Genomic DNA, 57,671 nt, shown 5'->3' with positions numbered 1-57,671 from the left:
GATGGTAAATACTCCGTTTTCGAAAGAAATTAAATAGCTTTTCTCCTGGTTAACATTCTTCTCCATAAGTGATACCTTTAACTCTTCCAATTGCTCACTAGTGAGACTATCGTTCAACATCACCTTTTTGCAGTTTCCATCTTTATTTTCCAATACAAACATACCGTGTCCTTCACGTTCCTCTTCCTTGTATTTAATAGAATTTTCGGTATATTTTTCTATTGTTTTGGTGTAATAATAACCGCACACCTTACAAAAAATGTACTTCTCATCAGTTTTGTAATAATCATCTACAAAAGCAGAACGTTCACAACCGGGGCATTTAATAGCATACCTAATCGATGCCAAAAATGGCTCATCTCCCTTATTTTTTGGTTTTCAGACATCTTTTTAAAATAAATGAGTGTAAAATCTAGAGGGAAAAAGAGGTTTATTGTGGTTTCAACTGAAGAGAAATAAAGAAGCAAATAAAGATTCAAGGAGTAGTTAAATTAAGAGGAATTTGAGGAGAGAACTACTTTTAGTCTAAAAGAATTTTTTAATTTGTCAATCTATTTTCTTTGCACTTCAGCAATATCTCCCTTCTCATTTCTATTTGCCCTTAGGCCCCCCACAATTAGGAGAGGCCATTGGCTAAAAACCTCATCACTTATGATACGGTTCTCCCCGATTAATCCGAAATGCTCTATATATCTGCTCCACCAGAATCAGCCGCATCAACTGATGAGGGAACGTCATTTTCGAAAAGGACAGGGTATCATTTGCCCGCTTCATTACCTCATCACTTAACCCGAGTGATCCGCCGATGACGAAGGCGACTTTGCTTTTTCCGTAGGTGGCGAGTTTATCGAGGTTGTCCGCCAGTTCTTCGGATGATTTCATCTTGCCCTGGATGGCAAGGGCGATGACATGGTGGTCGGGTGAGATCTTGGAGAGGATACGCTCTCCTTCTTTGTCCTTGACCTGTTCCATTTCTGAATCGCTCAACACTTCCGGTGCTTTTTCGTCAGGCAGCTCGATGATGTCCAGTTTGGCATAGGCGCCGAGCCGCTTTACATATTCGCTGATTCCTTGCTTCAAGTACTTTTCTTTCAGCTTTCCAACCGTTACAATCGTGATATTCACAGTTCGTCCTCACTTTACAAACAATTTACAAACACATTATCCACAGAACTTATCCACATATCCACATCATCCGTCCACATACTGTATGGGAATATTAGTTCGCCACAATATATATTGCGTTATTCCCACAATATTCACAGGTTGTGGATAACTGTTCTTCTTTAGGCAATTCCTTCAGGTCCGGTGCGACTTCATGCTCGTCTACAATGATGTCCATCGCAAGCTCTACGTGCTCTAAACAGCAATAAATCAAAGCTCATACCTCCTTGTGTTCAGCGGTTTTTATTTATCCACAGGTAATCATATCACGTATAGAAAAAGCAGGAAAGGTGCTTTCCCCCTCCTGCTTTTTACTTATCCACAACTACATTCTTGATTCATCCGTCAGTTTCATCGTCACGTCTTCTTTTTTGCCGTTCCGATAGATGGTGACGCTCATTTGATCGCCGACTTTTTTCTTGTTGTAAAGATGTTTGCGAAGATCGATCATATCTTCAACCTTTTCACCATCAAGCGCTACGATGACATCAAGTTCTTCGAGACCTGCCTGTGCTGCAGGGGAGTTCGGGATGACCTGTCTGATCATGACCCCGTAATTGACGTCCTTCGGAAGCTTCAATGTTTCCTGCTGATGGTAGGACGAAATGCGGTTGACGTCTTCTAGCGCTACTCCCATTGCCGGCCGCTTCACTTCTCCATATTGTTCTAGGTCATTGATGATCGGCTGTGCTGAATTGATCGGAATGGCTAGACCGATGCCTTCCACCGCTTCCTGTGCGATTTTCATCGAGTTGATCCCGATCAGCTGACCGGAAATATTGATGAGGGCACCGCCGCTGTTACCAGGGTTGATGGCTGCATCCGTCTGCAGGACTTCTGCATTCCAGTCTTCGACGCCGTCCTGATTGATATCAACTGGAATCGTACGCTCGACACCGGAAACCACACCTTGAGTGACCGAGCCTGAGAATTGAAGGCCGAGCGGATTTCCGATTGCGATGACCGGTTCCCCAGCTTTCAGTTCATCGGAATTTCCGAATTCAGCGACTGCGTCCTTGCCGATTTTACTGCCGTCGATTTCAATGACGGCAAGGTCCGTCCAAATATCGGTCCCTCGCAGTTTTGCAGGTACCTTGGATCCGTCAGACAGGGTGACTTCAAGCTGATCGGCACCTTCCACTACGTGGTTGTTGGTGACGATATACGCTTTGTTCCCGGCTTTTTTGTAAATGACACCCGAGCCTGTCCCGGCCGCCTGCCCCTGCGAATCACCCTGCTGGCCCCAGAAACTCTGGGATTGGATATTCGAGATGCCGACGACCGCGTCGCTTGCTTTTTCAACTGCTTTCGTCACATCCGTCGTCACGTCCACCGATACATTCTTGGTCGTCCCATTATGATATTCCTCATCCGTCGCCTTCAGATCCTGATCCGGCTGGATCGAATAAGGAAGTACGTCTAAGTTATGTAATTGCGGAATCGCAACCAGTATCAGGATGGCACCGAGAATCGCACCAAGAAGCCCTGCAAGGAACATGCCTCCGCGGTTTCCCTTCTGCTTCTTCCTGCCTTCCCTGTTGATATCCTGATCATCATAGTATCCCATCTGCCATCATCCTTTCATCAGATAATACCTTTTGTTATTTTATCTATTCATGCCTGATTATAGTCAGGTTAAATTAAAAAATGATGAAAAACCAGTAAGAAAACGTTGTCGAATTGGTGAACATCGAAAAGCGGAGGCGGCTCGCTCAGCCCCGACAAGCATAAGCTAAATGGGCCGGGAAGGCGTTCTTTGCCTTCTTGGACCATTTAGCTTATGACCTCGAGGGGCTAGCCGCCGGAGCTGGACAATTCTCATACTCACCATTACTTATAATTTTTCTTTTAAGAAACAATACAAAAAGGCAAAGACCACCATCCTGCAGCCTTTGCCTTTTATATTCCTCTAAATCCTCCCATTCAAACACAGAAATGGGTTAGATGGCTACTAATGGTGTAGGGACTTTTGGGTCCGTATCAAATAGATCGATTTGTTCGCCGACGCCGATTCCTTTGGTTTCGAGCGTCTGCGTCACACTCATGCGTGCCAGGTCTTTCATGTTGTTGTCGAGGCTCAGGTGGGCGAGATAGATGCCCTTTGTCCTGTCGCCGATCACTTCGCTCATGGCGATGGCTGCATCCTCATTTGAAACGTGGCCGACATCGCTCAGGATGCGGCGCTTGATGTTCCATGGATACCGGCACATCCGCAGCATGCCGACGTCGTGGTTGCTCTCGAACACATAGGCATCGGCATTCGAGATGATGCCTTTCATCCGGTCGCTGACATAGCCTGTATCGGTGACGAGGACAAGTTTTTTCTCACCCTGATGGAATACATAGAACATCGGCTCAGCGGCATCGTGTGATACTCCGAATGACTCGATGCTCATCCCGCCGAAATGCTTGGCCGTTTCCATATCAAATGTGAATTTTTGTTCTGTATCGATTTTCCCCACGAGCCCGTCCATCGCGTTCCACGTCTTTTCATTCGCATAGACCGGGAGCTTGTACTTTCTTGCGAGAACACCAAGCCCCTTGATATGGTCGCTGTGCTCATGTGTGACAAGGATGCCGGACAGGTCCTCGATTTTACGGTCGATCTGACCGAACAATCCTTCCATCGCCTTGCCGCTGAGACCCGCATCGACCAGGAAGGAATGCTCGTCCGTTTCAACGAATATCGCATTTCCTGTACTGCCGCTCGCGAGTACACTAAAATGCATGGTCATACCTCTCACTCCAGTAATTCTTTCTCTTTTTTTGTAAACTCGATGACGTTACCATCAATAGCAGTGAAATATAGGTGTTGCTCTTTCTCTTTCTTTTCAATGACAAAGTGCCACGTCGGGGTCAGTACCTGGGAGTCCGGGAACGGCACCTCGGTGGAATATCCTTCTTCGAAAATGGTAACCTTGCTATCCGGTTCGATTTTCCCGCTGTCGGCTAAAATCTGAAGTGACTCAAGGGGGGTGATGATTCTCGATGCTTTTCCGAATGCCTTAATATCTTCCATCATCGTCTGCTTATATGAAACAATTTCTAATTCATTATTAAGTTCCAGTACAATTTCTGCACTGCCATTGTGGAAGATTGGCCTTCCTTTATACAATTGATTATAACTGATTGTCAGATTTTCTTTATCAAGATTCCTAAATGCGTACTTATCTCCATCAATCGTATATTCATTCAGAAAGCTTTTTAACTTTTCCTTCACGTCTTCTTCTGTCAGTTTATCACCCAGATTATATGGCTCGTCTAGCGTTGAATATAGGGTATTTTCATTCAATATGCTGACTTCCTGGTTCTTCAGGCTGCCTTTATCAGCATCTGTGAATTTCTTCGATATTGCACTGATATCCGTTTCGTTGACGGCTTCTTTAGTCGCTGTCAAATCAGCAGGATAGGTGATGTTCACAGACTCGAGCGACTGACGTGTACTTGAGTCGGAAAGGACTTCCGGTTCAGAGATTTTTTTTATAAAGATGGTTAATAGAAAAATATTCAGGATCAGGAAGACGCCGATGAAGATCGTTTTCGTTTTGCTCCAGTCCATTATAGCCCCTCCAATTCTTCAAGAGGCAGGCGCAGCCAGTTGCCGCTGTATTTATAATACCACGAAGGTGTCAAATCGTATAAAAGCCTGTCCGGGAAATTCATATCCCTCGTCAACTTATACCCGATAGCGATATCTTCAACAAATTCTAAATTGATCATCTTATTTTCTTCAAGCGCCTGCTGGACAGTGTAGCCTGAAGGGATACGCACTTTATTGGGTTTAGAGAACATTGAATAATCATTCTCTAGCTTGAAGTACGGCCGCTGATACTTATGGATCGTATCCGTCCCCCAAATCTGGGTGATTTCAGTGGTTCCTGCCGTATCGCTGAAAACAGGGAAATTTTCAAGAAACATCCGGTATTCGATTTTACTTTCTTCCGGACTGACCGAGAACAATTTGAAGTTATCGGTCCATCCCCCATGTCCATTCACAAACGCAATACTGTTTTGAACGAGGAGCTCCTCAGACATATTCCGATCCGGGTCGACGCCCGGGTTAACGAACGACAGTGAATTCACATTCGTGTTCACTTTCATTAAACTGGAGGAATCTTTATAGATTTCTTCCAAATCAGTTGAATTCTTTCGCACATTGACCGGTTTTTTAAATAACGCCTCCAGGAAATCCGCAGCTTCTAAGAGCTCGGTCGAAAATTTTATACTGTAATAATCTCCGTCTTTGACCGGCAGAAGAAGAGTCTTTCTTGAATTTGCCTTAAACGCAAAGTAGTTTCGGAAATTTTCATTGTAAAGTGCCCTCTGTACGAACATTGTCTGAAAGGAGTCCATTTTTTCTTCATCGACCTTGCACTCAACGACATATTTCCTGTCTTCTTCACCGTACAGGACAAAATAGACAATCCCCTTGTCACCCTTTTTTCCATCAAGGTCGAAAATGAGACGGTTAAAGGTGGTTCTCGGCAGATTCTCTTCGTCGAACTTGATCACTTTATTATAGCTGGAAAGGGGGAGGCTGTCCGGAAACACCAGCTCGATCCTGCCTGGACTGTGGACCAGATTCTCGATTTCACTTTGAGAGTATTGACTGCTGATGTCCTTTGCATCGGTCAGCCGCCAGCTGCTCATTTGCTCCAGCACTTTATCAATCTCTTTTTCATTGGGTGAGCCTGTAATCTGTTCTTCATCATGATAGAACACTTTGTAAGGCTGAATCAATTCAAGTTCTTTCCGTTCGTCCCCTATGGATACATCGAAAGCCTCGGTACTTTCGATCACATCATACTCAGGTTGATAGGTCCATAGATTCCACGTCAGGAATATACTCAGAGCCACTAGCACCGTCAATAGAATCGATTTTATTTTTTCATACTTCATGACCAATCATCCTCTTGTGCGGAATCATATGGGAGTGTAAAGGTGATCGTAGTGCCTTTGCCTTCAACACTTGTTGCCCATATATCACCGCCGTGTGCAGTAATCATTTCTTTCGCGATTGCAAGCCCGAGACCTGTGCCGCCCATCTGTCTGGAACGGGCCTTATCGACACGGTAGAATCGTTCAAAGACCTTATCCAGATTCTCTTTTGGAATACCAAGACCCTGATCCGAAACGCTGATCTCAATGAACCCGTTGTTTTCTTTTACATTGAATGTGATCGTGCCGCCCTCAGGCGAGTACTTCAGTGCATTCGAAATGATATTATCCAACACTTGCGTAATCTTATCCGTGTCAATTTCTACAAACAACGCATCATCAGGAAGATAACGTTCAAAGGTGACATTTAAATTCTTCGTCATCTCAAAACGGTCGATGATACCATGGAATAACAGGATGAAATCAATCCAATCCTTGTTGAAGCGGTAGTCCTTGCTGTCCATCTTCGAAAGCTGCAGGAGATCATTGACCAGGCGGATCATCCGCTCTGTCTCAGTCTGCGTCACATTTAAAAATTGCGGCGCAATCTCTTCATCCTGCCACGCACCTTCAGCCAGCGCCTCAAGGTAGCTTCGCATCGTCGTCAACGGGGTGCGAAGCTCATGCGATACATTTGCAACGAATTCACGTCTCTCGAGATCGATCTTTTCCTGCTCCGTGATATCATGCAGCACCGTGATCAGTCCGTTGACAAAGCCGGTTTCCTTTTGAATGATTGAGAAATTTGCCCTTAAGATATACGGCTTTTCTTTCGTGCTGTAATCGAGGATGATCGAATCCTGCTCATTCGACAGGTCCTCGAATGTATATTCTTCATCCAGCCCCAGGAGAGCAACGATCGGCTGAGACAGCACTGTTTCACGTGAAACATTCAGCATCTCGACCGCCGGATCGTTAATGAGGATGACACGGCCTTTCCGATCCGTTGCAATGACCCCGTCCGTCATATAGGAAAGGACAGAGGAAAGCTTCCTTCTTTCACCCTCGGTCGTTGCCTGCGCTTCCTGTAGCCGTTTAGTGAGGTTATTAAACGTCATGGCCAGCTGACCGATTTCGTCATAGCCGTAAACCTTAACTTTTCTAGAAAAATTCCCTTTGGCCATTGCAAGCGCATGTTTCCTCATGTCGGAAATCGGCCTTGTGATCGTCTGCGCAAGCAAAACACCCAATATCGCAGTGATGACCAGCGCGATCACCGTACCATTCGTGAAAATCTTATTAATTTCATTCATCTGGTTGTACACATTTTCAATTTTCGCGACCAGATAGATGGCGCCGATCACTTCATCTGACGATATGATGGGGGATGTCAGAACCCAGACACGGTCCCCTGTTTTTTCATCAACATAAATATTATCATATGTGCCTCCGCCGGCTAGGACCCGTTTGACCGAAATTTCATTTTCCGGCCGTCCCACCAGCGCCTGGTTGTTTTCATCAGAGGTGCCAATGATCCTCCTCCGGTCATCCACCACTCGTATTTCATAAATATCCGAGTTGGGCTCGGCACTGTCTTCCAAAAGATTCTTAATTTCACTTTCCTTTGATGGGTCATCCTCGGAACGTTCCTTGACCATTTCTTCACGGACCGAATATTCGAGCAGATCCACCCGGCTCTTGATGCTGGATTGAAAGTTATCCACCAGCTTATTCTCCAGTTCCCTGACAAAATAAACCCCGATGATCTGCATCGCCAGGAGAATCAGGAGCACATAAATCATGACAAACTTAAGATGGATCGAACGCGTTAAACCAACTTTCTTCATTCAACTTACTCCTGTTCAGGATTTCGCAAGTAATAACCGACTCCTCTACGTGTTACGATCCAAGTAGGGTGGCTGGGATTATCCTCAATTTTTTCGCGCAGACGTCTCACGGTCACGTCCACGGTACGGACATCCCCGTAATAATCATAGCCCCACACCGTCTGCAGCAGATGCTCACGGGTCATGACCTGTCCGATATGCTTCGCCAGATAATGAAGAAGCTCGAACTCACGATGCGTCAATTCAATCGTTTCACCGCGTTTGGACACAACATACGCATCCGGATGGATCGTCAGCGAACCGACTGTGATTTCATTGTTCTCATCCTCATCTCCGGCAGCCGCAGCCCCCGCCTGATGACGGCGCAGATTCGCCTTCACACGTGCAATCAGCTCGCGCGTACTGAACGGCTTCGTTACATAATCATCCGCACCCAGCTCAAGTCCGAGGACCTTATCGATCTCAGAGTCCTTTGCCGTCAGCATGATGATCGGCATTTCATACTTCTTCCGGATCTCACGGCACACTTCCATCCCGTCACGGTTCGGAAGCATGATATCAAGAAGGACCAGGTCAGGCTTCACTTCCTCCGCCATCTTCACCGCCTCATCGCCGTCATACGCACAATGGACCTCATAGCCTTCCTTCTTCAAGTTGAACTGCAAAATATCCGCAATCGGCTTTTCATCGTCAACAACTAAAATCTTTTTATCCATATCAATTGATCTCCTTTGACAATTAAATTCGGTCTAATCGTAATTTTGCTTAGTATAGGATTCTTCCTTTAAATTTATCACTTTCTGCGGGTTAATTCATCTTTTACTCAATGATTGGCGGATTTCATGTCTATTTTCCCACCGGTTTTCTATCCCGCGGTTGATTTCCGTGCAAGACTTCGCATTCCGCGGTCAGCACTCCAATCAACGGCTGGAAGCGTCCCTAACATGTATCTACCTCTTTTTAACATAGTAAACAGCTTTTTACGAATGAAATCTCCCTATATAAAAGAAGAAACCCAAAATACAAGAAAGGGGACTGACGGTATTGTTGTTGTCAGTCCCGGGTTGTGCTGTATTTATTTATGAAGTACGTCTAATGGATTGATCAGGGATCCGTTTTTGTGGACCTCAATATGAAGGTGTACACCGGTAGATTGACCTGTTGTTCCCATGATTCCCAGTTTATCGCCTTTGCCGACCTTTTGGCCAGCTGAAACGGAGATGGAATCAAGATGTGCGTAAGTCGTTTTGTAGCCGTTTTGATGGTCGATCACGACTTTGTTACCGTAGCCGCCGTCGTCCCAACCTGCAGAAACGACAACCCCGTTATCAACGGATTTGATCGTCTTGTCGCTTGGGCGTGCGATGTCGATTCCTTTATGCATCTTGCCCCAGCGCTGACCCTGCTTGGAGGAGATATATCCGCCGTTTGTCGGCCATGCAAAGCTGCCGGAACCTCTTGAAGGAGTTTCTTTCGTTCCTTTAATGACGATGTATTTTTGAGGCTCTTTTACATCCTTTTCTTCAGTGACATTCTTCTCGGTTTGAGAACCGTTCACTTCTGTAGCAGTAAAGGTAACGGACTTCTCGCCTTCCACACCTTCCTGCTTCACTTTCGTATCGCCCTTATTCATTGAAGAATCTTCAATCACTTCTTTATCATAGGCGATTTTTTCAATCTTATTGACTTCCTTTTTAACCACTGTATGAACGAACGGCTTGCTGACCGTCACATTCAATTCTGATCCGATCTTCAACGCCCCGTCCTCATCCAGTTCAGGGTTCAATTTCAGAAGCTCGCCCGTCGTCAAATCAAGCTTCTCAGCGATTGCCCCAAGGACATCGCCTTCTTCTACCTTATACTTCTTCTCTTCGACACTTCCTTTAAGAAGCAGGTTTACAGCTTCATCAGCAGAAAGGATTTCTTTTGGATCCACCTGTGATTTTTCAGCTGCCACATCTTCTTTAAAAGAAACATCCAATAAACGTGTTTCATTTTCCTTCAAAGCGGGTAAAGAAGAATCAGCGTCATTTTTACGTGCTTCCAAATCTTTCAGTTCGTCTTCGGAAACATATTTCAGCTTGATCTTTTTCAGTGCTTCGTCCGCTGTCTCTTTATCTTTTACATACGCCACAGGCTTGTCATCGACAACCAATGCATAAGCATTCGCTTCGACAGCCATCGACTTGGATACATTATTCAAAACTTCCTGGTTATTCGTTTTCGCAGAGAAAACATTCTCAGGTATGTATGTGATGTCATTATTCCAGGTTACCTGGTAATCCTTGAACTTCTCTTCAGCATCTTGAAGCTTTTCTTCCAGCATGCCCTTCACATCATCCTGATCCGTAACAGCCCCTACATAATGACTGTTTACGTATACATGATAGATCGTCTTGAGCTCTTTATCTGTATCATCCGCAGAAGCAGATGCAAACGTCAGTGTTGAAAGTGCAAGCGTCGTGACCGCAACCTTCTTCATGAATTGAGAAGATCGGCTTCTATATTCTTCTAATTTCGGTAATAAGCGTTCTCCAAACTTCATTGTCTTGCCTCCTGTAAACTAAAAAGCAAAAATCACTGTGTTGGTCGTTCATTATGCCTAATTTTAGTAAATATTCTTGTAAATTCGTACTTTACTAACTTACCATAATTCGACGAAATACGGGGAAAAGTATTAGTATTGTAACAAAACTGTATAATTAATAGAATTTTCAATGAGTCGTTTTAATGATATTACCGATGAAATCACTGATATAACTAGGAATAAGGTTGCATAGGAGAAATATTGCGTCCGAGGGAAAATGTGGTTATTTGTCACTTTTTGTTACATACATGTTACAAATACATAATAAAAAAGTACTACGAGAGACAAAGTCATCGCAGTACTTTTTGTAGATGGCTCAGGACGGAATCGAACCGCCGACACATGGATTTTCAGTCCATTGCTCTACCAACTGAGCTACTGAGCCGTGTTAAATTATTCGTTCCTAATCTGATAAACCGGTTGTCCATCGTCCAGCTCTCAGGAGGATTATTCAAGTTGCTGCTCGAGCTGTACGCTGATGATTACTCGGATGAAGCTTATTCACCGTGCTCTACCAACTGAGCTACTGAGCCGTGTTTAGTTATGTAATGAAGATCATCCGGTTCGGGCTGATTGATCAGCTTTTGGGAATGACGATTCATTATGTGAAAATAAAATGGCGGTCCGGACGGGACTCGAACCCGCGACCTCCTGCGTGACAGGCAGGCATTCTAACCAACTGAACTACCGGACCAGAGTTTTTCGCTTTAGCGAAATAACTTTCATTAATTGCTTTAGCAAAATATATTTCCTTAAATTGCTCTAACAAACTACCATTCTACTAAAAGAAAGATATGACCCGTACGGGATTCGAACCCGTGTTACCGCCGTGAAAGGGCGGTGTCTTAACCGCTTGACCAACGGGCCATGCAGGATGATAGGTGTTTTGCTTCCGCAAAAATCTTTGGTGAGCCATGAAGGACTCGAACCTTCGACCCTCTGATTAAAAGTCAGATGCTCTACCAACTGAGCTAATGGCTCACAGTATATATCAACACGAAAGTTTCGCGACGTCTTTCGTGACAACGAAATTAATATTATCACGTATGCGGGACGGGGGCAATAGTTTTTTGTAGAATTTTGTTGAAAATTATTTTCTGGGGAATAAATGCGTCAAAAAGCCACCAGCATGGTGATGAAGCTGATGGCTTTTTATTATTTATTCGAAAGGGTATGGATTCTTCCTTTATTCTGACCTTTCGTGGAAACAGCAACAGAATTGAGGATCCTCGTAGCCAGCGAAGAACATTCGATTTGTAGGAATTCTTTTAGCTGATTACTGGTGATGGAGTCACCAAATAGTAATTGATAGTCTTTTAATGCTGCAAGATGAGCGTCCTTGGATTTAACCATACACTGGCTGCAAATCCAGTAACCATGGATTCTCTCGAGAGAAAGATGACCGCAGGCTTCACAAAATACCCCGGCTAAAATATCACTTCTGGAAAGCTGATACTGCTCCAAAACAGAGTGATCCAGAGGTATATCTGATTTCATGATTTTTTTGGTGACCTTCTTTATTTCTTTTTGTGTCAGGATATCGTCTTTATATTGGTGGTGGAGTTCGGTGATTTTTGATTGCAGGGTGTGACTCTTAATTACACTGTTTTTAGTGTATTTATCGTCGGATTTGATGACGGTCTGGGGATTACTGAAAACGACAAAGCCTTGAATGGGGAGCTGAGGGAGATTATTGCGCTTCAGCCATTTATTCAGCTGGCTTTTCTGCCGCTGCAGCTGATTGATGGGATCTGGAAAGGCTTTTTCATGGCCATTTTTCATTTGTATGATTTGGTCAAAGTCAGTGTCAAATTCAATGATTCCGGCCATATATTTAATTTCTAAAATACATAATAGCCTCTTCGTTAATATTAGGGCATCCATCTGGAAATAATGTTCACCGTCAAACAATCGAAGATCATGGAGAATATAGTACTCATCATCTGTGAGGAAACTCAGATAATACTCAATCGCATTCTCACCTTTGTATCCTGCCAGATACCTTGCTAAATCTTCTTTGATGAATGTTTGTTTGATGTGATGGGGACGTACTCTCGGGGAAAGAGCTTGTAACTTCAGGAGAAAAAGGGGAAATTGCTTTGCTTTTACGATCATTTCATCACTCCAATCTACTTTTCTTAAGTTGTTATTCGCCACAAAGTCTTAAAATCCTTCTTTTGGGAGGAAGTTAGGCCGGAGACGGGGGGTATAATGGGGACTGGGATAATTATATTATCAAAAACAGCCAACGTATTATCAAAAATCCGGATATATTATCAAAAACGACCCTTTTATTATCAAAAATAGAAATATATTATCAAAACCTTAAATTTGTCTGTTTTAATACCCGCATCCGTATGTACAAGCCGCTAATTTAAGTCATCTCTAACGCTTTGCCACACTCCCCGGCCGCAACTCTCGGGCCAGCACACACATCCACAGTGCTATCACGATCCCTGTTACAGCCCCTAACCCAAACACACCCCAGATCCAAACCAACCAAAAAACCACACCCCAGCCCCGCACCAACAACGCACGGAACCAGGCTGCAGCCTCCATACAAGTCCCAAGCCAAACCAAAATCCAACTAACTAACCAGCCTAATAAGTCAAACTAGCCGCCACAACCAATCCAACCACAATCGAAATCGAGAATAAACTGAATCCGATCGCAATGTTGCCTTCTTCCACTTTTTTCGCCAGATTCGTCTTTGGTGTCAAAACATATTCGATGACCCAATACGCAATGACCTGGGTGGCGATCCCGATCAGTCCCCAAACGAAGGCATCGAACAGGTTGACGCTGTTAGCCCAGACGGTGTAGATGACGATGGCCAGCCCGATGGCTTTGCCCCACAGTTTTAAAGCGACGGCGAGGTTGCCTTCGCGGATGAGGGTGGCTTCTGAGAATTTCGTTGTGAATGCGAATACGATGACCCCGAGGATCATGAGGCCGAGACCTGTGCCGACGTGGGCAAGAAAACTGATGAGTGCTTCACTCGTTATGATTTGCATGGATTACTCTCCTTTTTATCTTCCCCGATACCGATCGGGAGGAAGTATGATTCATTATCGGTGATGGCGTTGCCGGCACGGAATCCGACGGCGCCTGCTGTACCGTTTATGACGAAACTGCCGACCATCAGACTCGCTTCCACAACACCGGAATCAGTCCGGATGTCATGCCGCGGCAGTTCAATATATTCCTGATAGACAGGCAGGGTTTCCTTATATGTTTCTTTCGGATCCTGCAGAACCACCCTGCCGGATGCTTCAATGATTTTGACGGTATCTCCCTCGCGCCCGAAGGCAGGCTTCTGCACATAGGTCGCACCGCTCGACTCGAACACATCCGGATCAAGATATGTCGGTAAAAAAAATGCTGAAATCCACTCATGTTCTTCTTCCGTGAAAAAATCGCTCCCCGACTCATGAAGCCCCCAGATCAGGGCCTGCACGCCTTTGGACTGCATCAAGAAAGCAGAAGGAGGGTTCAAAACGGCAAGCTTCCCGTCCAACACCAGCTTGATTAAATCCAGTCCCGACTTTTCACCGGTATCGGGATCCACATCTTCGACCAAATGCTCGATCGGATAGGTCGGGCGATACAGCACATCGATCCGTTCACCGCTTGGTGTATAGAGACCGGCTTCCCGGCCGGTCCTCACCTGCAATTGATCAAGGCTGACAAATTCGGAAGGCACGTCTGCCAATGACTGCAGGTAACGCGTCGTCAAATAATCTTCTTCATGATCGCTGTGCGAGGAAAAGACGATCTTCGGCGAGCCGTCCCGTCCGAGTGACCGCCAGGATGCGAGCAGTGCCCGCCGCAGCTCAAGGCCGAGCCTCTCCTCAAGACCGGCATTCGGATCGTCCAGCGAAAAATGATCGCACACTCTTCCGTTCACATGATAAAGCTCCTTGATGAAGGTCGGTGTGTCACTATTAAACTCCAATAGTTTCAAGCGTCCGTCTTCACCCGCGACAAAATCGAACCTGCCGACGATGCACTCCTGGGGAATCGATTTAGTCCGTATGTAAGGAAGTGATTCCTCGGGAAATCCCAGTTCCAGCAATGATTCATCACCGAGCTCGCGCAGGAGGCCGGCTGTTTTCACAAATACGTGATAAGCTTTCTCCGAAGCATCACGGACCGCCTCGATCATGGCCATGGGTTCTTTTTTTATATCAAAAAGGGCATATTCCATTCCGAAGAGGTCGTGCCAGAAATCAGGGATCCCTTCATAAAAATCCGCTCTTTGTTCACGACGATGTGTACTATCCACCGAATCCGCCTTTCGAGCCGCTTCCAATTCCTGATTTATAGGATTTCGAATACGATTTGTAGCTTGAATAATTGCGGAGGCTCGATTTGTTTTTAAACATCCTGCCGGCGAACCAGAAATAGCCGAAGTGAGAGGAGCGGCTGTCATCACAGTAGTAGGTGCCGCTGTCGTCGTCCCAATCCCAGTCGTCACAGTCGGTGTCGGTCGGCTCCGGCGGGAGGTCCTGGTTGTTCCCGCAGCCGGTGACGGAAATGGCCATCACGGAGGCGGCCACTCCTGCCATCAATTTTTTCGTTTTGTTCATTGCGTTTCCTCCTTCAGCGTATCGCCGGTTGCTTTTACATATAAAATGTATACGGACCGGTCTTCGTCGATTTCGGCGGAATCCCGCTCATATTCCCTGCCGTCTATATAGGTATATACTGAACCGATGACGCTCAGAATATCAAGATGATCATCGTACGTTTCCTGTTTTACGATCGGGTGGTTCTTCCTCGGGTTCAGTTCACGGATTTCAAGCAGCAGTCCCTGAGGCGGGAAGAGCGGATCGGTGGCAGGCTCTTCTTCATATTTGTCTACATAAATAAGAAAAAGATTCCCTTCTTTTGCAGACGACGTCTGTCTGTAGGTGACGCCTTCTTTTACAAAAAACTCACATTCCCTGCGTGCAAGGATCTGTCCGAGTTCTATGTCCGGGTAATGAAAGATCGGTTCATAGCCGCCCATGCCTTTCAGCAGGCGGTATTCAAGTAAGGGGCGTGACATCCCTCGCATTCCTCCTTTGGTCGAATGGTTCGCTCTTTATGTATACGGTTCACAAAAAGAATGGTTTCACTCAAAACTTGGTTATTGGTATGATTATACTATGATTTCTTCAAGAGGAGCGATTGCATGGCCATTTTTATGAGGCTTTGGAAACAAGTTTCAAAGATGGACTTCGGTTTCATCTTATTGTTATCCGTTATCATTATTTTATTGGGGACATTCGGGATATATTTTCTGGAACCCGAAGGCTTTCCTTCATTGTTTGACGGTTTCTGGTGGACGATGACCACCCTGACTACGGTCGGATACGGGGATTATTATCCCGTCACGGTCGGCGGACGCCTGCTCGGGATCTTCCTCTTTATCTTCGGGATCGGGATCATCGGGGTCCTGATCAGCAAGACGGTGGATGCCATCACGACGTTTCAAAAATACAAACGGGAAGGGAAGCTTGAGTATACCATGAACGATCATTTTATTTACATCAACTGGTCAAAGAAGACGGAAAGAGCGATCCAGGAAGTGCTGGCACACACGCCTGAAGCGGAGATCGTATTGATCGATACGCTGGGTGAATCACCTGTCGACCACGCTCAGATCCACTATATTCAAGGGGATCCGTCGGATGAGGATATATTACTCCGTGCGAATATTCTCGATTCAAAACGGGTCGCGATCTTTTCCGATTCGCGGATAGAGGACCCGTCACTGATTGACGGGAAGACCTCCTGATTGCATCTGCCGTCGAAGGCTTGTCAAAAACGCATGAAAAGGAGATCCATACGATCGTCGAGATTTCGGAAGACCGACATATCCCTAAATTCAAACACATCGCGGTCGAGGACTTCATTCTGTCCACCGATTCCGTCTCTTTCTTGATGGCAAAAGCGACGATCCATCCCGGGACGACCAGTCTGTTCCGTCAGCTCTTGAGCAAGCGTTACGGGAATAACATCCACGAGCTGAAGGCGAAACCTGAATGGAAGACAATCAAGCAGGCGTCTGAGGAGCTTCTGCAAAAAGGGGCAATACTGCTGGCCGTCAATGACAGCATGGACTTCACGGATGCGATCAACCGCGAACTGCTCGAATCGGATACGCTGTACGTCGTCTGCCACGACAGGGTGTATGAACAGCTTACTGCTGGTGAATGAATATAAGAAAAGAAGCTGATCCGAGGGGTCAGCTTCTTTTTTGTGTGTCTTATTTTGAAATTATCTCGGGCTCCACACACTGCGCACCACATTCGTCTGTGAACGGTCAGGTCCTACAGAGAAGATGGAAAGCGGGATGCCGGTAAGCTGGGATACGCGCTCAAGGTAGTGGCGTGCATTTTCAGGAAGCTCGGAAAGCGTCTTGCAGCCTGTGATGTCTTCCGTCCAACCTGGAAGCTCTTCGTATACCGGCTCGCATTCAGCCAGGATGTTGAGGTTCGCAGGGAACTCTTCCATGATTTCGCCTTTGTATTTATAAGCGACACAGATTTTCAATGTTTCAATGCCTGTCAATACGTCGATTGAGTTCAGGGACAGGTCAGTCAGTCCGCTGACACGGCGGGCATGGCGGACAACAACGCTGTCGAACCAGCCTACACGGCGGGCGCGTCCAGTCGTCGTACCGTACTCACGGCCGACTTCACGGATTTGATCGCCGATCTCGTTGTTCAGTTCAGTAGGGAATGGACCGTCTCCGACACGGGTCGTGTATGCTTTTGAAACACCGACAACGTGATTGATCTTTGTAGGTCCGACACCTGAACCGATCGTCACTCCCCCTGCTACCGGGTTGGATGACGTTACGAACGGGTATGTACCCTGGTCGATATCGAGCATGACACCCTGTGCTCCTTCAAAAAGAACGCGGCGGCCGTTGTCAATCGCATCGTTCAATACAACGGATGTATCCACGACGTACTTTTTGATCTGCTGGCCGTACTCATAGTACTCATCAAGGATATCCTCGATTTTAAATCCTTCTGTTTCATAGAAACGCTCAAGAAGGCGGTTCTTTTCTTCAAGGTTGCGTGCGAGCTTCTCTTCGAATGATGCACGGTCAAGAAGGTCGGCGATACGGATCCCGATACGTGCAGCTTTATCCATGTAGGCAGGTCCGATCCCTTTTTTCGTTGTACCGATCTTGTTGGCGCCTTTGCGCTCTTCTTCCACTTCGTCAAGCTTCAGGTGGTAAGGCAGGATGACGTGCGCGCGATTGCTGATTCGCAAGTTCTCAGTCGTGACGTCACGGTCATGTAAGTATTTAAGTTCCTTCACCAATGCCTTCGGATCGACGACCATGCCGTTCCCGATGACAGAAATTTTTTCATTATAAAAGATACCTGATGGAATCAAGTGCAGCTTATATGTTTCACCGTCAAATTTAATTGTATGCCCCGCGTTATTACCGCCCTGGTAACGTGCGATTACTTCTGCATGTTCAGAAAGGAAGTCAGTGATCTTTCCTTTTCCTTCGTCTCCCCATTGTGTTCCCACTACTACTACTGAAGACATAATAAGCACCTCCGACGGGAATTAGTATTCCCTCTTTTTTCAAACAAACTCATTTTATCAACTGAATAGAGGAAAGTCAATCAAAACACGAACATTATTATAGGTATTTATCTTTATGTTCGTAAAATCAACGTTGCGGAATCACCGGCACAAGGTCATGCCGACCCACCCTGAAAGCCCGTCCCGCACCGCTTTAAAGCACTGCAGATAAAATGATAAAAAAGTATTAGCCCGAAATTTTTATTTTTGGTATGTTTAAATAAGCATTTTGAATTTTACATACAATTGGATATTGAGGTGAGTGAGATGATTAAGCGTTTTTTCAGTTATTACCGTCCCCACAGGCGGCTGTTTTACATAGATTTCTTTTGTGCCGTGCTGGTCGGACTGCTTGAACTCGGGTTCCCGATTGCGGTGTCCTGGTTCATCGACACCCTCCTTCCTGATGGGAACTGGAGCACGATCATCGCCGTGAGCGCGGGTCTCCTGGTCCTGTACCTGCTCAGTTCGAGCATGCAGTTCGTCGTGAACTATTGGGGGCATAAGCTTGGAATCAACATCGAGACCGATATGAGGCGTGAGCTTTTCCACCATGTGCAGCGGCAGTCGTTCCGCTTCTTTGACAACACAAAGACCGGGCACATCATGAGCCGGGTGACCAACGACCTGATGGATATCGGCGAGCTTGCCCACCATGGGCCGGAGGATTTATTCATCGCCGTCATGACGTTCATCGGGGCCTTCTGGATCATGCTGACGATCAATGCGAAGCTCGCACTTGTCGCGATCATCATCGTCCCGTTCCTTGTCTGGCTGATTTCGGTTTCGAATATCAAAATGAATAGGGCATGGACAAAAATGTACGGCAACATCGCCGACGTGAACAGCAGGGTGGAGGACAGCGTGTCCGGGTCCCGTGTCGTGCAGTCCTTCACCAACGAACAATTCGAGATGGACCGTTTCAATGAAAACAACCAGTTCTTCCGTAAATCGAAGCTTAAAGCGTACAACGTCATGAGTGTGAACCTTTCTGGGATCTATATCACCACGCGTTTGATGACGCTTGTAATCCTTGTATACGGGGCATGGCTGAGTTTCTCAGGTGCCCTTACCTACGGCGAGCTGGTCGCCTTCATCCTTTACATCAACGTTCTTTTCAAGCCGATCGATAAAATTTCAGCCCTGCTTGAGCTGTATCCGAAAGGGATGGCCGGCTTCAAGCGGTTCACGGATCTGATGGATATGGAGCCGGATATCGAAGACCGGCCGCACGCGGTGGAAGTGTCAACGTTAAGAGGACGTATCGAGTTCGACCGCGTCCGTTTTGGCTACGAGCCGGACCGGCCGATCCTGAACGACCTGTCATTCGGGATCGAACCGGGGCAGACCGTCGCTTTCGTCGGTCCTTCAGGTGCGGGGAAAACGACGATCTGCTCGCTTATCCCGCGTTTCTACGATATCGAGTCAGGGGCCATCACCATTGACGGGATCGATGTCAGGGATATGACGAAAAAATCGCTCCGCTCCCAAATCGGGATCGTCCAGCAGGATGTATTCCTGTTTACAGGGACACTGCGTGAGAACATCGCGTACGGCAAACTGGATGCGACGCAGGAAGAGATCGAAGAAGCATCAAGGCGCGCCCATTTGACCGATCTGATTGCATCCCTTCCTGACGGGTACGATACCCAGATCGGTGAGCGAGGCTTGAAATTATCCGGCGGTCAGAAGCAGCGGCTGTCGATTGCAAGGATGTTCCTGAAGAACCCTCAGATCCTCATTCTCGATGAAGCGACTTCGGCACTTGATACCGAGACAGAAGCGATCATCCAGGAGGCGCTGAACGAATTGGCGAAAGACCGCACCACTCTGGTCATCGCCCACCGTCTGGCCACGATCCGTAAAGCCGACCGCATCCTCGTTGTCACTGAAAACGGCATTGCCGAGGACGGGACGCATGAAGAGCTTCTTTCGATTGAGGATGGGATTTTCATGAAGCTGCATGCTCATCAGCATGCGACGATATTGTAGTGTTTTTGGGCCTAGGTGCGGGGTTATGCTGCACCTGTTTTTTTTGATTGGCGGGTATGCTTGGGCCCATGGCGGCTAGATATTGATTGTCGTTAATGATATGGGGTTTTTATTGGATGTGCGTTTTGACAAATGGCCCGTGGGCTTGATCTCAGGGGTATCGGCCGTGGTTAAAACCGGTTTTGATAATATATCAGCTAAAATACCCCCGCCCCCTTCCCCCCCAAAAAAACGGTTGAAGCCTTCAACACAGTCACTAACAATGAACCTAGCCCAAAACCTTAAAATGACTCAAAAGATTTTTTCAAAAAAAGAATTTAACAAGCTAAAAAAACCAAGCATATGACTCCATGCTTGGTTTTTTGCTTCTAACTCTATTAATAAAACAGCGGAGGCCGGTCTAAGCCCCCGGCGGAACCCCGGAATCATCAAACCGCCGTTCCAGATTGACGAATTTGTTGTATTCTTTCACGAACGCGAGCGAGACGTTCCCGACCGGGCCGTTACGCTGCTTGGCGATGATGATTTCGATGATGTTTTTATTTTCGGCATCATGATCGTAGTAATCTTCACGGTAGAGGAAGGCTACGATATCGGCATCCTGCTCGATACTCCCTGATTCACGGATATCGGACATCATCGGACGCTTGTCCTGACGCTGCTCGACTCCACGGGAAAGCTGTGACAGGGCGATGACCGGCACCTCAAGCTCACGGGCGAGCCCTTTCAATGAACGGGAAATTTCGGAAACCTCCTGCTGACGGTTCTCGCCTCCGCGGCCATTCCCCTGGATCAGCTGCAGGTAGTCGATCAGGATCATGCCGAGTCCGTGTTCCTGTGCCAGACGGCGGCATTTGGAACGGATCTCCCCGACTTTGATCCCCGGCGTATCGTCGATATAGATACCGGCATTCGAGAGGCTTCCCATTGCCATCGTCAGCTTTCTCCAGTCCTCATCGGTCAGGTCACCGGTACGGAGGTTCTGGGCATTGATGTTGCCTTCGGCGCAGAGCATACGCATGACGAGCTGCTCCGCTCCCATCTCCAGCGAGAAGATTGCAACGTTTTCCTTCGCCTTTACCGCGACGTTCTGCGCGATGTTCAGGGCGAAGGCGGTTTTACCCATCGATGGACGGGCGCCGACGATGATCAGGTCGTTTCGCTGGAACCCGGCTGTCATATGATCGAGGTCCGCGAAGCCGGTCGGGATCCCGGTGACGTCCCCTTTACGATTTGTGAGTGTTTCGATATTATCATACGTCCGGACAAGCACGTCCTTGATGTTGTGGAAGGCACCGGCATTCTTGCGCTGGGCGACTTCCATGATGCTTTTTTCCGCTTCCCCGAGGAGGGCATCGACTTCATCCTCGCGGGCATAGCCGTCGGATGCAATGTCGGTCGCCGTGCGGATGAGTCTTCTCAGCAAGGACTTTTCTTCTACGATTTTCGCGTAGTACTCGATATTGGCAGCAGTCGGTACCGACCCTGCAAGCTCACTCAAATAAGCGACGCCGCCGACATCCTCAAGTTCTTTGGCGGCTGCCAGTTCTTCTGTCACGGTGATGAGGTCGACCGCTTTACCGCCATCCCCGAGCTTCAGCATGACATTGAATATTTTCTGATGAGAGTGACGATAGAAATCTTCTGGGATCAGTCCTTCAGAAGCCGTCGTCAATGCACTCGGTTCCAGGAAGATGGCACCGAGCACAGCCTGTTCCGCTTCAATGTTCTGAGGGGGGATCCGTTCTTGCAGCATCTCATTCATTTATACATTACCTCCATTTCGAAAAAACAGGTGGAAGAGCTTTTTATAATAAAAACGTTCATTACTTTATTCCTACCGAAAAAATGTGACCGGGAGAAAATCCGATCACATTTTTATCAAACTATATTCATTTTATCATGTTTTTCGCTAAATGAATTTACCAAATTTCGTATGTTCGGGAAATTATTCTTCGGTTACGTGCACTTTCAGTGTAGCCGTCACGTCTGTATGCAGCTTCACAGGTACATTAGTGAAGCCCAGTGAACGGATCGCATCGTTCATTTCGATCTTGCGCTTGTCCACTTTGATACCGTGTGCTTTTTTCAGGACATCGGCGATTTGCTTGCTTGTGATTGAACCGAACAGGCGGCCGCCTTCACCGGACTTCGCTTTCATTTCGACTGTAAGCTCCTCAAGCGTCCCTTTTAGTTTCTTTGCTTCTTCCAGTTCTTCCTGGGCAAGCTTCTCTTCTTTTTTCTTCTGGCCTTCAAGCTGGCCGACATTGGCGTTTGTCGCCTCTACCGCAAGTCCTTTTTTAAGAAGGAAGTTGTGGGCGTAACCGTCCGCCACATTTTTCACTTCTCCTTTTTTCCCTTTCCCTTTAACATCTTTTAGAAAAATTACTTTCATGTCTCTTTTCTCCCTTCGAAATATTCATCTAGTGCTTCTTTTAACTGTTGTTCCGCTTCCCCAACAGATATTTCTTTTAATTGAGTGGCAGCATTCGTCAGATGTCCGCCGCCGTTCAGGTTTTCCATGATGATCTGGACGTTCACATCCCCGAGGGAACGTGCGCTGATCCCGACCGTTTCTGGATCCCTTTTTGAAATGACAAAGGAAGCAACGACCTCATCCATTGTGAGGAGTGTATCTGCCGCCTGGGCGATAAGGACGGAATCATAGATGACATCCTCGGATGCCTTCGCAATCGCCACGCCTTTATGATGGAACTCGACCGACTCGATCAGGCGTGCCCGTTTGATATAGGTCTCGACGTCCTCTTTTAAAAACTTCTGGACGAGGACGGTGTCCGCACCCTGTGCCCTTAAGTAGGAAGCCGCGTCGAAAGTCCTTGATCCCGTTCGGAGCGTGAAGCTTTTCGTGTCGACGATGATGCCGGCAAGAAGGGACGTGGCTTCAAGCATTGAGATCTTCTCGTGCTTCGGCTGGTATTCAAGGAGCTCTGTCACAAGCTCCGCAGTCGAGGAAGCATAAGGTTCCATGTAGACGAGCAGAGGATTCTTGATGAAATCCTCGCCGCGTCTGTGATGGTCGATGACGACGACCTTATCGATTTTATTCAACAATTTTTCTTCGATGACAAGCGACGGCTTATGCGTGTCGACGACGACGAGCAATGTATCATCCGTCGCCATTTCAAGCGCTTCTTCCGGTGTGATGAAGCGTGAGTACAGATCGGAATTATTCTTGATTTCCCTCATCATCCGTTTGACTCCATTGTCGATTTCATTGAAGTTCAGGACGACATACCCTTCGCGCTGGTTCATCTGGGCGACCTTGCGAATCCCGATCGCTGCTCCGATCGCATCCATATCAGGATGCCTGTGCCCCATGATGATGACTTTATCGCTTTCGATCATCGTTTCACGCAGTGCATGCGAGATGACGCGGGCACGCACCCTTGTGCGTTTTTCCATCGGGTTCGTCTTGCCCCCGTAGAATTTGACCTTTCCGTTCGTCTGCTTGATGGCGACCTGATCGCCTCCGCGGCCAAGCGCAAGATCGAGGCTTGACTGGGCAAGCGTCCCCAGTTCAGGAAGGGAAGGCACCCCGGTGCCGACCCCGATGCTCAAAGTAAGCGGGACATTTTGTTTCGATGTCGTTTCGCGGACATCGTCGAGAATCCCGAACTTTTCTTTTTCCAGAACCTGAAGGATTTTTTCATTGATGACCGCAACAAAACGCTCGGAAGAAACACGCTTTAAGAAAACGCCGTACTCTTTTGCCCATTTATTTAAGATGGAGGTCACCAGGCTGTTCAGGCTGCTGCGGGTCTGGTCATCCATCCCCTGTGTCAGTTCATCATAGTTATCAAGGAAGATGATTGCAATATTAGTCCGTTCTTCATGGAATTGCTTCTCGATTTCCTTTTGCTCGGTGACATCAAAGAAGTAAAGAAGCTTTTCTTTCAGCTTCAATATGACATGATATTTCCGTTCATTCAGCGTAATGATCTCCGAGTCCACTTCCTGCTTGATGAGCGGCACAAGATTCTCGGCCACGTCATAGAGCGAGCGGCCCACGACGGTATCCTCATTAAAGCACGATGCAAGGAATGGATTGGTCCATTCGATGTAGTACTCATCGTTGATCAGCATGATCCCGATCGGCATTTCCATCAATGCCTCTTCACCGACACGCTTCACCCGGTAGGATAGGGTGGAGATATATTCTTCCGTCTCCTCATGGGACCTTTTTTCAAAATAAAAGGCGAGGAAAAACGCGCATCCAAAGACGATCAACCCGATTAACGAAATAATCCATTTGTAAAAAGCGACCGCTACTAACAAGAGAGCTGCTAATATAGCTAGACCGTACAATGGGTAACGGATCATTCGCTTATTAAAATAAGATGGCATGATTTCAGCTCCTGGAACTTAAATTATATATTTTATGACTTACGCTGCAGTCGTTCTCTCAGATTGAATCCTAAGTCAATTATACCTAAAATTCTCACGATATAAAGGAGTGGGAACGAAATGATTGTAATTCCTACCAAAATCCCCTTCGACCAGCCCTTGTAATGGGCGAAGAAATAAAGGAATGACAGGCCCTGCACAGCCATCAGTGTCTGCAGGACATAAAGCACATTCAAGATTGCCGTATACAAATAGGTACCTTCTTCGGGCTGGGCGATCATCGTTACGACCAGGACGAGCAGATAGTACCACAGGATGCTTTTAGGCAGCATCCATTCCCTGAACGGCTTGAAGACCGGTACCGGGATACCCAGCCTTTTCAATATCGGGAAGTTAATCACGATGATCAGGAGGGCACCGATCGCTGCCATTCCCAGGAATAGAGCGGGCATCAGTGTCTGGATCAACTGGATGGAACTGTTCAGGCTCTCGATGATCCTCTGATCCTGGTCCTGCCCCATCTGTTCGAGCAATGAATAATATGTAGTTTTAGACTCTTTCAAACTGTCTTCCACAATATTTATATTGAAAAAAGCAATCGATAAAACAAAACCGATGACGATATTGATCAATAATATGAACGTGGATGACAAGAATATTCTTAGTTTATCCCATTTGTTCCTGATCCCCCAGCCCATCACAAGAGCCAATGATCCGAATGCCAGTCCAAGCGGAAGCGCGACCGGTCCCCCGACTAAAAAGCTGAGCAGCATCGCCCCCAAGAGGACATAAAGGGAATTCGCGATCGAATGGCTTGCACTGAAAAAGATCAGCGGCAGCGGCAAAACGAAAAATGCCACCGTTCCGAGGAAAGGCACGTACAGCACCATAAGTAATAAAACGGTGAAGATGGCGAGCATTAATGCCCCTTGCGTTATAACACGAGTATTTTTCAACAGCTAACTCTCCCAACATTATTTTCAAACGAAACATCCATAACAGAATAATCATATCAATTTTACCGATGAATTTCATCTGACGGGCATTTGTTAAGTCGTAAAAAAGATGCCTCCGCATGACATCCTTCTTTTTCCTTAGTATATACTCCCTTAGCACAAGAGTATTCCTGAGGCAATAAGTTGGATGATGCTGAGGCACCTGCCTGTATTATTGAATTTTAAACTTCTGAATGGAATCCTGCAGTTCCTGACTGAGATCTGTCAGGTGTTCCGCTGCTTCTGTAACAGAGTGGATGGCCCTCAGTTGTTCCTCTGAGGAAGCATTCATCTCTTCACAGGAAGCCGCTGTCTGCTCTGCCGTGGACGCCATCAGCTGGATGACATTGACGACTTCATCTTTATCCAGGTTGATCTGGCCGACCTGCTTGTACATCTGTTCAATCTCGGTCTGCATCGTTTTCATCAGAGCGGACGTTTGATCGAAGACATCGTTTGTTTTCTGGATGACCCCGAACTGGACCTCGAAGGTTTCCTTTGTCTTCGCCATCTCATCGACCGCCTGATTCGACCCCTGCTGTATTTCGCTGATTGTGCCTTTTACCTGCTCGGTGGCCTGAACCGACTGATCGGCAAGCTTCCTCACTTCATCGGCAACGACCGCAAATCCTTTCCCGTGCTCGCCTGCCCTTGCCGCTTCAATACTCGCATTCAGGGCAAGAAGATTTGTCTGTGCGGATATATCGGTGATCGTCTCCATGACGGATTCAATCGTCTTCACTTTGGATTCAAGGCTTATGATGACTTTTTCCATAGAAGAGATATATTCTTTGGAAGAATGATAGGCTCCGATCAGTTCTTCCACCTGATCCATCCCGATCCTGTTCATTTCGTCCGCTTTACCGGCCATTTCAGCCATGATTTTAGAGTTGTCATACACTTCATTGATGCGCGTCCCGAGAAGCTCGGACTTCTGATGTGCGCTCTCGGAATCGGCCGCAGACTGGGATGCACCGTGTGCGATTTCACTCACGACCGTTGCCATTTCCTCGCTTGACGCATTGGTTTCTTCCGATACCGCACTCAAGCTTTCAGCCGACTGGCGGACGTTCATGACCGACGCCTGGACGACTTTGATCGTATCTCTCATACTCGAAATCATCTTATTCAGATCAGCCGCAAGAAGACCTGTTTCATCTTTAGAATGGATCGACGACTGAATGGACAGATCCCCGGTGGCAACCTCCGTCACCGTCTTCTGCAACGCTTTGATCGGCTTGGTCATCTTGTCTGAGACAAATACGACCATGATCAGCATGACAACAAGTGCCGCCAGCCCGGTGATGAGCAATAGGCGTTCAAATTCCTTCGATGACTCTAAAAGAGCATCCTTCTCATAAGCGGATCCGACCTTCCAATTCGTCTTCGGAACCGTATTGTAGACGAGCACCTTCTTCTCGCCGTCCAATTCATAGTGAATCGTACCCTGCTTGTTTTCAGACTCGAGCATCTCTTTAATGAATGGGCGGTCAGATAGATTTTCCCCGCGCAATGTAGGATGGACAATCGCTGTTCCGTCGAGTCCAAATAGGAACGGGTAACCTTCATAGCCAAGTTCCATATCGGACACACGATCCGTCAGTTTCGTCAGATTCACATCGACACCAATGACACCGATGATTTGGTTATCCGACACAACCGCCTTCGATGCCGTGATGATATACTCTTCCGTTGCCGTATCGATATAAGGCTCACTCCACACAACGCCGGATTTCGCTTCCACAGCATCCATATACCAGTCACGGCTCGTCGGGTCGAAATCATCCGGCAGATCGACAGCAGGTACGATCTTAAGCTGCTTGGTCGGGGATGCGATATAAACCGAAGTCGCCTCCTGATATAAGCTCAGATAATTGTTAAAATCCGACTGGATATCTGCATACAGTTCCGTATCCTGGGCAGCATCCACCTCGGGATCAATCTGCGCCTTCGAGTAGTTCTTCAATACATTCGAAACCGAATACTGGTTCAGGCTCTTCTCATACTGTTCAAGGAACAGCTGCACCGAGCTATTCAGCTCCTTCACGACTCCCTGCGTCTGCCCGATCACCTGATCCTCCGTCTTCATCCGCGTCTGCCAGCTCGTAATCGCTATGATCGCGACCAGCGATGTAATGAACAAGACAGAGAAGACCATGATGAGTTTCGCCCTTATGGACGACAGCTTCAGTGAGTCTTTATTTTGTTGTCTCTTTTTCTTTTTTTCCACTCGTCTTCCCCCTGATTCCCTATAAGTCTCTCCTGTTGTTTATCGACAGGATTCGTCAGGGTTTAATAGGGAGGGATTTTGGGAGATTGGTTTTTTTTCTGGAGGTTAGGGAGTGGATGGGATCGAGATAGGGTTCGCGGGCTGCTTGGTGTTGAAGTTGGGTTGAGGGTGCAGAACGGATTGGTGCTCGATTGGGGGGAATCTTTTTTGATAATATAATTGGATTTTTGATAATATAAGTGCCGGTTTTGATAATATATTTTGATTTTTGATAATATAATGGCTGGTTTTGATAATATATCATTCGGAGCACTCTAAACAGCTGCCCTTTTCTGCGTTATAACACCTATTTTTATCTCTAAAAAAATGTTTTTGACAAATCACACTGCTTTTTTATAATAAAAACACAAAAAAGCAGCAGGAACAATCGTCCCCACTGCTTTTATCCGTTCAATTATTCACCGCTAACGTATGGAAGCAATGCCATTGTACGAGCGCGCTTGATCGCACGAGTCAACTTACGTTGGTACTTAGCGTTTGTTCCAGTTACACGACGTGGAAGAATTTTTCCACGCTCAGAGATGAATTTCTTAAGAAGATCCACATCTTTGAAATCGATATGTGTAATTCCGTTTGCTGTGAAGTAGCATACCTTACGGCGTCTACGTCCACCTCTACGTCCTCCTGCCATGTGATTCGCCTCCTATCATTTTAGATTATTCGTATCGTTCGTTTAGAATGGCAGATCATCATCAGAAATGTCGATCGGCTGACCGTCATTTGCAAATGGATCCTCATCTACACGTGTGTAGTTATTATTGTTGTTACTGTTGTTGCGCTGTTGATTCTGATTCTGACTATAAGGATTTCCCTGGTCACGCTGACCTCCACCCGAATAGCCCGGACTTCCTCCACGATCGCCTTGGTTCGCACTGCGAGGCTCAAGGAACTGTACGCTTTCTGCTACAACTTCCGTCATAAACACACGACGTCCGTCCTGTCCTTCGAAGTTACGTGTTTGAATGCGACCGTCAACGCCGGCTAAGCTGCCTTTTTTAAGAAAGTTTGCTACATTCTCTGCAGGGCGGCGCCATACAACACAATTAATAAAATCTGCTTCACGTTCTCCTGATTGATTCGTAAAACTACGATTCACGGCTAGTGTGAACGATGCAACAGCCACTCCATTCGGAGTATATTTTAATTCAGGGTCTTTGGTTAAACGCCCTACTAATACAACTCGGTTCATCATCAGAATCAACCCCTTCCTTCTAGAATCCTGTTTCAAATGAAACATTCACAGAAGTATATCTTAAAAAACGTTCGGATTATGCTTCTTCTTTAACAACGATATGACGGATAATGTCGTCACTGATCTTAGCCAAACGATCGAACTCGTTTACAGCTTCAGTGTTAGCGTTCATCTTCACTAGTTGGTAGAAACCATCACGGAAATCGTTGATTTCATACGCTAAACGACGTTTACCCCAATCTTTTGACTCGATGATCTCCGCACCGTTAGTTGTTAGAACGTTATCGAAACGCTCAACGACTGCTTTCTTTGACTCATCGTCAATGTTTGGGCGGACAATGTACATAACTTCGTACTTTCTCATCTGAATGTCACCTCCTCGTGGACTATGCGGTCCTTTCATTACGAAAGGACAAGGAGCAATGCGTTCATTACTCACGAAATAGAATTATATCACAGCTTCTCTAGTATTGCAATATGTCGCAGGATATCTGATAGATTTTAATAATATCCGGTCTTGAATTTTTGTGGGAGATTTCGCTTTCCGCCGGCAAAAGCATTCGTTGGTGATGCAGAGGTTGGATTCACACTGCGGAATCGGAATTTCGATAAATCTCCATGTACTTTGATAGTAAAAGGTCATTCTCAATTATAAAACGCCATGAGTGGTCGTTTCGAAGCCATGTTGATAATAGAAAAAGAGGATTCGATAATAAATCCTTAAAATTTGAAAATAAATGTTTGAATTTCAACAATAAATCTTCCGTTTTCGATAATAAAACAGGTTACAAAGCAGCTTGACTGCTTAATTGGATCAAAAACACAGCCACCATGCTTTTTATACGCATGTTTTTATAAGCAGACGATCAAAATCAAATGAAACTAAATGTCTTTTTACCAAAAAAATCAAAACTCCGATTCAAAACGTTGAATCAGGCACAAAAAAGACCGGGGTCGCCCCCGGCCATTCAACAAACTTTTACACATTAAAACGGAAGTGAATAACGTCTCCGTCTTTTACTAGATATTCTTTACCTTCGAGGCGGACTTTACCGGCTTCCTTGGCCGCCCCCATAGTTCCTGCTTCCACCAAGTCAGCATAGGAGACGGTTTCGGCGCGGATGAAGCCTCTTTCAAAGTCAGAGTGGATGACTCCGGCACATTGAGGGGCTTTCATGCCTTCGCGGAATGTCCATGCGCGGACTTCCTGCACACCTGCCGTGAAATAAGTAGCAAGGCCAAGAAGGGAGTAAGTTGCACGGATCAGCTGATCAAGACCGGATTCTTCGATTCCAAGCTCCTGAAGGAACATCGCTTTCTCTTCATCATCAAGTTCAGCGATCTCAGATTCGATTTTTGCACAGACAACAATGACTTCTGCGTTGTCTTCTTTCGCAAACTCACGGACCTTTTGAACGTATTCATTATCTGATGGATCTGCGATTTCATCTTCGCTGACGTTCGCTACATACAATACCGGCTTTGAAGTCAGAAGGTGAAGCTGCTTCACAAGCTTCATCTGTTCTTCGGAGAATTCAACAGTACGTGCCGGCTGTTCCGCTTCCAGTACTTCCTTCAATTTCACAAGGATGTCATACTCGAATACTGCTTCTTTGTCTTTTTGCTTGGCCATCTTTTGAACACGCGCAAGTCGCTTATCAACAGTTTCAAGGTCGGCAAGGATCAATTCAAGATTGATGACTTCGATATCGGCGATCGGATCCACTTTTCCGGAAACGTGTGTGATATTGTCATCGGCAAAACAGCGGACAACCTGACAGATTGCGTCAACCTGGCGGATATGGGATAAGAATTTGTTTCCAAGTCCTTCCCCTTTACTTGCTCCTTTTACGATTCCCGCGATATCGGTGAATTCAAATGCAGTAGGAACGGTCTTTTTCGGCTGAACAAGCTCAGTCAATTTATCTAGACGGTGATCGGGCACCTCTACGATTCCTACGTTTGGATCGATTGTACAGAAAGGATAGTTAGCAGATTCTGCGCCTGCTTTTGTGATTGCGTTAAAAAGTGTTGATTTACCTACATTCGGCAGCCCAACAATACCAGCTGTTAAAGCCATTTCGGTCACTCCTCTTATTGTTCTTATCTATGAAAAAATCGTGATTGATGTTAACTCTTCCAAATGGTCGAACCCTTCACAATTATAGAGATAATAGGAGGAAAAGACAAGTAGGCAGAAAAGCGGAGGGGCTTTGCAAAGAGGCGTGTGGCATAAGACGAATCGGCCGTGAACACGTTCTTTGCCTTCTTGGACAAGTTGGCGTATGACATGTGCCTCTAAGTCCCGCAGCCGGACAGGTCACAGCCGCAGGAGTGTTCGCCTTCCAACTCAGGGCAACTGCTGGAATCCTAAAAAAATCAATCAACATCTTTGACTTTACTTTTTCAAATTAAAAAGACACCCGCCCGTTCGAAAACGGCAGGTGTCCTGAATATTTTCATAGTGTGCCGAACCCTTGCGGCAAGAGGATTAAGCGCAAGCGGTTAGGGGTATGAAAAGAGTAATCAATCCTGGTCACTTTCCAGTACTTTTTTCATTTTTTTCGTAAAATCCCTGCGTGGGATCATGACGCTGTGGCCGCAGCCTTCGCATTTGATGCGGATGTCCATTCCGAGACGGATCACTTTCCAGCGATTGACTCCGCAAGGGTGGGGCTTTTTCATCTCCACTACATCGTTCAATTGAAACGTCTTTTGCTCCATCAGCCTTCCTCCTGTCCAAGTCTTTTTTTATCATGATATGGCTGTGCATGGAAATCCTCGTTCCTTGAGTACATGACCATTCTAGGGAACGGAATTTCAATACCATGTTTATCGAGAACGGCTTTCACATCTTTCCTCATCATCCTGGCAATATACCAGTGTCTCATCGGCACAGTTTCAGCCACGATCCGAATCACTACATCGGAAGCGCCCAGTGTCTGGACGCCCAGCAGTTCCGGAGGATTCACAAGGTCTTCATATTTCTGCGGAAGGGTGACAAGAAGGTCCTGAATGACTTTCTCCGCTTCATCTATGTTTTCCTCATAGGCAATACTGACATCCACGACAGCAATACTGTTATGGATGGAGAAGTTCGTGACTTCCGTGATATTTCCGTTCGGGAAAATATGAAGTTCGCCTGTCCAGCTTTTGATCTTCGTCGTACGAAGGCCTATTTCTTCAACCGTTCCTTCGGCTGAACCAACCCTGACATAATCACCTACGGAGAATTGGTCTTCAAAGATGATGAAGAAACCGGTGATGATATCACGAACAAGGTTTTGCGCACCGAAACCGATGGCAAGGCCGACGATCCCGGCACCGGCGATCAATCCTTTAATATCGATGCCCAAAGTCGAAAGGATCGTCATCAGACTGATGAAGTAAACCACATAGGTCAATACATTCTCCAATAACTTCAGCAAAGTGGCCTCGCGACGCTCCGAGAACTTGAGCGGAGCCTTTGAACGCACCCTGAATACATTCCGGATCGCTGTCCGGCCGAGCTTCAACGCGATATATGTAATCAGCATGATCGCGATAATTTTTATCGCATTTGTACCAAGCATGACCCATAGATCATTGTCGATTATTTTATCCACTGTTTCATCAACTGTCTTTTTAACATCATCAGTAGTAGTGGCTGCCATATATATGAATCACCTGCTTTTCAGTAATAAGTTACGTTATATTCTATCAAGTTTCCCGAACCTTGGGTAGTTCTAACCTATACTTTCAAATTTAGACGAAATTTTTTATTTTATGAAAAATCATCCTCCTTTATGTATGAAAAAACAATATCGACCGTATACTGTTAAAAACTCTTTCCCGGAAACCTACCAATCAAAGGAGTGGAAGTCATGAATCTTAAAAAAGGATTATTCGAACGGAAAGTCGAGCCCTTCAGGGTGTATCATCAAGATGAACACGCGGCAAGGGATCTTTCCGTTCAATTGGCATCCATCCTTCCCATCCTATACCGGACACGTCCGATCGTGTTTGTGTGTATCGGCACCGACCGCTCGACCGGGGATTCACTGGGGCCGTTGGCAGGAACGTTATTATCCGAGCAGGGAATGGGAATTTTTCATGTATACGGTACGCTGGATGACCCCATCCATGCCGTTAACTTGGAAGAAAAGCTGCGGGAAATCAAGTCAAAGTACGTAAATCCATTCATCATTGGCATCGATGCCTGTCTCGGAAGACTGAAAAGCGTGGGCGCCATCCAATTGTGTGACGGTCCGTTGAAGCCGGGTGCAGGAGTCAATAAAGAACTGCCCGAAGTCGGGAATGTACATTTGACCGGAATTGTGAATGTGAGTGGATTTATGGAATTCTTTGTCCTTCAGAATACACGGTTGAATCTTGTGATGAAGATGGCAAAGACAATGGTGGAAGCTATCGTGCTGGCTGAAGAAATCATCGAGAGAAGAAATGCGATCAGCATCGAGAATTGGCGGGAAGAATTGCATTAATCAAAAAGCGGAGGCGGCTCGCCCAGAGACCAGAGACGACAAGCATAAGACGAACTTATCGGAAAGGCGCTCTTTGCCTTTTTGGTAAGTTTAGCTTGTGAACTCGAGCTCCTAGCCGCCGCAGCTGGACAATAAAAACGGGAGGCGTACGGTGCCTCCCGTTTTTTTTTATTAAAAGTATAATTGATAAGCATGCATCACTCCGACGACAAGGGCGACCACGATGATTCCAGGCAGCAGGTTGGCTACACGGATCTTGGTGATCCCGATCAGGTTCAAGCCGATGGCAAAAATCATGATTCCCCCGGTCGAAGTCATTTCAACAATGTATGTATCCATAAGTCCCTGAGGGACCCATTGATGAATCTGAGTGGCAAATAAAGCGATCAGCCCCTGATACAGAACGACGGGGACGGCTGAAAACATGACCCCGATTCCAAGAGTGGTCGTCAAAATCAACGACGTGAATCCATCGATGATCGACTTTGTATAGAGGACATCATGATCTCCCCTTATCCCGCTGTCCAACGCACCGATGACGGCCATCGCACCGATCACAAAAATCAGCGTGGCGGTCACGAAGCCTTGTGAAATGGAAGTTTCTTTCTTGCTGCCCATCTTTTTTTCAAGCCAGGTGCCGACAGCATTCAGCTTGTCCTCCAGGTTCATCCACTCCCCCCAGGCAGCACCGAGTGCAAGACTGATGATGACTATGAGGAAGTTCTCACTTTTGAGGCCCATCTGCAGGCCAAGGACCACGACGGCCAGACCGATCGCTTTCATCACCGTTCCTTTCATGTTCTCAGGAATCCGGTGTAGAAAAACCCCAAGCAGTGTTCCGATGATAATACAAATTCCGTTCACGATCGTTCCTAAAAGCACCATATGCGTTCCCCTCAATCAAAATAGAAATAGTAAAAGGGAAGAGGACCGGCCTCCAATTTCTGAAGGCCAGTCCTTTCTCTTGTCATGACAACTTATTTATCCTGCAGCAGTTCCAAAATCCGGTTCAAATCTTCCTGCGAGAAGAATTCGAGTTCAATTTTTCCCTTCTTCTTGGATTGCTTGATCGTTACCGTAGTACCGAAACGCTCCCGGAGCATGGATTCCTGTTCTTTGATGAAGACATCCTCTTTCTTCTCCGGAGGCTTTGTTTCACGTGAAACATTCCCGTTCATCTCACCTATAAGCTTCTCAAGCTGCCGGACGTTCAGTGATTCTTTCAGGATGCGGTTCACCAGTGCGGACAGGTTCTTTTTATTCTTCAAACCAAGCAGTGCACGTCCGTGGCCCATCGTTAGTTTCCCTTCGGAAATCAATTCCTGAATGGGCGCAGGCAGGGAGAGAAGCCTGATGTGATTTGCTATATGGGGACGGCTTTTCCCGAGGCGTTTCGCCACTTCTTCCTGCGTGATCTTAAGCTTATCCATAAGCATCTGATATGCTGCCCCTTCTTCTATCGGGGTCAAATCCTCCCGCTGAAGGTTCTCGAGTACGGCCAGCTCCATCATCTGCTGATCGTTCAGTTCCCGGACGACAACAGGTACAACGTCCAATTTCGCAGCTGTCGCTGCGCGGTAACGTCTTTCACCGACTACGATTTCGTATCCTTTGATTGATTTCCTGACAATGATCGGCTGCAAGATTCCGTGCTCCAAAATCGATTCCTTTAATTCCTCGATTGCAGCAGGCTCAAAAATCTTGCGTGGCTGATAAGGATTCGGCCGTATATCTTTCAGCTTTACCTCTTGAACGGTTTCTTCACTTTGAGTCGTTTGTACGTTTTGAAAGAGGGCGTTGATCCCCTTTCCTAAACCTTTAGCCATTCGTCACCACTTCCTTTGCCAGTTCTAAATAAACTTCCGCTCCCCTGGACTTCGCATCATAAATAATGATCGGTTCGCCGTGACTCGGTGCTTCACTCAAACGGACATTACGAGGGATGATTGTGCGGTACACTTTATCTTGAAAGTACTTCTTCACCTCTTCGATGACTTGAATGCCCAGGTTTGTCCGGGCATCAAGCATGGTCAGCAGCACCCCGTCAATCATCAGATCATGATTGAGGTGTTTTTGCACGAGGCGGACAGTACTCAAGAGCTGACTCAACCCTTCGAGGGCATAATACTCACATTGAACAGGGATGACGACAGCATCAGAAGCTGTCAGCGCATTGATTGTCAAGAGACCCAAAGACGGAGGGCAGTCAATAATAATATAGTCAAAATCATCTTTGACTTTTTCTAATGCTTTCTTTAATCGAACTTCACGAGAAATGGTCGGGACGAGTTCAATTTCCGCCCCTGCCAATGAAATGGTAGCAGGTACGATGGAAAGATTTTCGACTTTTGATTGTTTGATTGTTTCCCTAACGTCGACATCATCCACCAGCACATCATAAATGCATTGATGCACATCGCCTTTTTCCACTCCAACACCACTCGTGGCATTTCCTTGGGGATCGATATCTACAAGCAGGACTTTTTGTCCTATGTATGCAAGGCATGCTCCCAAATTAACGGAGGTGGTCGTTTTTCCCACGCCGCCTTTCTGGTTGGTCACCGCTATTATTCTTCCCAAGGTTGTCACCTACCTTTTGACGTCCTAGATTGGGCGTTTTTTCTTCACAGTATTCTTCTATTCTATCAAAATTCGCAGAGAAATGTCTGATTCTTTTTTGAAAATATCGAAAGCTTCTTTTTCAATAATTGGAAAAGAGCAATTCTTTTATAAAGGGAAGGAGAATCCTGTTGTAAATTGTCGTATTTCCAAGGAAATTATTCTGTAGGATTGAAAATATATCGTCTGGTCACCTTCGAGTGTGAAGGGTTTATCATGGAACGTTCCTTTCCGCTGCAGGCACTTGCTTTCCGCGGGGAGGTACGACCGAGCAGGCTCACGGGTCACCCGCGGAAAGCGAAGTCTTCCACGGAAACCAACAGAGGCAATAATAGAACTAAATTACAATTCCACTAAAATGTGTTCAAATAAAAAAGCAAGAAACACAAATCTCTGTTTCTTGCTTTTTATGAATCTATTTCTTTTTGGGAATGCGGATGGTAAATTGATAGAATTCGTCGTGCTCTTCTTCCTCGGCGTTGAGGTTGATGCCGCTGTCGGACACCATGGAGAGAGACTGACGGATTGTATTGACAGCTATACGCATATCCTTCGAGAATGCCTTGCGTTTCGGCTTTGGTTTCGGGGTGGAGCCTTCCAGCATCTTAACGACCCGGTCCTCTGTCTGCTTGACATTCAGGTTCTTCTCGATGATTTCGCCGAGGAGCTGGATCTGCTTCTCGGGTTTTTTCAATGGAATCAATGCACGCGCATGGCGTTCCGTAATTTTCTTATCCAATAAAGCATGATGAATTTCTTCTGGAAGCTTTAGGAGACGAAGCTTGTTTGCCACTGTTGACTGTCCTTTTCCTAAGCGCTGAGCAAGTGCTTCCTGAGTCAGATTGTGCAGCTCCAGCAATTTACCGTAGGCGATTGCTTCTTCAATCGGGGAAAGCTCTTCCCTTTGCAGGTTTTCGATTAAAGCGACTGAAGCCGTTTCGGTATCACTGAGGTTTTTGACGATGGCCGGGACGGTTTCCCAGCCAAGCTTTTGAACAGCCCTGTACCGGCGTTCCCCAGCGATGATTTCGTATTGTTCGTCATCCGCCTGCCTGACGACGATTGGCTGTATGATTCCATGCGTGTGGATGGTTCTTGACAGCTCTTCTATTTTTTCATCATTAAAAACGGTTCTTGGTTGAAAGCGATTGGGAACGATTTGTGCGACGGGGATCTTCTTCACCTCATCGCGGTCTTCCACTTCCACTACACTTGATTCTTCAGATTCAACATCTTGCTCTTTTTCACCCAGACCAAAAAAACGAGAGAAAGGATGCTTCATCTTCCTACACCACCTTTAAGAAACTCCCTATATTATGATTCTCTAAAATATGACAAATTCCTGCCTCTTCTAGACATATTCACTCAGGATCATTACAGTTTAAGCATACCATTTTTCCTATAAGAGCAGAACCACTATGGGGACCGGTCTTATTCCAACGGTAATTTATTCGGCGTTCCCGGTTTTCTCGGGTACTTATTAGGTGTTTCTTTCACTTTGTTTATTTTCACGATATTACGTTCGCTTTCTTCTTCTGGAAGGACAAATGAAAAGACTTTTTCCGTCTGGCCGCCAAGCGTCGCAATCGCTTTTTTCCCTATGTTCAATTCTTCACCGGCACTGGCAGCCTTCATTGCCACGAATAACCCGCCTTTTTTGACGAGCGGCAGACACAGTTCGCTCAGTACGGACATTCTCGCAACCGCCCTTGCCGTCACGACATCATAGGATTCTCGGTGCTCCTTCTTTTTCCCGAAGGTCTCTGCCCGGTCGTGAAAAAAGTTGGTATTCTCGAGTCCCAGCTCATTAGATAAGTGATTAAGGAACGAGATCCGCTTATTCAATGAGTCGACAATCGTGATATGCAGGTGGGGGAAGCAGATTTTCAAGGGGATGCTCGGAAACCCTGCACCCGCTCCCACATCGCATACGGATTCCACATCGGAGAAGTCGATATAGAATACTGCACTGATTGAATCATAGAAGTGTTTCAAATACACTTCTTCCTTGTCCGTGATGGCCGTGAGATTCATCTTTTCATTCCACTCGACAAGGATTTCATAGTAACGTTCGAATTGATCTAATTGCCCGGGAGAAAGGGATATCCCCTTCTCCTCCAGGCTGGATTGAAACTGGTCTATATTCATTCAATTACCCTTCCTTTGCCTATTGATCGCCTGAAACCTTCGCGATTTTCCCTTGTTCGATATACACAAGCAGAATCGAAATATCGGCAGGATTGACTCCTGAAATCCTAGAAGCCTGCGCCAGGGAAAGCGGACGTACTTCGATCAGTTTCTGCCTTGCTTCTGATGCCAGTCCGCTGATTGCTTCATAATCAATTTTTTCAGGGATTTTTTTGTTTTCCATCTTTTTCAGCTTATCGACTTGCTGAAGGGATTTTTCGATATATCCTTCGTATTTCACCTGGATTTCAACCTGTTCTTCAACATCCGCTGAAAGTTCAACCTCGCTAGGGACAAGGCGTTTGATGTGGCTGTAATTCATTTCTGGACGCTTCAATAGATCGGCTGCAAGGATGCCGTCCTTCAATTCACTGCCCCCGGCTTCACGGATGACAGCCTGCGTCTCTTCGACTGGCTTGATCCGGATGCTTTCCAGACGCTCTTTCTCGGCATTGATCGCTTCTTTCTTTTCCGTGAATCGTCCGTATCTTTCATCGGAAATCAAGCCGATGCGCTTTCCGATATCCGTCAGGCGCAGATCTGCGTTGTCATGACGTAATAATAATCGGTATTCAGCACGGGAAGTCAATAAGCGGTAAGGCTCATTTGTCCCTTTGGTCACAAGGTCATCGATCAATACGCCGATATAGGCATCGGAACGGCTGAGGATGACTTCATCTTTATCCAGGGCACGGCAGGCAGCATTGATGCCGGCCATCAGACCTTGTCCGGCAGCTTCTTCGTATCCGGAAGTACCGTTGATCTGACCTGCAGTATAAAGATTCTTGATCTTTTTCGTTTCAAGCGTCGGCCATAATTGAGTCGGCACGATTGAATCGTACTCGATCGCGTAGCCTGCACGCATCATCTGCACCTTTTCAAGACCCGGGATCGTGGAAAGGATTTTCTGCTGCACGTCTTCAGGAAGGCTCGTTGATAAACCCTGTACATATACTTCCTGCGTGTTTCTTCCTTCAGGTTCAAGAAAGATCTGGTGACGAGGCTTGTCGTGGAAGCGGACCACTTTATCTTCGATAGACGGACAGTAACGAGGGCCTGTCCCTTTGATCATACCTGAATACATCGGAGAACGATGTAGATTCTCGTCGATTAATTTATGAGTTTCTTCATTTGTGTACGTCAGCCAGCAAGGCAGCTGATCAGTGATATATTTCGTCGTTTCATAACTGAACGCACGCGGTACATCATCACCGGGCTGGATTTCCGTTTTCGAATAATCGATTGATGATGAGTTCACGCGCGGAGGCGTACCCGTCTTGAAACGGACTGTATCGAATCCAAGCTCCCTGAGATGATCTGCCAAACGGATTGAAGGCTGCTGATTATTCGGGCCGCTGGAGTATTTAAGATCCCCGAGGATGATTTCACCGCGAAGGAATGTTCCGGTCGTGATGACGACCGTTTTCGCACGGTATGCAGCGCCGGTCATGGTCACGACACCTTTACACTCACCGTCTTCGACGATCAATTCTTCGACCATTCCTTGCAGAAGGGTCATATTCGGTTCGTTTTCAAGCGTGCGCTTCATCTCATGCTGATAGAGGAATTTATCCGCCTGCGCCCTGAGTGCGCGGACAGCCGGACCTTTCCCTGTATTCAACATCCGCATCTGTATATGCGTTTTATCGATATTTCGCCCCATCTCTCCGCCGAGCGCGTCGATTTCACGAACGACGATCCCCTTTGCCGGACCTCCGACAGAAGGGTTGCACGGCATGAAGGCAACCATATCCAGATTGATGGTCACCATTAACGTTTTCGCTCCCATCCGGGCTGAAGCAAGTCCAGCTTCGACACCGGCATGTCCAGCACCAATGACAATGACATCATATTGTCCTGCGTCATATTGCATGGTTTATTTTTTCCTCCTTGCGGGTGAGCCGACTGCCCACCCTAATAGTTTATTTATTTTCCGAGGCAGAATTGAGAGAACAGCTGGTCGATCAGGCTTTCATTGACACTGTCGCCAATGATTTCACCCAACAGCTCCCATGTCCTTGTCAAATCAATTTGCGCGATATCGATCGGTGTTCCCATTTCTACACTGTTGATGGCTTCGTTTATTGCCTGCGATGCCTGATTCAATAAGGCGATGTGCCGGCTGTTCGATACATATGTGATATCCCCCGCTTCGATGGATCCTGCAAAGAAAAGCGAGGAAATCGCTTCTTCCAGTTCATCGATTCCTTCTTCTTCAAGAAGAGCAGTGGTCACCAGCGGATGTTCCTTCGCCAGTCCACGGACACGGTCCAGGTCGATCTCTTTCGGAAGGTCCGTCTTATTCACGATGACGATGACGTCCATCCCTTTCACCGCTTCAAAAAGCTGTTCATCCTCATGCGTCAGTTCATCTGCATAATTGAGGACGAGAAGGATCAGGTCTGCTTCTTTCAAAACCTGTCTCGAACGTTCGACACCGATCCGCTCGACGATGTCCTCCGTTTCCCGGATCCCCGCAGTATCGACAAGACGGAGCGGCACCCCGCGTACATTTACATATTCCTCTATTACATCGCGGGTCGTCCCCGGAATGTCGGTGACGATCGCTTTATTTTCATGAACAAGGCTGTTCAATAAAGAAGATTTCCCGACATTCGGACGTCCGATGATGACAGTAGAAAGCCCCTCGCGAAGGATTTTCCCCTGTTCGGATGTCCGTATCAATTTATCAATTTCGTCCCGTACATGTCTTGATTTTTCAAGAAGAACGGTATGTGTCATTTCTTCGACATCGTCATATTCGGGATAGTCGATGTTCACTTCGACGTGGGCCAGGGTCTCTAAGATCTCCTGACGAAGTTTCCGGATCAGATTGGAAAGGCGTCCCTCCATCTGATTCAGTGCCACGTTCATCGCCCGGTCCGTTTTCGCGCGAATCAAGTCCATGACCGCTTCTGCCTGGGACAAGTCGATGCGGCCATTCAAGAATGCGCGCTTCGTAAATTCACCAGGCTCGGCCAACCGCGCTCCATGCTTCAATACAAGCTGAAGCACTTTGTTGACCGAAACCAATCCGCCGTGGCAGTTGATTTCGATGATGTCTTCACGGGTGAAGGTTTTCGGCCCCCTCATCACAGAGACCATCACTTCTTCCACCACCTTATCCGTGTCCGGATCGATGATATGGCCGTAATGAATCGTGTGGGTGGCAAACTCCTTCATGGTCGTCCCCTTCATACCTCGGAACACTTTCGCTCCGATGTCAAAGGCCTCATCCCCGCTCAATCTCACAATGGCGATCGCACCTTCCCCCATCGGTGTCGAGATGGCTGCAATTGTATCCAGTTCCATTCTTATCACCTCTCTTTTAAATGTTGGTTTTGAATCTATATAAACGAATGAAATTCAGAGAGCAAAGTTTCCCCAAATTATTAGAATATCACAAACCTATTTAATACAAAAGAAACTAATTTCCCTTGCCGTCACGTTATCCACAGATCATTACATCTCATCTCTATTATTTTAACTTATCCACATGTGAATAACAATAAAGCGGGTCAAAAAGCGATATCCACAGGGCGGGTGAGGTGGAAATTCCAATTTCGGAGGAGGGTGGATTTTGGTGTGGCACTGAATCCGGCTGCGGGATTACAGTTGTGGTTCGTTGCTCGGTTTCGATTTAATCTGCGTTCGGAGTGTGAATGGAGAAGGGCTTTTTTAATCTTAAAAGATGAAAAACTTCAGTGAACGGCTGTTTTTTCTGGTTCGGGTTAAAAAACGAGGCAAATTTCCAGTCTTAAAAGCTTTTTTGACCGAGTCTACGGTCTAGACGATGATTATATTATCAAAAACAAAGGGTTTATTATCAAAAATCCAATTATATTATCAAAAACAGAGGATTTATTATCAAAAATATGATTTTTTTATCAAAACGCCTCACACCCCGGTTTCAGCCACGACACCAACTAAAAAACGACAAATTTCGCCACCGCTTTTCTCTACCAGCTGCGACAAATACCAACAACCGAACCGCCACCAGTCCCTGGCCCCATCTCCTGATGCCAACCATGCCAAAATCCAGCCATAACCAACAATCGAACGGCAAAAAAAGACGACCCCTCAAATAAGGAATCGTCTCTCACAATTTATTTAGGCGTAATCACGATATATCGGTTTGGTTCCCGGCCTTCTGAATAGGTGTCCACTTTTTTAGCATTCACCAATGCGCTGTGAATCACTTTTCTTTCATAGGAAGGCATCGGTTCAAGTGAAACGGCGCGGTTCGTGCGCAATGCTTTGTCCGCAAGCCTTTCTGCCAAGTTCGTCAGGGTCTGGCGGCGGCGCTCCCGATAGTTTTCAGCATCCAAGAGGATGGTCAAAAACTGATCGGATTCCTTGTTCGCTGCCAATTGGGTCAAATGTTGAAGCGCATTTAAAGTTTGTCCTCTTTTCCCAATCAGAAGGGCCATCTTTTCACCAGATAAACGGAATTCGACGTCTCTTCCATTTACATGTACCTCGACGGAAGCTTCCACTCCCATCTCGCGGGCAACAGACAGCAAGAATTCTTTCGCCGTGTCCACTGGATCGATTGCTTTTCTAACCTGGACGGCTGCGGGTCTGCCTCCGAACAGTCCAAACAGACTTTTTTTACCTTGGTCTAACACTTCGATTTCTGCTTGTTCTTTGGTGATGTTCAGTTGAGACAAGGCTGATTCAATGGCTTCTTCCACCGTTTGACCAGTCGCTTTCACTTCTCTCACTTTTTCTTTCCTCCCGAACCACCGGCTTTTGCTTTCGCAGCTTGTACTTCCCTGATATCCGGACCTTTAATGAAGTAGGTTTGAACGATCATGAAGATATTACCGATTACCCAGTACAGGGAAAGTGCTGACGGGAAGTTGATCGCAAAGATCACGATCATCACAGGCATGATGTAAAGCATCATCGCCATTTGAGGATTTTGATCCGCTGTACCCGCCATCATCAATTTTTGCTGGATGAACGTTGTAATACCTGCAACTACTGCAAGGATGATATCCCGTTCACCTAGGTCGAACCATAAGAAATTATGCTCGGCAATTTCTCTCGTACGAACAATTGCATGATAAAATCCGATCAGGATCGGCATTTGAACAATCAACGGGAAACAACCCGCCAATGGATTGACTCCGTGTGTCTGGAATAATGCCATTGTTTCCTGTTGAAGCTTTTGTTGAGTCTGTGCATCTTTTGAACTGTATTTTTCACGAAGCTTTTTCATTTCAGGCTGCAATGCCTGCATTGCTTTGGAATTTTTCGTTTGTTTGATCATTAATGGCAGAATTGCAAAACGAATGATCAGCGTGACGATGATGATCGCCAGTCCGTAAGAACCGTTGAACCAATCCGCAACCATCGTGATTAATTGTGATAATGGCCATACGATATATTCATTCCAAAAACCTGAACTTTCAGGTGTGATAGGCTGGTTATATTCGGTACAGCCTGATAAAACAGTCATTAGCCCAATGATTGCCATGAGGGCTATAATCTTCTTTTTCACCCTTGATTTCCTCCCAACTGATATGTTTCTGCAAGTACTGCACAATTCGTTTCCATCAAATTGCCTATCCGTGCACCCATTATAGTCCTCTGGGAAAAAACTTATCAGACAAACTATCCGGTGCAAGAACAAGTGCAATCTATCAGAAAACAGCCTTCTCTAAAGCAGCCGGGGACACGATTCCCCCAACCGTTTCTTAAAAAGTACAATCCCTCGTATTGTAACATCTTTTCAAAGGCTTGTGATGCTGAAACTTGTCTAAATAGTAAATACTTTTTTACTTTTTCCTATCATTTTTGCCATTACTAGACTTTTTCAGTACTTTTCCACGCTTTAAAACATGCGTGATGCTGCTTTTCACTTCATGAAAATCCATGTCGGCCGCCGGTTTTCTGGCGATGATCAAATAATCGTGGTTATCTTGAACGTCTTCACGCAACTCTAAGAAAGCCTGCCTGATGTACCGCTTAATTCTGTTCCGGCATACAGCATTCCCAATTTTCTTGCTCACGGAAATCCCGATCCGGAAAGGCTGGGCTTCATCCTGTTTTAAGGAATAAAGAACAAATTGCCTGTTTGCAAAAGATGTCCCTTTTTTAAATATCTCTTGAAATTCTTTGTTTTTCTTAACTCGCTGTTCTTTCCTCATAACCCACACCTGTTTTTTTGTTTTTCATTAGGCTCTTTTCGCATACTTTGTTGCTTTGCACACACGAAAATACCGGAACTTTGGTATTTTCGGCTTGTCCGTCCGTATTTCGAAAATAGCACGTCCATAAGCTATATTCGGGCTGCAAGCCTATTTACGAAAAGAAGCAACCTTTTAGGAAATAGCCTTTCATTAAGTCTTTCATTTAATAGAAGATCTTAATCATTTTTGTCCGTTTACTAGAAAAAAAGACCACTGAGTCAGTTCAGTGGTCTAAGCAGATAATACTTTTCTTCCTTTAGCACGGCGGCGAGCTAATACTCTGCGTCCGTTTTTAGAGCTCATACGCGCACGGAAACCGTGTACTTTACTTCTTTTACGTCTATTTGGTTGAAACGTTCTTTTCATCTATTGCACCTCCCTGAAGGGTTCATCTTCATAAGTTAAAGACATTCTCCACTATTATAAAGACGACAACCATAAAAAGTCAACACTCATATCATTTTATTTTTGGGTATCTATAATTTACTAATTATTTTGTTTGTCTTTCTTCTAAAAGAATAAATACATTTAGAATTAGACGTTTAAACACCGTGCCAACTTGATCGCCGACCGTTTCTTTGCACTGCAGGCATTTGCTTTCCGCGGGGAGGAAGTCGAGCCTCCTCGGCAAGCCTGCGGGGTCTCGACCTTTCCTCTATCTCCCGTCGGAGTCAAATGCCTTCCGCTCCAATCCACTCTGTCTTTTTCATATAAGTACTAATAAAAATCACCAGTAGTCAGCGGGAAATGTTTTTCTATTTCTTATATATAGATGAATTATATCTTTTCTAATATAGAAATTTAACTTATTAATGTAGACGGATAAATTTTTTACTGCGGGGATAAGTGGTGTCTATATTTCTAGTGGATCCAGCGTTGATTGGAGTGTAAGACGAAGACTCCTGCGGGAAGAGTAGCTAATGTGAGACCCCGCAGGAACGGAGTGACGAGGAGGCTCACGGGCTACCCGCGGAAAGCGGAGTCTTGCACGGAAATCATAAGCGGTATTTAGAAGTCCTCAATAAAACTTTTCCCCTCTTAATTCCCTATACAAATTTCTCCCAACTCTCAAAAAATCACCCTGTGGATAGATTTCGACATGATTTTTATTTATCCACAGCAGGTATTGACAGGTTTTTCACAAGTTAACTCCTTGTGGACAATTCTATTCCACAGTTGGCGGGGGTTGTGGATAAAATTTAAAAACCATTGCACCCCTAAGGATATTTTGATATGATTATTGTGTTTTCACTCTTGATAACTGCAATTACGAAATTTACTTATCCACAAAATGTGGATATCATGTGGGTAACTTATTCAGATGGTTTGTAAAACCTTGTCCACAAGTGGTGGATATTGTCGACTAACCATTTTCTTTCCTTATTATATATATTCTCCACATTCAGTACATTGTATTTTTATAAGATGACGAGATTTTCATCGTTTACAAGTTATACAGAGGTTGTACACGCATAAAAAGCTGGCGTTTCTGCCGGACAAAGATAAAGAAAAGGAGGGATCAGGTTTGGAGAATATCGGGGATCTTTGGAGCAAAGCCTTGGAAAATATCGAAAAAAAAATCAGTAAGCCAAGCTTCGACACATGGCTGAAATCGACTAAGGCTCACTCCATCCAAGGGGATACTCTTGTGATTACAGCTCCGAACGAGTTTGCGAGAGATTGGCTTGAAGGCCGTTATTCTCAGTTAATCTCAGGAGTGCTGTATGACATAACTGGTGAAGAACTGGTCGTCAAATTCATTATTCCCCAAAATCAGGAGCCGGAAGAATTTGATATTCCAGTCCCGCCGAAAAAGGCGTCAAAAGACGATGATCAGTATGATCTGAACCAGAACATGCTGAATCCCAAATATACATTCGATACGTTTGTCATCGGCTCAGGGAACCGCTTCGCCCATGCTGCGTCATTGGCAGTGGCGGAAGCACCTGCAAAAGCCTACAACCCTTTATTCATTTACGGGGGAGTCGGCCTGGGAAAGACTCACTTGATGCATGCGATCGGTCATTATGTACTCGAACATAATCCTGCTGCGAAAGTGGTCTATTTATCTTCCGAAAAGTTCACGAATGAGTTCATCAACTCCATACGTGACAACAAAGCGGTCGATTTCCGCAACAAATACCGGAGCGTCGATGTGCTGTTAATTGACGATATTCAATTCTTGGCCGGGAAAGAACAGACACAAGAAGAATTTTTCCATACATTCAATACACTGCATGAAGAAAGCAAGCAGATCGTTATCTCTAGTGACCGGCCTCCTAAAGAGATCCCGACACTTGAGGACCGCCTGCGTTCCCGCTTTGAATGGGGCCTTATCACCGATATCACTCCACCTGATCTGGAAACGAGAATCGCGATTTTAAGGAAGAAGGCGAAAGCGGAAGGCCTGGATATCCCGAACGAAGCCATGCTTTATATTGCCAATCAAATCGACACGAACATCCGTGAGCTTGAAGGCGCCCTGATCAGGGTCGTTGCCTACTCATCGCTTATCAATAAAGACATCAACGCAGATCTCGCGGCGGAGGCATTGAAGGATATCATTCCTAGTTCAAAGCCGAAGGCCATCACGATCCAGGAGATCCAGCGCGTAGTCGGCGAGCATTTCAATGTGAAGATCGAGGATTTCAAAGCAAAGAAACGGACGAAATCCATCGCATTCCCGCGTCAAATCGCCATGTATCTATCCAGGGAAATGACAGATTCCTCCCTGCCTAAAATCGGCGAAGAATTCGGCGGCCGCGATCACACAACCGTCATCCACGCCCACGAAAAAATCAGCACCCTGCTCGGAGCAGACGCCCTCCTCCAGCAGCAGCTGAAAGATATCAGGGATTCTCTTAAGTAAAAAAGAGTAATAGATGGCTGGTGGAAAGTTGCTCGTTTATTAAACTGCTGATCAGAAGCCATTTACTATATATTAAATGGCTGAGAAGCAATAGATTCCTTAAGAGTCAATCAAGGATATGACTAGTTCCAGCAGTTGATTGGAGTGCAGGACGAAGACTCCTGCGGGAAAAGCGAAGCTAGTGAGACCCCGCAGGCGAAGCCGAGGAGGCTCACCGCTCGCCCGCGGAAAGCGAAGTCCTGCACGGAAATCAACTGCGGTATTCAAAGAGATTTTTTCTTAATAATTTTAAATGATAGATTCAACTAATAACTGAATACTGTTGATAACCGAGACCAACTAGCACACAGTCTATCCACATGTGGATAGGCTGTGTTTCCGTTCAATTCACACACTTATCCACATATCAACAGGCCCTACTAGTACTATTACTTTTTTTAAATAAATTATTAATATATGATTCAGTCCAAAAAATTATGTGCAAATTGGAGGAAATAATCATGAAATTTGTTATTCAGAGGGACGATCTTGTTCAAAGCGTTCAAGATGTCATGAAAGCCGTAACGTCCAGAACCACGATCCCGATCCTTACAGGAATTAAAATCATTGCTACCGAAGACGGTGTTACCCTGACAGGAAGCGACTCCGATATTTCCATTGAATCCTTCATCCCCGCTGAAGAAGATGGTTCAGAGATTGTAGAAATCCAGGAAACCGGCGGAATCGTCCTTCAGGCAAAGTTTTTTAGTGAAATCGTAAAGAAGCTGCCTAAAGACACAGTTGAAATCGAAGTCTTAAATCACTTCCAGACGGTCATCCGTTCCGGAAAAGCTGAATTCAATCTGAATGGATTGGATCCTGAAGAATATCCGCATCTGCCTCAGATTGAAGAGGGCAATGGAATCAAGGTTTCCACAGACCTTTTAAAAACGATGATCAGACAGACTGTTTTCGCAGTGTCCACCTCAGAAACACGCCCCATCTTGACAGGTGTAAACTGTCAGATCGAAAACGGCGAACTGAGCTGTATTGCAACAGATAGTCACAGGCTGGCAATGAGAAAGGCTCCGATCGAAACGAACCATGATGCGTCTTATAACATTGTCATCCCGGGTAAGAGCTTGAATGAGCTGAACAAGATCCTTGATGACACGGACGAGCCGGTTGAAATCGTCATTACTGAAAACCAGGTGCTGTTCAAAGCGAAACATCTCTTATTCTTCTCAAGACTGCTTGAAGGGAATTACCCTGATACAAGCCGTTTGATCCCGTCCGATACAAAGACGGAACTGACACTTACGACGAAGGAATTCCTGCAGGCGATCGACCGTGCATCGCTCTTGGCAAGGGAAGGACGCAATAATGTCGTGAAGCTTTCCACCCTGGATGCCGGCATGATCGAAATTTCCTCCAATACCCCGGAAATCGGGAAAGTCATCGAACAGGTTCAAAGTCAATCTGTCGAAGGGGAAGAACTGAAGATTTCCTTCAGTGCGAAATACATGATGGATGCACTGAAAGCGATCGAAGGAACCGAGATCTATGTGAATTTCACGGGAGCGATGAGACCTTTTGTCCTAAAACCGCTTCATGATGATTCCATCCTTCAATTGATTCTTCCTGTAAGAACGTATTAATCAATTTCAAAGCTGATGCCGAATGGCGTCGGCTTTTTTCTTTTCCATCCTTCTCCTTCTTTCGTTAGTTGTGACTTAAGGAGATTTAGAGTAAAATAAGATATTAGAGACTTTATACGGAAAGTAGTGATTTTAGTGGAGAAAGAAGTCACGATTTCAACGGAGATCATCACGCTCGGGCAGTTTCTGAAACTTGCCGATGTGATTCAATCCGGAGGCATGGCGAAATGGTTTTTGAGTGAATACGAGGTATACATAAATGGCGAACAGGACCAGAGAAGAGGAAGGAAGCTTGCGGTCGGCGATAAAGTCGAGATTCCGGAAGTAGGGGTTTTTGTGGTTGCCGCAGAATAAAAAAGGATGTTATGTCCATGTTTATTGAACAATTGGAACTGAAAAATTATCGGAACTACGAGTCGATCGAAGTGGATTTCGAGAACAAGGTGAATGTCATCCTCGGGGAGAATGCCCAGGGGAAGACGAATATCATGGAGTCCATCTATGTGCTTGCGATGGCGAAATCCCACCGGACGTCGAATGATAAAGATTTAATCCGCTGGGACGAGGAATATGCTAAAATAAAAGGTAGGATTCAAAAATATAACGGCCCGCTGCCTTTGGAACTTGTCCTGTCAAAAAAGGGCAAGAAAGCAAAGTGCAACCACCTTGAACAGCAGAAGCTGAGTCAATATGTCGGTAATATGAATGTTGTCATGTTTGCGCCTGAAGATCTCCATTTGGTAAAAGGGAGCCCTCAAGTTAGGCGTCGTTTTGTTGATATGGAAATCGGGCAGGTTTCGCCTGTTTATTTACATGATATCAGCCTATATCAAAAAATATTACAACAGCGGAACCATTACCTGAAACTGCTGCAGACGAGGAAACAGACCGATCAGACGATGCTGGAGGTCCTGACGGAACAATTCATCGAAGTCGCCGTCAAGATCGTCAAGAAGCGGTTTGAATTCGTCCAGCTGCTCGAAAGTTGGGCAAAGCCGATCCATTCAGGGATCTCAAGGAACCTCGAAACGCTGGAAATCCTTTATAAACCGTCTTTGGATGTATCAGATGATCAAGAATGGTCAAAAATGGTAGAGGTATACGAACGGAAATTCGAAGGGATACGCGAGCGGGAAATCGATCGCGGCGTCACCCTGGCAGGCCCGCACCGTGATGACCTGCAATTCATCGTGAACGGACGCGACGTCCAGACATTCGGATCCCAGGGACAGCAGCGGACAACGGCCCTTTCTGTGAAACTGGCAGAAATCGAACTCATCCATTCTGAAATAAAAGAATATCCCATCCTTCTTTTGGATGATGTGCTGTCGGAGCTCGATGATTACCGTCAGTCCCATTTGCTCAACACCATACAAGGCAAGGTGCAGACCTTTGTCACGACCACAAATGTTGACGGGATCGACCATCAGACGCTTAACGAGGCGGCACAGTTCGAAGTGGAAGCGGGAACTATGAAAAGACTGAAATGAGGTGCTGCATTGTACATTCATGTCGGAGAAGATGTCATGGTCCGGACCGATGATATCATCGCAATCATCGATCGGGACACCGTACAGTTTTCAGAAGAATTACAGCTCTTTTTAAAAAATAAAGATAATCACCTTTGGAATCTTGCAAAGGGTTCATATAAATCTCTCGTTATCACGAAAAATCAATTGTATCTTTCCCCGCTGGCATCCAGCACGCTTAAGAAACGATCAAAGAAATACTCAAACTATGAGAATTTATTATAGAAATACAAGCCCGAAAGGTTAGAAAGTGTAGGTGAATCGGCATGGCTATGGAACAAAAACAAGCACAAGGTCAATCCTATGATGAAAATCAGATTCAGGTTTTAGAAGGATTGGAAGCCGTACGTAAACGACCAGGAATGTACATCGGATCGACTAGCGGAAGAGGTCTGCATCACTTGGTATGGGAAATCGTCGATAACAGTATCGATGAAGCCCTTGCAGGCCATTGCGATGAAATCGAAATCGTCATTGAAGAAGATAACAGCATCACGGTAACGGATAATGGACGCGGAATTCCGGTCGGGATTCACGAGAAGATGGGTCGTCCAGCGGTAGAGGTCATCATGACCGTCCTTCACGCAGGCGGTAAATTCGGCGGCGGCGGATACAAAGTATCCGGAGGTCTGCATGGTGTAGGTGCCTCGGTTGTTAATGCCCTTTCTACGGAACTTGAAGTATATGTGCACCGAGATGGGAAAATCCACTATCAAAAATTTGAAAAAGGTGTCCCTAGCTTCGATCTTAAGATCATCGGTGAAACAGACAAGACCGGAACCGTCATCCACTTCACTCCAGACCCTGAAATTTTCACTGAAACGACAGAATACGACTATGATACGCTGGCAAATCGTGTTCGTGAACTGGCTTTCTTAAACAAGGGAATCCAAATCAGTATTGAAGATAAGCGCGGAGAAGGAAAAAGAAGAGATTATCATTATGAAGGCGGTATTAAGTCGTACGTAGAACATTTAAACCGCTCAAAAGAAGTCATCCATGAAGAACCGATCTTCATTGAAGGTGAAAAAGACGATATTACCGTTGAAATCGCGCTTCAGTATAATGATGGATTTGCAAGCAATCTTTATTCTTTCGCCAACAATATTCATACTCATGAAGGCGGAACCCATGAGTCCGGATTTAAAACGGCATTGACAAGGGTTATTAATGATTATGCCCGCAAGAACCATGTGTTCAAAGAGAGCGATGCGAATCTTTCGGGTGAAGATGTCCGTGAAGGACTGACTGCCATCATCTCGATTAAACATCCGGATCCTCAGTTTGAAGGACAGACGAAAACAAAACTCGGTAACTCAGAAGCAAGAACGATCACGGATTCCCTGTTTTCAGAACATCTGGAAACGTTCCTTTTGGAAAATCCGGTCGTAGCCAGAAAAGTAGTGGAAAAAGGACTTATGGCCGCACGTGCCCGTATGGCTGCGAAGAAAGCCAGGGAGCTTACACGCCGTAAGAGTGCGCTCGAGATTTCGAGCCTGCCGGGTAAATTGGCGGATTGTTCTTCGAAAGATCCAAGCATCAGTGAAATTTATGTGGTTGAGGGTGACTCAGCCGGCGGATCTGCCAAGCAGGGCCGTGACCGTCACTTTCAGGCGATCCTGCCGCTGCGCGGTAAAATCATCAATGTTGAAAAGGCCCGTCTGGATAAAATCCTTTCCAATAATGAGGTCCGGGCAATTATCACGGCTCTCGGTACGGGAATCGGGGAAGATTTCGATCTTTCAAAGGCGAGATATCATAAAATCGTCATCATGACCGATGCCGACGTCGACGGCGCCCATATCCGTACACTATTGTTGACGTTCTTCTATCGTTATATGAGAAAAATCATCGAAGCTGGATTCATCTATATCGCCCAGCCGCCGTTGTACAAGATTCAGCAGGGCAAGAAAATTGAATATGCCTACAACGATAAAGAACTTGATCGCATCCTGGCAGAAATTTCACCTACACCTAAACCTGGAATACAGCGTTACAAAGGTCTAGGGGAAATGAACCCTGAGCAGTTATGGGAAACCACAATGGACCCTGAATCAAGAACGCTGCTTCAAGTAAGTCTGCAGGACGCCATCGAAGCCGATGAAACCTTTGAAATCCTCATGGGTGACAAAGTAGAACCTAGACGTAACTTTATTGAAGAGAATGCTGCTTACGTTAAGAACTTGGATATTTAATTTGGTTTTATACCTATGACCTTTCGAGTGCGACATATGTCATCCGGAAGGTAAGGTGAGAAGTTATTTTTTTGACTTAACTACTAGTTGATTGGAGTGGAAGGCGTTCGACTCCTGCGGGATGTGCGGGACAGGTGAGACTTGTCCGGCTCCGGGGCTTAGAGGCACATGTCATAAGTCAAATTGACCAAGAAGGCAAGAAACGCCTTCGTGGCCAATTCGCCTTATGCCACCCGCCTCTGGGCAAAGCCCCTCCGCCTTTCTTACCCACAGGCGCAATGCGCCGAGGAGGCTCACCGCCCGCCCCGCGGAAAGCGAACGCCTGTAACGGAAATCAACGGTCCAGTTTTAACAGAACACCTAATAAAGCAGGATAGACACATCAATCTATCCTGTCTTTTACATAGCGGACAAGGATAACAAAGAGAAAGGTCCAAATCTTTCTTTAAAAGGAGGTCCCTTATACTATGGCAGAAACACCAAAATCAAATGTTAAAGAGATTAATATAAGCAATGAGATGCGCACCTCATTCCTGGATTATGCGATGAGCGTCATCGTTTCCCGTGCCCTTCCCGATGCCCGTGACGGATTGAAGCCGGTCCATCGCCGTATTTTATACGCGATGAACGACCTGGGAATGACAGCGGACAAAGCATACAAGAAATCTGCCCGTATCGTCGGTGAAGTTATCGGTAAGTATCACCCCCATGGTGACTCAGCGGTATATGACACGATGGTGCGTATGGCGCAGGATTTCAACTATCGCTACATGCTTGTCGACGGCCACGGAAACTTCGGTTCTGTCGACGGAGATGCTGCGGCAGCGATGCGTTACACAGAAGCACGCATGTCCAAGATATCCATGGAACTGATCCGTGATATCAATAAAGACACAATCGACTACAAAGATAACTATGATGGCAGCGAACGCGAACCGGAAGTACTGCCGGCCCGTTTCCCCAACCTTCTGGTGAACGGATCGTCAGGTATCGCTGTAGGGATGGCGACGAATATTCCGCCTCATAACCTTGGTGAAGTGGTTGACGGGATCCTTGCATTAAGTAAAGACCCTGACATCACCATCCAGGAATTGACGGAATACATCCATGGCCCGGACTTCCCAACTGCCGGCTTGATTGTGGGCAGAAGCGGAATCCGCCGAGCTTATGAAACAGGTAAAGGGTCCATTACGATGCGTGCCCGTGTAGAGATTGAACAGAAGAGCAACGGAAAAGAAACAATCATCGTTCACCAAATTCCATATCAAGTGAACAAAGCAAAGCTGATTGAAAAAATAGCGGATCTCGTCCGCGATAAGAAGATCGACGGCATCACGGATCTTCGTGATGAATCAGATCGTAACGGTATGCGTATTGTCATTGAAGTCAGAAAAGACGCCAATGCCAATGTGCTCCTGAACAATCTTTACAAGCAGACAGCCCTGCAAACAAGCTTCGGGATCAACCTGCTGGCCCTCGTTAACGGTCAGCCGAAAGTGTTGAATCTGAAAGAATGTTTATATGAGTACCTCCAGCATCAACGCGTGGTCATCCGCCGCAGAACTGAATTCGAATTGCGTAAAGCGGAAGCGAGAGCGCATATCCTGGAAGGGCTGCGTATTGCACTTGATCATATTGATCAAATCATCGCCCTGATCCGCGGTTCTCAAACGACGGAACTTGCGAAACAAGGACTGATGGAGCAATTCTCTCTATCTGAAAAACAAGCGCAAGCGATCCTTGATATGCGTCTTCAGCGTTTGACAGGTTTAGAGCGCGAGAAGATCGAAGAAGAATACCAGGAATTAATGAAGATTATTACAGAACTGAAAGCCATTTTAGCAGACGACGAAAAGGTTCTTGAAATCATCCGTGAAGAGCTTCTGGAAATCAAAGAGCGCTTCAACGATGAAAGAAGATCTGAAATTGTCGCAGGCGGAATTGAAAACATAGAAGATGAAGATTTGATTCCACGTGAAAACATTGTGGTTTCCCTTACTCATAACGGCTATATCAAACGTCTTCCTGTCTCCACTTACCGCAGTCAAAAACGCGGCGGACGCGGAATCCAGGGAATGGGTACAACGGGAGATGACTTTGTCGAACATCTTCTGACAACATCGACACATGATACGATTCTGTTCTTTACGAATAAAGGGAAAGCATATCGTGCAAAAGGATATGAAATTCCTGAATTCAGCCGTACGGCAAAAGGACTGCCGATCATCAATATGCTCGGTGTAGAAAAAGATGAGTGGATCAATGCGATGATTCGAGTAGAAGAGTTCGTTGATGACTGGTATCTATTCTTCACGACAAAACATGGAGTATCCAAACGTACACCTGTCTCTGATTTTGCGAATATCCGTACAAACGGACTTATTGCGATCAATTTGAGAGAGAATGATGAATTGATCTCGGTCAAACTTACTGACGGTGAAAAAGATATGATCATCGGTACGAAAAAAGGTATGCTGATCCGTTTCCCTGAAACAGATGTGCGTTCAATGGGACGAACGGCGACCGGCGTTAGAGGAATCAACCTATCCGATGATGATATCGTCGTAGGAATGGAAATCCTGGAAGAGAAAAATGACGTGCTCGTCGTTACCGTAAACGGATATGGTAAGCGTACACCGGCAAGTGAATACAGAATTCAAACCCGGGGCGGTAAAGGACTTAAAACGTGTAACGTAACGGAGCGGAACGGGGAACTTGTTTCGGTTAAAGCCGTAACAGGGGAAGAAGACCTCATGATCATCACTGCCCACGGAGTTCTCATCCGAATGGACGTAAATGATATCTCGACAACCGGCCGTAACACTCAAGGTGTGAAACTGATCCGTCTTCAGGAAAGTGAATTCGTTTCTACCGTAGCAAAAGTAGAAAAAGAAGAAGATGAAGAAACGGAAGCCCCTGTCGAAACATCCGAAGACGCAGAGACGGCTGAAAGCAATGAACCAGCTGAAGGCAATCAAGAAGACACTGACGAATCAACCGACGATTCAGAAGAATAAACAACAAAAAGCTATCTCCCAAGGAATTAATATCCTTTGAGATAGCTTTTTATTTTCAATTATTTGCAGGTGAATCCAGCGGTTGATTGGAGTGCAAGAGGCATACTTCTATTAGAAAAGCTAAGGGCTTTGCTAAGAGGCGTGTGGCATAATACTAATTTGGCTGGAAGGCGCTCTTTGCCTTCTTGGTCGGTTGGCTTATGCCATGTGCCCTCTAACCCTGAAGCTGGACAGTTCCTTTCTTGGAAAAAGACAGGAGGCTCACAGGTCACCCGCCGAAAGCGAAGTCTTGCACGGAAAACATAAAAAAACCAGCCAACCACAATAATATTTGGTAAAATAAACCTATATAGAAAAGGATGATTCGAGGTGCAATAACATGAAAGTACATCGGAACGAAGTGGAAGCGGGCTGTATTCTGGAAAAAGAGGTCATGGGAATGACATCAACCCCTATCATTCCCAAAAATACAGTATTAACAGAACGGCATATCAAAGTCCTCCGGGCATTCAATATCACTGAAATAGAGATTGAAAAAACCAAAGCGGAAGGCCGGCATCACAGGTCAAATCAATTGCCATCCCAGGCTGATGCTTCAGACACAGATCAGTCTGCAGGAGCGAGCTTGTCTGAAGCAGTCAGGGATAAAGGCTTCATCAATACCTATTTGGAAAGCGTCGGGGAATTCAAAAAAGAATTCACGAATTGGCAATCAGGGATGCCTATCAATATAGCGAAAATGAGGGAAATCACACTTCCCCTCATTAAAACGATTGAACAAAATAAATTCCTGCTCTATTCATTGAATCAGTACTCTACGAAAAAAGACTATATCTATCATCATCCCATTGCAGTCAGTATCCTGAGTTCAATGCTCGGAAAGAAAGCAGGCCTTAACAGCGGCCAGGTCAATCAGCTGGCGCTCGCGGGAGTACTCGCTGACTGCGGGATGGCTAAGGTATCATCAACGATCTTAAAAAAAGAGAAGCCCCTTACTGAAAGTGAATTCCAAGAAATCAAGCTTCATACTGCAAACGGGTATAAGATGGTCAAGGATTCCCCTCTATTGAAGCCGGAAGCGAAACTTGCAATCTTCCAGCATCATGAGCGCTTTGATGGAACAGGCTATCCCACTTCGGAAAAGAGTGACCGCATCCACTTGTATTCCCAGATCATCGGAATCGCCGATGTATTCCATGCCATGACATCAGAGAGGATCTATCGAAACCGGCAGCCCGTCTTCAAGGTACTGGATATGATCAGAAAAGATCTGTTCGGTAAATTTGATATAAAAGTAGTCAATGCCCTCATGCAGTTAGTTGGTGACCTGGATATCGGAACAGCCGTAAGACTATCAACGGGGGATTACGGGGAAGTAGTCTATACAAAAGCCAATATCTACACGAAGCCGATAGTGAAACTGAACGACAGCGAAGAGCTGCTCGATCTCTCGCAGAGTAAAGATATTTATATTACGGAAGTATTGGGTTAAGACTTTGTAAGTATGGTGATTCCATAACCCGGGAAGGGCCGGAATTTCCCCGGGTTATTTTCTTTTAAAAAACCTTGCTAAACTGCTTAAAGGCATGTATACTATTATTTGTTGTCCGAAAGAGAAAAACATTACATATTGATTCGTTAAAAAATGTTTTTGCGAAATAATAAAAAAGTGTTGACGGAATACGGACAAGATGGTATATTAATAAAGTCGCTTCAAACGGAGCGCGAGCAACAAATTGAACCTTGAAAACTGAACAAAACAAGACAATTACGTCAACGTTAATTCTAGATTTACTGCAACGATTTAATCGTTGCAAAAAGAGCTATTCAAACTTTTATCGGAGAGTTTGATCCTGGCTCAGGACGAACGCTGGCGGCGTGCCTAATACATGCAAGTCGAGCGGATCTCAGGGAGCTTGCTCCCTGAGATCAGCGGCGGACGGGTGAGTAACACGTGGGTAACCTGCCTGTAAGACTGGGATAACTCCGGGAAACCGGGGCTAATACCGGATAACTCAGTTCCTCGCATGAGGA

General features: G+C 45.9%; 51 protein-coding genes, 4 tRNA genes and 1 rRNA gene (1 of these 56 running past the window's edge). 14 read left to right on the top strand and 42 right to left on the bottom strand.

Annotated elements, in window-relative coordinates; translation table 11 throughout:
* From BHE18_RS02335 to BHE18_RS02245, 19 genes are all read right to left on the bottom strand, one after another.
* Positions 1–348, bottom strand: partial view of a hypothetical protein gene (locus tag BHE18_RS02335; RefSeq protein ID WP_071617083.1) — the 5' portion only. 114 nt of this gene lie to the left of the window's left edge; the window shows 348 of its 462 coding nt (coding positions 1–348); the start codon lies at positions 346–348; its stop codon lies beyond the left edge, outside the window.
* Between the two features lie 297 nt (positions 349–645).
* On the bottom strand, positions 646–1,125 hold the full coding sequence (gene rlmH / locus BHE18_RS02330; RefSeq protein WP_071617082.1) for a 23S rRNA (pseudouridine(1915)-N(3))-methyltransferase RlmH: 480 nt from the start codon (positions 1,123–1,125) through the stop codon (positions 646–648).
* Positions 1,126–1,219: 94 nt separating this feature from the next.
* Positions 1,220–1,378: a CxxH/CxxC protein gene (locus BHE18_RS02325; RefSeq protein ID WP_064563118.1), complete on the bottom strand. Its 159-nt coding sequence runs from the start codon at positions 1,376–1,378 to the stop codon at positions 1,220–1,222.
* A 111-nt stretch (positions 1,379–1,489) separates the two neighbouring features.
* Positions 1,490–2,731, bottom strand: coding sequence for a S1C family serine protease (locus tag BHE18_RS02320; RefSeq protein WP_071617081.1), 1,242 nt, complete (start codon positions 2,729–2,731; stop codon positions 1,490–1,492).
* A gap of 373 nt (positions 2,732–3,104) precedes the next feature.
* Complete coding sequence (locus tag BHE18_RS02315) at positions 3,105–3,899, bottom strand: MBL fold metallo-hydrolase (protein ID WP_071617080.1); 795 nt, start codon at positions 3,897–3,899, stop codon at positions 3,105–3,107.
* A 5-nt stretch (positions 3,900–3,904) separates the two neighbouring features.
* The gene (locus BHE18_RS02310) at positions 3,905–4,723 is read right to left on the bottom strand and encodes a two-component system regulatory protein YycI (RefSeq protein ID WP_071617079.1); all 819 of its coding nucleotides are present in this window, start codon (positions 4,721–4,723) and stop codon (positions 3,905–3,907) included.
* Positions 4,723–6,063, bottom strand: a complete 1,341-nt coding sequence (locus BHE18_RS02305) for a YycH family regulatory protein (RefSeq protein ID WP_071617078.1) — start codon at positions 6,061–6,063, stop codon at positions 4,723–4,725. The genes BHE18_RS02310 and BHE18_RS02305 overlap by 1 nt, the downstream gene beginning before the upstream one ends.
* Complete coding sequence (gene walK / locus BHE18_RS02300; protein ID WP_032087104.1) at positions 6,060–7,889, bottom strand: cell wall metabolism sensor histidine kinase WalK; 1,830 nt, start codon at positions 7,887–7,889, stop codon at positions 6,060–6,062. The genes BHE18_RS02305 and walK overlap by 4 nt, the downstream gene beginning before the upstream one ends.
* 5 nt (positions 7,890–7,894) lie before the next feature.
* Positions 7,895–8,605: a response regulator YycF gene (yycF, locus tag BHE18_RS02295; RefSeq protein WP_032087105.1), complete on the bottom strand. Its 711-nt coding sequence runs from the start codon at positions 8,603–8,605 to the stop codon at positions 7,895–7,897.
* Positions 8,606–8,964: 359 nt separating this feature from the next.
* Positions 8,965–10,434 carry a M23 family metallopeptidase gene (locus BHE18_RS02290; RefSeq protein WP_071617077.1) on the bottom strand — a complete coding sequence of 490 codons (1,470 nt, stop codon included), beginning with the start codon at positions 10,432–10,434 and terminating at the stop codon, positions 8,965–8,967.
* 354 nt (positions 10,435–10,788) lie between these two features.
* Positions 10,789–10,861: transfer RNA gene (locus BHE18_RS02285), tRNA-Phe, on the bottom strand.
* 232 nt (positions 10,862–11,093) lie between these two features.
* Positions 11,094–11,170, bottom strand: a tRNA-Asp gene (locus BHE18_RS02280).
* A gap of 101 nt (positions 11,171–11,271) precedes the next feature.
* Positions 11,272–11,343: transfer RNA gene (locus BHE18_RS02275), tRNA-Glu, on the bottom strand.
* A gap of 38 nt (positions 11,344–11,381) precedes the next feature.
* Positions 11,382–11,457: transfer RNA gene (locus BHE18_RS02270), tRNA-Lys, on the bottom strand.
* Positions 11,458–11,631: 174 nt separating this feature from the next.
* Positions 11,632–12,591, bottom strand: a complete 960-nt coding sequence (locus BHE18_RS02265; RefSeq protein WP_071617076.1) for a nuclease-related domain-containing protein — start codon at positions 12,589–12,591, stop codon at positions 11,632–11,634.
* Between the two features lie 485 nt (positions 12,592–13,076).
* The gene (locus tag BHE18_RS02260) at positions 13,077–13,490 is read right to left on the bottom strand and encodes a DUF350 domain-containing protein (protein ID WP_071617075.1); all 414 of its coding nucleotides are present in this window, start codon (positions 13,488–13,490) and stop codon (positions 13,077–13,079) included.
* Positions 13,478–14,761, bottom strand: a complete 1,284-nt coding sequence (locus BHE18_RS02255; protein WP_071617074.1) for a glutathionylspermidine synthase family protein — start codon at positions 14,759–14,761, stop codon at positions 13,478–13,480. Before BHE18_RS02255 ends, BHE18_RS02260 begins: the two co-directional genes overlap by 13 nt.
* Complete coding sequence (locus tag BHE18_RS23530) at positions 14,754–15,065, bottom strand: hypothetical protein (RefSeq protein WP_071617073.1); 312 nt, start codon at positions 15,063–15,065, stop codon at positions 14,754–14,756. The genes BHE18_RS02255 and BHE18_RS23530 overlap by 8 nt, the downstream gene beginning before the upstream one ends.
* Entirely contained in the window at positions 15,062–15,526 is a 465-nt protein-coding gene (locus BHE18_RS02245; RefSeq protein ID WP_071617072.1) for a hypothetical protein, read from the bottom strand. The genes BHE18_RS23530 and BHE18_RS02245 overlap by 4 nt, the downstream gene beginning before the upstream one ends.
* Before the next feature lie 126 nt (positions 15,527–15,652).
* On the opposite strand from BHE18_RS02245, the gene BHE18_RS23525 reads away from it, so the two are divergent.
* Both BHE18_RS23525 and BHE18_RS23520 read left to right on the top strand, forming a co-directional pair.
* Positions 15,653–16,258, top strand: coding sequence for a potassium channel family protein (locus BHE18_RS23525; RefSeq protein ID WP_235860234.1), 606 nt, complete (start codon positions 15,653–15,655; stop codon positions 16,256–16,258).
* 20 nt (positions 16,259–16,278) lie between these two features.
* Positions 16,279–16,680, top strand: a complete 402-nt coding sequence (locus BHE18_RS23520) for a hypothetical protein (RefSeq protein WP_235860233.1) — start codon at positions 16,279–16,281, stop codon at positions 16,678–16,680.
* A gap of 60 nt (positions 16,681–16,740) precedes the next feature.
* Here the strand turns inward: BHE18_RS23520 and BHE18_RS02235 are convergent, their stop codons facing one another.
* Entirely contained in the window at positions 16,741–18,033 is a 1,293-nt protein-coding gene (locus BHE18_RS02235; protein ID WP_064563134.1) for an adenylosuccinate synthase, read from the bottom strand.
* A 306-nt stretch (positions 18,034–18,339) separates the two neighbouring features.
* Here BHE18_RS02235 and BHE18_RS02230 point away from each other — a divergent pair, with 306 nt between their 5' ends.
* Positions 18,340–20,064, top strand: coding sequence for an ABC transporter ATP-binding protein (locus BHE18_RS02230; RefSeq protein WP_071617071.1), 1,725 nt, complete (start codon positions 18,340–18,342; stop codon positions 20,062–20,064).
* 82 nt (positions 20,065–20,146) lie between these two features.
* Complete coding sequence (locus BHE18_RS02225) at positions 20,147–20,410, top strand: hypothetical protein (protein ID WP_071617070.1); 264 nt, start codon at positions 20,147–20,149, stop codon at positions 20,408–20,410.
* 54 nt (positions 20,411–20,464) lie between these two features.
* Here the strand turns inward: BHE18_RS02225 and dnaB are convergent, their stop codons facing one another.
* The 11 genes from dnaB to BHE18_RS02170 all read right to left on the bottom strand — a co-directional run bounded on the left by dnaB (position 20,465) and on the right by BHE18_RS02170 (position 32,559).
* Positions 20,465–21,829, bottom strand: coding sequence for a replicative DNA helicase (gene dnaB, locus BHE18_RS02220; RefSeq protein ID WP_032087116.1), 1,365 nt, complete (start codon positions 21,827–21,829; stop codon positions 20,465–20,467).
* Positions 21,830–22,012: 183 nt separating this feature from the next.
* Positions 22,013–22,459: a 50S ribosomal protein L9 gene (rplI, locus tag BHE18_RS02215; protein WP_032087117.1), complete on the bottom strand. Its 447-nt coding sequence runs from the start codon at positions 22,457–22,459 to the stop codon at positions 22,013–22,015.
* Complete coding sequence (locus BHE18_RS02210) at positions 22,456–24,429, bottom strand: DHH family phosphoesterase (protein ID WP_058299799.1); 1,974 nt, start codon at positions 24,427–24,429, stop codon at positions 22,456–22,458. Before BHE18_RS02210 ends, rplI begins: the two co-directional genes overlap by 4 nt.
* A 32-nt stretch (positions 24,430–24,461) precedes the next feature.
* Positions 24,462–25,385, bottom strand: a complete 924-nt coding sequence (locus BHE18_RS02205; RefSeq protein WP_141771799.1) for a YybS family protein — start codon at positions 25,383–25,385, stop codon at positions 24,462–24,464.
* 211 nt (positions 25,386–25,596) lie between these two features.
* Positions 25,597–27,654: a methyl-accepting chemotaxis protein gene (locus tag BHE18_RS02200; protein ID WP_083573580.1), complete on the bottom strand. Its 2,058-nt coding sequence runs from the start codon at positions 27,652–27,654 to the stop codon at positions 25,597–25,599.
* A gap of 454 nt (positions 27,655–28,108) precedes the next feature.
* On the bottom strand, positions 28,109–28,345 hold the full coding sequence (gene rpsR, locus BHE18_RS02195; protein ID WP_032087120.1) for a 30S ribosomal protein S18: 237 nt from the start codon (positions 28,343–28,345) through the stop codon (positions 28,109–28,111).
* A 42-nt stretch (positions 28,346–28,387) separates the two neighbouring features.
* Positions 28,388–28,906, bottom strand: coding sequence for a single-stranded DNA-binding protein (ssb, locus tag BHE18_RS02190; RefSeq protein ID WP_071617068.1), 519 nt, complete (start codon positions 28,904–28,906; stop codon positions 28,388–28,390).
* A gap of 76 nt (positions 28,907–28,982) precedes the next feature.
* The gene (gene rpsF / locus BHE18_RS02185; RefSeq protein ID WP_071617067.1) at positions 28,983–29,270 is read right to left on the bottom strand and encodes a 30S ribosomal protein S6; all 288 of its coding nucleotides are present in this window, start codon (positions 29,268–29,270) and stop codon (positions 28,983–28,985) included.
* Positions 29,271–29,885: 615 nt separating this feature from the next.
* Positions 29,886–30,986: a redox-regulated ATPase YchF gene (gene ychF, locus BHE18_RS02180; protein WP_071617066.1), complete on the bottom strand. Its 1,101-nt coding sequence runs from the start codon at positions 30,984–30,986 to the stop codon at positions 29,886–29,888.
* 446 nt (positions 30,987–31,432) lie between these two features.
* On the bottom strand, positions 31,433–31,630 hold the full coding sequence (locus BHE18_RS02175) for a DUF951 domain-containing protein (protein WP_071617065.1): 198 nt from the start codon (positions 31,628–31,630) through the stop codon (positions 31,433–31,435).
* Complete coding sequence (locus tag BHE18_RS02170; RefSeq protein WP_071617064.1) at positions 31,630–32,559, bottom strand: mechanosensitive ion channel family protein; 930 nt, start codon at positions 32,557–32,559, stop codon at positions 31,630–31,632. Before BHE18_RS02170 ends, BHE18_RS02175 begins: the two co-directional genes overlap by 1 nt.
* Positions 32,560–32,769: 210 nt before the next feature.
* On the opposite strand from BHE18_RS02170, the gene yyaC reads away from it, so the two are divergent.
* Entirely contained in the window at positions 32,770–33,387 is a 618-nt protein-coding gene (gene yyaC / locus BHE18_RS02165) for a spore protease YyaC (RefSeq protein ID WP_071617063.1), read from the top strand.
* 171 nt (positions 33,388–33,558) lie between these two features.
* On the opposite strand, the gene BHE18_RS02160 is transcribed toward yyaC, so the two are convergent.
* The 11 genes from BHE18_RS02160 to rpmH form a co-directional block, all read right to left on the bottom strand.
* Positions 33,559–34,272: a DUF554 domain-containing protein gene (locus tag BHE18_RS02160; protein WP_071617062.1), complete on the bottom strand. Its 714-nt coding sequence runs from the start codon at positions 34,270–34,272 to the stop codon at positions 33,559–33,561.
* A 92-nt stretch (positions 34,273–34,364) separates the two neighbouring features.
* Positions 34,365–35,213 carry a ParB/RepB/Spo0J family partition protein gene (locus BHE18_RS02155; protein ID WP_071617061.1) on the bottom strand — a complete coding sequence of 283 codons (849 nt, stop codon included), beginning with the start codon at positions 35,211–35,213 and terminating at the stop codon, positions 34,365–34,367.
* Entirely contained in the window at positions 35,206–35,967 is a 762-nt protein-coding gene (locus BHE18_RS02150) for a ParA family protein (RefSeq protein ID WP_071617060.1), read from the bottom strand. Before BHE18_RS02150 ends, BHE18_RS02155 begins: the two co-directional genes overlap by 8 nt.
* A 454-nt stretch (positions 35,968–36,421) precedes the next feature.
* Entirely contained in the window at positions 36,422–37,288 is an 867-nt protein-coding gene (noc, locus tag BHE18_RS02145) for a nucleoid occlusion protein (protein WP_071617059.1), read from the bottom strand.
* Between the two features lie 149 nt (positions 37,289–37,437).
* Entirely contained in the window at positions 37,438–38,154 is a 717-nt protein-coding gene (gene rsmG, locus BHE18_RS02140; RefSeq protein ID WP_071617058.1) for a 16S rRNA (guanine(527)-N(7))-methyltransferase RsmG, read from the bottom strand.
* A gap of 19 nt (positions 38,155–38,173) precedes the next feature.
* Positions 38,174–40,066, bottom strand: coding sequence for a tRNA uridine-5-carboxymethylaminomethyl(34) synthesis enzyme MnmG (gene mnmG / locus BHE18_RS02135; RefSeq protein WP_071617057.1), 1,893 nt, complete (start codon positions 40,064–40,066; stop codon positions 38,174–38,176).
* A gap of 53 nt (positions 40,067–40,119) precedes the next feature.
* Positions 40,120–41,505, bottom strand: coding sequence for a tRNA uridine-5-carboxymethylaminomethyl(34) synthesis GTPase MnmE (mnmE, locus tag BHE18_RS02130; protein WP_071617056.1), 1,386 nt, complete (start codon positions 41,503–41,505; stop codon positions 40,120–40,122).
* 794 nt (positions 41,506–42,299) lie between these two features.
* Complete coding sequence (jag, locus tag BHE18_RS02125; protein WP_071617055.1) at positions 42,300–42,917, bottom strand: RNA-binding cell elongation regulator Jag/EloR; 618 nt, start codon at positions 42,915–42,917, stop codon at positions 42,300–42,302.
* The gene (gene spoIIIJ / locus BHE18_RS02120) at positions 42,914–43,699 is read right to left on the bottom strand and encodes a YidC family membrane integrase SpoIIIJ (RefSeq protein ID WP_071617054.1); all 786 of its coding nucleotides are present in this window, start codon (positions 43,697–43,699) and stop codon (positions 42,914–42,916) included. The genes jag and spoIIIJ overlap by 4 nt, the downstream gene beginning before the upstream one ends.
* 277 nt (positions 43,700–43,976) lie before the next feature.
* Positions 43,977–44,348 carry a ribonuclease P protein component gene (rnpA, locus tag BHE18_RS02115; RefSeq protein WP_071617053.1) on the bottom strand — a complete coding sequence of 124 codons (372 nt, stop codon included), beginning with the start codon at positions 44,346–44,348 and terminating at the stop codon, positions 43,977–43,979.
* A 273-nt stretch (positions 44,349–44,621) separates the two neighbouring features.
* Positions 44,622–44,756 (bottom strand): 50S ribosomal protein L34, encoded by a 135-nt coding sequence (gene rpmH, locus BHE18_RS02110; RefSeq protein WP_071617052.1) that lies wholly within the window; start codon positions 44,754–44,756, stop codon positions 44,622–44,624.
* Between the two features lie 1,159 nt (positions 44,757–45,915).
* Between rpmH and dnaA the strand changes: the two genes are divergently transcribed.
* From dnaA to BHE18_RS02065, 9 genes are all read left to right on the top strand, one after another.
* Positions 45,916–47,259, top strand: a complete 1,344-nt coding sequence (gene dnaA / locus BHE18_RS02105) for a chromosomal replication initiator protein DnaA (protein WP_032087139.1) — start codon at positions 45,916–45,918, stop codon at positions 47,257–47,259.
* Positions 47,260–47,759: 500 nt separating this feature from the next.
* Positions 47,760–48,896 carry a DNA polymerase III subunit beta gene (gene dnaN, locus BHE18_RS02100; RefSeq protein ID WP_071617051.1) on the top strand — a complete coding sequence of 379 codons (1,137 nt, stop codon included), beginning with the start codon at positions 47,760–47,762 and terminating at the stop codon, positions 48,894–48,896.
* Positions 48,897–49,031: 135 nt separating this feature from the next.
* Positions 49,032–49,250: a S4 domain-containing protein YaaA gene (gene yaaA, locus BHE18_RS02095; protein WP_032087141.1), complete on the top strand. Its 219-nt coding sequence runs from the start codon at positions 49,032–49,034 to the stop codon at positions 49,248–49,250.
* A 17-nt stretch (positions 49,251–49,267) separates the two neighbouring features.
* Positions 49,268–50,386 carry a DNA replication/repair protein RecF gene (gene recF, locus BHE18_RS02090; protein WP_071617050.1) on the top strand — a complete coding sequence of 373 codons (1,119 nt, stop codon included), beginning with the start codon at positions 49,268–49,270 and terminating at the stop codon, positions 50,384–50,386.
* Positions 50,387–50,395: 9 nt separating this feature from the next.
* A complete protein-coding gene (gene remB, locus BHE18_RS02085; protein ID WP_071617049.1) occupies positions 50,396–50,650 on the top strand; it encodes an extracellular matrix regulator RemB in 255 nt (84 codons plus the stop codon).
* 47 nt (positions 50,651–50,697) lie between these two features.
* Positions 50,698–52,620, top strand: a complete 1,923-nt coding sequence (gene gyrB / locus BHE18_RS02080; RefSeq protein ID WP_071617088.1) for a DNA topoisomerase (ATP-hydrolyzing) subunit B — start codon at positions 50,698–50,700, stop codon at positions 52,618–52,620.
* A gap of 467 nt (positions 52,621–53,087) precedes the next feature.
* Positions 53,088–55,637 (top strand): DNA gyrase subunit A, encoded by a 2,550-nt coding sequence (gene gyrA / locus BHE18_RS02075; protein WP_071617048.1) that lies wholly within the window; start codon positions 53,088–53,090, stop codon positions 55,635–55,637.
* A 379-nt stretch (positions 55,638–56,016) separates the two neighbouring features.
* Complete coding sequence (locus tag BHE18_RS02070; RefSeq protein WP_071617047.1) at positions 56,017–57,129, top strand: HD-GYP domain-containing protein; 1,113 nt, start codon at positions 56,017–56,019, stop codon at positions 57,127–57,129.
* Positions 57,130–57,472: 343 nt separating this feature from the next.
* Positions 57,473–57,671, top strand: a 16S ribosomal RNA gene (locus BHE18_RS02065); the annotation flags it as partial.

This window comes from Rossellomorea aquimaris, from assembly GCF_001877785.1.
Classification (GTDB): Bacteria; Bacillota; Bacilli; order Bacillales; family Bacillaceae_B; genus Rossellomorea; species Rossellomorea aquimaris_A.
Note: the sequence above shows the minus strand (reverse complement) of the source record. Positions and strands in the feature narration are given on the sequence as shown.

Bases quoted from the DNA above. Each gene is read 5' to 3' on its own strand.
- BHE18_RS23530 (WP_071617073.1), bottom strand. From the start codon at position 15,065: ATGAACAAAACGAAAAAATTGATGGCAGGAGTGGCCGCCTCCGTGATG.
- gyrB (WP_071617088.1), top strand. From the start codon at position 50,698: ATGGAACAAAAACAAGCACAAGGTCAATCCTATGATGAAAATCAGATT.
- mnmG (WP_071617057.1), bottom strand. From the start codon at position 40,066: ATGCAATATGACGCAGGACAATATGATGTCATTGTCATTGGTGCTGGA.
- BHE18_RS02160 (WP_071617062.1), bottom strand. From the start codon at position 34,272: ATGGTGCTTTTAGGAACGATCGTGAACGGAATTTGTATTATCATCGGA.
- rpsR (WP_032087120.1), bottom strand. From the start codon at position 28,345: ATGGCAGGAGGACGTAGAGGTGGACGTAGACGCCGTAAGGTATGCTAC.
- rpmH (WP_071617052.1), bottom strand. From the start codon at position 44,756: ATGAAAAGAACGTTTCAACCAAATAGACGTAAAAGAAGTAAAGTACAC.
- rnpA (WP_071617053.1), bottom strand. From the start codon at position 44,348: ATGAGGAAAGAACAGCGAGTTAAGAAAAACAAAGAATTTCAAGAGATA.
- BHE18_RS02230 (WP_071617071.1), top strand. From the start codon at position 18,340: ATGATTAAGCGTTTTTTCAGTTATTACCGTCCCCACAGGCGGCTGTTT.
- BHE18_RS02265 (WP_071617076.1), bottom strand. From the start codon at position 12,591: ATGATCGTAAAAGCAAAGCAATTTCCCCTTTTTCTCCTGAAGTTACAA.
- yycF (WP_032087105.1), bottom strand. From the start codon at position 8,605: ATGGATAAAAAGATTTTAGTTGTTGACGATGAAAAGCCGATTGCGGAT.
- BHE18_RS02175 (WP_071617065.1), bottom strand. From the start codon at position 31,630: ATGGAGCAAAAGACGTTTCAATTGAACGATGTAGTGGAGATGAAAAAG.
- BHE18_RS02170 (WP_071617064.1), bottom strand. From the start codon at position 32,559: ATGGCAGCCACTACTACTGATGATGTTAAAAAGACAGTTGATGAAACA.
- BHE18_RS02315 (WP_071617080.1), bottom strand. From the start codon at position 3,899: ATGACCATGCATTTTAGTGTACTCGCGAGCGGCAGTACAGGAAATGCG.
- BHE18_RS02235 (WP_064563134.1), bottom strand. From the start codon at position 18,033: ATGTCTTCAGTAGTAGTAGTGGGAACACAATGGGGAGACGAAGGAAAA.
- BHE18_RS02070 (WP_071617047.1), top strand. From the start codon at position 56,017: ATGAAAGTACATCGGAACGAAGTGGAAGCGGGCTGTATTCTGGAAAAA.
- BHE18_RS02310 (WP_071617079.1), bottom strand. From the start codon at position 4,723: ATGGACTGGAGCAAAACGAAAACGATCTTCATCGGCGTCTTCCTGATC.
- dnaN (WP_071617051.1), top strand. From the start codon at position 47,760: ATGAAATTTGTTATTCAGAGGGACGATCTTGTTCAAAGCGTTCAAGAT.
- BHE18_RS02320 (WP_071617081.1), bottom strand. From the start codon at position 2,731: ATGGGATACTATGATGATCAGGATATCAACAGGGAAGGCAGGAAGAAG.
- BHE18_RS02290 (WP_071617077.1), bottom strand. From the start codon at position 10,434: ATGAAGTTTGGAGAACGCTTATTACCGAAATTAGAAGAATATAGAAGC.
- gyrA (WP_071617048.1), top strand. From the start codon at position 53,088: ATGGCAGAAACACCAAAATCAAATGTTAAAGAGATTAATATAAGCAAT.
- BHE18_RS02260 (WP_071617075.1), bottom strand. From the start codon at position 13,490: ATGCAAATCATAACGAGTGAAGCACTCATCAGTTTTCTTGCCCACGTC.
- rsmG (WP_071617058.1), bottom strand. From the start codon at position 38,154: ATGAATATAGACCAGTTTCAATCCAGCCTGGAGGAGAAGGGGATATCC.
- BHE18_RS02210 (WP_058299799.1), bottom strand. From the start codon at position 24,429: ATGCCATCTTATTTTAATAAGCGAATGATCCGTTACCCATTGTACGGT.
- ssb (WP_071617068.1), bottom strand. From the start codon at position 28,906: ATGATGAACCGAGTTGTATTAGTAGGGCGTTTAACCAAAGACCCTGAA.
- yyaC (WP_071617063.1), top strand. From the start codon at position 32,770: ATGAATCTTAAAAAAGGATTATTCGAACGGAAAGTCGAGCCCTTCAGG.
- noc (WP_071617059.1), bottom strand. From the start codon at position 37,288: ATGAAGCATCCTTTCTCTCGTTTTTTTGGTCTGGGTGAAAAAGAGCAA.
- rplI (WP_032087117.1), bottom strand. From the start codon at position 22,459: ATGAAAGTAATTTTTCTAAAAGATGTTAAAGGGAAAGGGAAAAAAGGA.
- BHE18_RS02155 (WP_071617061.1), bottom strand. From the start codon at position 35,213: ATGGCTAAAGGTTTAGGAAAGGGGATCAACGCCCTCTTTCAAAACGTA.
- BHE18_RS23525 (WP_235860234.1), top strand. From the start codon at position 15,653: ATGGCCATTTTTATGAGGCTTTGGAAACAAGTTTCAAAGATGGACTTC.
- walK (WP_032087104.1), bottom strand. From the start codon at position 7,889: ATGAAGAAAGTTGGTTTAACGCGTTCGATCCATCTTAAGTTTGTCATG.
- recF (WP_071617050.1), top strand. From the start codon at position 49,268: ATGTTTATTGAACAATTGGAACTGAAAAATTATCGGAACTACGAGTCG.
- mnmE (WP_071617056.1), bottom strand. From the start codon at position 41,505: ATGGAACTGGATACAATTGCAGCCATCTCGACACCGATGGGGGAAGGT.
- ychF (WP_071617066.1), bottom strand. From the start codon at position 30,986: ATGGCTTTAACAGCTGGTATTGTTGGGCTGCCGAATGTAGGTAAATCA.
- BHE18_RS02305 (WP_071617078.1), bottom strand. From the start codon at position 6,063: ATGAAGTATGAAAAAATAAAATCGATTCTATTGACGGTGCTAGTGGCT.
- dnaB (WP_032087116.1), bottom strand. From the start codon at position 21,829: ATGAATGAGATGCTGCAAGAACGGATCCCCCCTCAGAACATTGAAGCG.
- BHE18_RS02245 (WP_071617072.1), bottom strand. From the start codon at position 15,526: ATGTCACGCCCCTTACTTGAATACCGCCTGCTGAAAGGCATGGGCGGC.
- rpsF (WP_071617067.1), bottom strand. From the start codon at position 29,270: ATGAGAAAGTACGAAGTTATGTACATTGTCCGCCCAAACATTGACGAT.